The sequence below is a fragment of the Bordetella genomosp. 9 genome, assembly GCF_002261425.1.
Classification (GTDB): domain Bacteria; phylum Pseudomonadota; class Gammaproteobacteria; order Burkholderiales; family Burkholderiaceae_B; genus Bordetella_C.
The window spans coordinates 1-57671 of sequence record NZ_NEVJ01000003.1; the positions used below are offsets into that span (position 1 = coordinate 1).

Consider the following 57671-nt stretch of genomic DNA (forward strand, 5'->3'; position numbering starts at 1 on the left):
TGGACAACGCTGCGACTCAGTCGCTGACGGCGAAGGACCACATCCAGGAAACCTACACGGTCAAGGTCGACGACGGTCACGGCGGAACGGCGACCAAGTCTGTCACGCTGACGATCAATGGTACCGACGACGCTGCGATCATTACGCCGCACGCGACGGGCAGCGACGCGGGAACGGTCAAGGAAGACACGACGCTGACGACGAGCGGCAAGCTGGATGTCGTGGATCCGGACGCCGGTCAGGCGGTGTTTCTTGCCCAAAACGTCAATGGCCAGTATGGCTCGTTCACGATGGGTACGGACGGCACGTGGACCTATACGCTGAACAACGCGTCGATAGCGGTCCAGCAGCTGGCTGCCGGTCAGACTGCGGCCGAGAAGTTCACGGTGGCCTCTGCTGATGGCACCACGAGTACGGTCACGGTGACCGTGCAGGGCACCAACGACGCACCCGCCATCAACGCTCCCACTGGCACGGACGCCGGTTCCGTCACGGAAGACGGCACCAAGAGCGCGACGGGTCAATTCAGCAAGACCGATATCGACGCGACCGATACGCACACTTGGACGGTGGACGGCAGCGCGAAGGGCGCCTACGGCACCTTCGCTGTGGATCAGACCGGCAAGTGGACCTACACGCTGGACAACGCCGCGGCCCAGTCGCTGACTGCTAAGGACCACATTCAGGAAACCTACACGGTCAAGGTCGATGATGGCCATGGCGGAACGGCGATCAAGTCGGTCACGTTGACGATCAATGGTACCGATGACGCTGCCATCATCACGCCGCATGCGACGGGCAGCGACGCGGGAACGGTCAAGGAGGACACGACCCTGACCACCAGCGGCAAGCTCGACGTCGTCGATCCGGATGCTGGCCAAGCGGTGTTTGTACCGCAGACGAACACCGCAGGTACTTATGGCACCTTTGCCCTGACGACGGATGGCACATGGACGTATACGCTGAACAACTCCGCAACGGCGGTCCAGCAACTCGCCGCGGGCCAGACGGCGACTGAGAAGTTCACGGTGGCGTCGGCAGATGGCACCACGAGCACGGTCACGGTGACGGTGCAGGGTACCAACGATGCGCCCACCATCAACGTTCCGACGGGAGCTGATGCCGGTTCGGTTACAGAAGACGGCACCAAGACCGCGACGGGCCAGTTCAGCAAGACGGACATCGACGCGACGGACACGCACAGCTGGACTGTCGACGGCAACTCGAAGGGCGCCTACGGTACCTTCGCCGTCGACCAGACCGGCAAGTGGACGTACACCCTGGACAACGCTGCGACTCAGTCGCTGACGGCGAAGGACCACATCCAGGAAACCTACACGGTCAAGGTCGACGACGGTCACGGCGGAACGGCGACCAAGTCTGTCACGCTGACGATCAATGGTACCGATGACGCCGCCATCATTACGCCGCACGCGACGGGTAGCGACGGTGGCACGGTCAAGGAAGACACGACCCTGACCACCAGCGGCAAGCTCGACGTCGTCGATCCGGATGCTGGTCAAGCGGTGTTTGTACCGCAGACGAACACCGCAGGTACTTATGGCACCTTTGCCCTGACGACGGATGGCACATGGACGTATACGCTGAACAACTCCGCAACGGCGGTCCAGCAACTCGCCGCGGGCCAGACGGCGACTGAGAAGTTCACGGTGGCGTCGGCAGATGGCACCACGAGCACGGTCACGGTGACGGTGCAGGGTACCAACGATGCGCCCACCATCAACGTTCCGACGGGAGCTGATGCCGGTTCGGTTACAGAAGACGGCACCAAGACCGCGACGGGTCAGTTCAGCAAGACCGATATCGACGCCACCGATACCCACGCCTGGACGGTGGACGGCAACGCGAAAGGCGCTTACGGCACCTTCGCCGTCGACCAGGCCGGCAAGTGGACCTACACGCTGGACAATGCTGCAGCGCAGTCGCTGACCGCGAAAGACCACATTCAGGAAACCTACACGGTCAAGGTCGACGACGGTCATGGTGGCACGGCCACGAAGTCGGTCACTCTGACCATAAACGGTACGGACGATGCGGCCATCATCACGCCGCATGCAACGGGCAGCGATGCCGGCACGGTGAAGGAAGACACCACGCTGACGACCAGCGGCAAGCTGGATGTTGTCGATCCGGACGCCGGTCAAGCGGTGTTCGTGCCGCAGACGGGCGTAGTGGGTACCTATGGCACCTTTGCCCTGACCGCGGACGGCACCTGGACCTACACGCTGAACAATGCCTCGACCGCCGTCCAGCAGCTGGCCGCCGGTCAGACGGCGACCGAAAACTTCACGGTCGCCTCGGCTGATGGTACGACCAGTACGGTCACGGTGGCTGTTCAGGGCTCCAACGATGCGCCTATCATCAATGCGCCGGCTGGAACAACTGTCGGCGATGTCACTGAAGATGGCACCAAGACGGCGAACGGTCAATTTAGCAAGACCGATATCGACGCGACTGATACCCATACGTGGACGGTAGACGGCAACGCCAAGGGCGCCTACGGCACCTTCGCCGTGGACCAAACCGGCAAGTGGACGTACACGTTGGATAACGCCGCGGCCCAGTCGCTGACGGCCAAGGACCACGTCCAGGAAACGTACACGGTCAAGGTGGATGACGGCCATGGCGGCACGGCGACCAAGTCGGTCACCCTGACGATAAACGGCACGGACGATGCGGCGATCATCACGCCGCATGCGACCGGCAGCGATGCCGGTACGGTCAAGGAAGATACGACGCTGACGACCAGCGGCAAGCTCGACGTCGTCGATCCGGACGCCGGCCAGGCGGTTTTCGTTGCGCAAAATGTGAATGGCCAATACGGCTCGTTCACGATGAGCGCGGATGGCACGTGGACGTACACGTTGAACAACGCGTCGACGGCGGTTCAGCAACTGGCCGTTGGTCAAACGGCGACGGAGAGGTTCACGGTTGCCTCCGCCGATGGCACCACAAGTACGGTCACGGTGACGGTCCAGGGGACGAATGACGCCCCGACGATCAATGCCCCGTCTGGCGCCGACACTGGTTCCGTCACGGAAGACGGCACCAAGACCGCGACAGGTCAGTTCAGCAAGACTGATATCGACGCCACCGATACGCATACCTGGACGGTTGATGGAAACTCGAAGGGCGCCTTCGGCACCTTCAGCGTCGACCAGACGGGTAAGTGGACATACACGCTGGACAACACCGCAGCCCAGTCGCTGACCGCGAAGGATCACATCCAGGAAACCTACACCGTCAAGGTCGACGACGGCCACGGCGGCACGGCCACGAAGTCCGTGACGCTGACCGTCAATGGCACCGACGATGCTGCGATCATTACCCCGCACGCGACAGGCAGCGATGCCGGTACGGTTAAGGAAGACACTACGCTGACTACCAGCGGCAAACTGGACGTCGTCGATCCGGATGCTGGTCAAGCGGTCTTCGTACCGCAGGCGAGCACCGCCGGCACCTATGGCACTTTTGCCCTGACGACAGATGGCACATGGACCTACAACCTGAACAACGCCTCCACGGCAGTTCAGCAACTGGCTGCCGGCCAGACGGCGACTGAAAGCTTCACGGTAACGTCCGCCGACGGGACGACGAGCACGGTAACCGTGACCGTCCAAGGCACTAACGACGCGCCGATCATCAACGCGCCGGCTGGAGCAACCGCCGGCTCCGTGACGGAGGACGGTACCAAAACCGCGACCGGTCAGTTCAGCAAGACGGACGTCGACGCGACCGACACGCACACCTGGACGGTGGATGGCAACGCGAAGGGCACCTACGGCACCTTTGCTGTCGATCAGGCAGGCAAGTGGACGTACACGCTGGACAACGCAGCTGCACAGTCCCTGACCGCGAAGGACCACATCCAGGAAACCTACACCGTCAAGGTCGACGACGGCCATGGCGGCACGGCCACGAAGTCGGTGACCCTGACCATTAACGGCACCGACGACGCCGCGATCATCACGCCGCACGCGACAGGCAGCGACGCTGGAACGGTCAAGGAAGATACGACGCTGACTACCAGCGGCAAGCTGGACGTCGCTGATCCGGATGCCGGCCAGGCCGTGTTCGTGGCACAGAACGTGAATGGCCAATACGGCGCGTTCACGATGGGCACGGATGGCACGTGGACCTATACGCTGAATAATTCCGCGACAGCAGTTCAGCAACTGGCCGCTGGTCAGACGGCAGCCGAGAAATTCACGGTGGCGTCCGCTGATGGCACCACGAGCACGGTGACGGTGACCGTCCAAGGCACCAACGATGCCCCGACCATTAATGCCCCGTCCGGCACAGATGCAGGGTCCGTCACCGAAGATGGTGCCAAGACCGCGACGGGCCAGTTCAGCAAGACCGATATTGATGCTTCCGACACGCACACCTGGACGGTGGACGGCAATGCGAAGGGCGCTTACGGCACCTTCGCCGTCGACCAGACCGGCAAGTGGACCTACACGCTGGACAACGCCACCGCCCAGTCGCTGACGGCGAACGATCACATCCAGGAAACCTACACCGTCAAGGTCGACGACGGCCACGGGGGCACGGCCACGAAGTCGGTCACCCTGACCATCAACGGGACGGACGACGCCGCGATCATCACGCCGCACGCGACCGGCAGCGACGCTGGCACTGTCAAGGAAGACACGACCCTGACGACCAGCGGCAAGCTGGATATCGTCGACCCCGACGCCGGTCAGGCTGTCTTCGTGCCGCAGGCAAGCACTGCTGGCACATACGGCACATTCGCCCTGACGGCGGATGGAACGTGGACCTATAGCCTGAACAACGCATCGACGGCAGTTCAGCAACTGGCCGCCGGCCAGGTGGCGACCGAGAGGTTCACGGTCACGTCCGCCGATGGCACGACGAGTACGGTGACGGTGACTGTTCAGGGCACCAACGACGCGCCCGTAATCAACGCGCCAGCGGGAACAACCGCCGGTTCCGTGACGGAGGACGGCACCAAGACGGCGACTGGGCAGTTCAGCAAGACAGATATCGATGCGACCGATACGCACAGCTGGACTGTCGACGGCAACTCGAAGGGCGCCTACGGCACCTTCGCTGTCGATCAAACCGGCAGGTGGACCTATACGCTGGACAACGCCGCAGCGCAGTCGCTGACCGCGAAGGACCATATTCAGGAAACCTACACGGTCAAGGTCGACGACGGTCATGGTGGCACGGCCACGAAGTCGGTCACCCTGACCATCAACGGCACGGACGATGCGGCCATCATCACGCCGCATGCAACGGGCAGCGACGCGGGAACGGTCAAGGAAGATACGACCCTGACCACCAGCGGCAAGCTGGACATCGTCGACCCCGACGCCGGTCAGGCTGTCTTCGTACCCCAGGCGGGCACCGCGGGCACCTACGGTACCTTCACCCTGGCAACGGACGGCACGTGGACGTACACGCTCAACAACGCCAATCCGGCGGTGCAGTCGCTGGGCGTCAATGAGAGCCGAGTCGAACAATTTACCGTTACGTCAGCCGACGGCACGACGAGCACCGTGACAGTGACGGTGCAGGGCACCAACGATGCCCCGACGATCAATGTCCCCCCTGGAGCCGACACCGGCTCTGTCACGGAAGACGGTACCAAGACCGCGACGGGTCAGTTCAGCAAGACCGATATCGACGCGACCGATACGCACACCTGGACGGTGGAGGGCAATGCGAAGGGGGCCTACGGCACCTTCGCCGTCGACCAAACCGGCAAGTGGACCTACACGCTGGACAACGCCGCAGCGCAGTCCTTGACAGCCAAGGACCACATCCAGGAAACCTACACCGTCAAGGTCGACGACGGCCACGGGGGCACGGCCACGAAGTCGGTCACCCTGACCATCAACGGGACGGACGACGCCGCGATCATCACGCCGCACGCGACCGGCAGCGACGCTGGCACTGTCAAGGAAGACACGACCCTGACGACCAGCGGCAAGCTGGATATCGTCGACCCCGACGCCGGTCAGGCTGTCTTCGTGCCGCAGGCAAGCACTGCTGGCACATACGGCACATTCGCCCTGACGGCGGATGGAACGTGGACCTATAGCCTGAACAACGCATCGACGGCAATTCAGCAACTGGCCGCCGGCCAGGTGGCGACCGAGCAGTTCACGGTCACGTCCGCCGATGGCACGACGAGCACGGTGACGGTGACTGTTCAGGGCACCAACGACGCGCCCGTCATCAACGCGCCAGCGGGAACAACCGCCGGCTCCGTGACGGAGGACGGCACCAAGACGGCGGCCGGGCAGTTCAGCAAGACCGATACCGACGCGACTGATACGCACACGTGGACGGTGGACGGCAGCTCGAAGGGCGCCTACGGCACCTTCGCTGTCGATCAGACCGGCAAGTGGACGTACACGTTGGACAACGCCGCCGCCCAGTCGTTGACCGCGAAGGACCATATTCAGGAAACCTACACGGTCAAGGTCGACGACGGCCATGGCGGAACGGCCACGAAGTCAGTCACGCTGACGATCAACGGCACCGATGATGCTGCCATCATCACGCCGCACGCGACGGGCAGCGACGCGGGAACGGTCAAGGAAGACACGACCCTGACCACCAGCGGCAAGCTGGATGTCGTCGATCCGGACGCCGGTCAGGCGGTGTTCCTTGCCCAAAACGTCAACGGCCAGTATGGCTCGTTCACGATGGGAACAGACGGAACGTGGACGTACACGTTGAACAACGCCTCGACGGCAGTCCAGCAGCTGGCTGCTGGCCAAACAGCGACTGAGAAGTTCACGGTTGCCTCGGCTGACGGCACGACCAGCACGGTGACGGTGACCGTCCAGGGCACCAACGATGCCCCGACCATCAATGCACCGACGGGCTCGGATGCAGGCTCGGTGACTGAGGACGGTACCAAGACGGCGATCGGGCAGTTCAGCAAGACCGATATCGATGCGACTGACACGCACACCTGGACGGTGGACGGCAACGCGAAGGGCGCCTACGGTACCTTCGCTGTCGATCAGACTGGCAAGTGGACGTACACGCTCGACAATGCCGCGGCCCAGTCGCTGACGGCGAAGGACCATATTCAGGAAACCTACACGGTCAAGGTCGACGACGGTCATGGCGGAACGGCGACCAAGTCGGTCACGTTGACGATCAATGGTACCGATGACTCGGCGACCATCACGCCGCACGCGACGGGTAGCGACGGTGGCACGGTCAAGGAAGACACGACACTGACCACCAGCGGCAAGCTCGACGTCGTCGATCCGGATGCTGGCCAAGCGGTGTTTGTACCGCAGACGAGCACCGCCGGCACCTATGGCACATTTGCCCTGACGACGGATGGCACATGGACGTACACGCTGAACAACTCCGCAACGGCGGTCCAGCAACTCGCCGCGGGACAGACGGCGACTGAGAAGTTCACGGTGGCTTCGGCGGATGGCACCACGAGTACGGTCACGGTGACGGTGCAAGGTACCAACGATGCGCCCACCATCAACGTTCCGACGGGAGCTGACGCCGGTTCCGTCACGGAAGACGGCACCAAGACCGCGACGGGTCAGTTCAGCAAGACCGATATCGATGCGACCGACACGCACACCTGGACGGTCGATGGAAACGCGAAGGGCGCGTACGGCACGTTCAGCGTAGGCCAGACCGGCAAGTGGACCTACACGCTGGACAACGCCGCAGCCCAGTCGCTGACGGCCAAGGACCACATCCAGGAAACCTACACCGTCAAGGTCGACGATGGCCACGGCGGCACGGCGACAAAGTCGGTCACCCTGACGATCAACGGTACCGATGACGCCGCGATCATCACGCCGCATGCGACGGGCAGCGACGCCGGCACGGTCAAGGAAGACACGACCCTGACCACCAGCGGCAAGCTCGACGTCGTCGATCCCGACGCCGGCCAGGCGGTGTTCATCACGCAGAACGTCACCGCGCAGTACGGTACCTTCACCCTGGGCAGCGACGGCACCTGGACGTACACGTTGAACAACAACGCGCCGGCGGTGCAGGCCCTGGGGGTTAACCAGACGATGACGGAAACCTTCACGGTTTCCTCCGCGGATGGTACGACCGCCAAGGTCAACGTGACCATTCAGGGCACGAACGACGCCCCGGTCATTACGTTCCCCGCCGGCGGCGCCGACGCGGGCGCGGTCACGGAAGATGGCACCAAGGTCGTCTCCGGCCAACTGACGCGCACGGACGTCGACAGCGGCGACACGGCCACCTGGACGATCCAGGGCGCCGCGAAAGGCACGTATGGCGCGATCGCGGTGGACAACACCGGAAAGTGGACCTATACGCTCGACAACACCGCCGCGCAATCGTTGAAGGCGGGCGACAAGGTCACCGAAACCTATACCGTCAAGGTCGACGACGGCCACGGCGGGACCGACGTCCATGCCGTGACGATCACGATCAACGGCACCAATGACGTACCCGTCATCGTGGGCCGCGGCGGCGACGGGGTAGGCGACCGGGGCACCGTCATCGAAGACGCGTCGCTGACGGCCACCGGCAAGCTCGACGTCACCGATGCCGATTCCGGGGAAAGCTACGTGCGGCCGCAAACTGTCCAGGATACCTATGGCACCTTCAACATCGATGCCAACGGCAACTGGACCTACACGCTGGACAACAACAGCGCCGCGGTCCAGGCGCTGTCGGGCGGCCAGTCGCTGGGCACGCGTACCTTTACGGTCACTTCCCTGGACGGGACGGCGACCCATACCGTCAGTGTCAACATCACCGGCACCAACGACGCACCGACTTCGGCCGCGAACTCCACTCACGTCGAAGTCGGCACCACGCACGTCTTCACGACCAGCGAATTCGCGTTCTCCGACAGCAATGGAGAGAGCAACAGTCTGCAGAGCGTCATCGTTTCCAGGCTGCCCGACAACGGCACCCTGACGCTGAACGGCTCGGTCGTTACCGCCGGGCAGGCCATATCGGCGGGCGACATCGCCGCCGGCAAGCTCGTCTATACGCCCGGCGCCACCGGCGCGGATGCTTCGTTCGGCTTTCAGGTGCGCGACACGGGAGGGACGGCCAACGGCGGCAAAGACACCTCGGGCGAGTACAACTTCTCCGTCGTCACCGACAACCTGATTCGCGGCACCAACGACGGCGCCGGCTCCGGGGTCATTTCCGGCGGCTCGGGCGACGATATCGTCCTCGGCGACGCGGGCGGCTCCAAGACCACGGTGATCGCCGGCAAGAGCTACAACATCGCCCTGATCGTCGACCATTCCGGCAGCATGGCGTGGGGCCTGGATGGCGGCAGCAATCCGGGCTACGGACAGGACCGCATGTCGCTGGTGAAGGCGGCGCTGTTGAACCTGCTCGATACGCTGGACAACCACTCGGGCGGCGTGGTCAACGTGGCGCTGATCGGGTTCGGGACGTCCGCCGACAGCACGATCCAGATCCAGAACCTGACGACCAGCAACGTCCAGACTCTGATCAATGCCATCAACAATATGTCGGCCACGGGTGGTACCAACTACGAAGCCGCGTTCAACTCCACCGTAAGCTGGTTCAATGCCCAGACTGCGGCGGGAAAGTCGGGCGGCAGCTACGAAAACATGACGTACTTCCTGACCGACGGGGACCCGACCTATTACCTGAACAACAACGGCTCGCGCGGCGGCGACGGATCGACCACCGACGCGACGACCCTGCAGGAATCCATCAACGCCTTCCAGGCCTTGAGCAAGGTCACCAGTGTCAATGCGATCGGCGTGGGCGATGGCGTCAGCGCCCAGTACCTGCAGTTCTTCGACAACACCGCCAGTGGCAACGTGAGTACCGTGACGGTTGGCGTGGGATCTCACTCCGATACCACGCTGGCCAGCTTCGGAAGCCTCTTCGGCAGCGGCATCAACAATCCGTCGAACTGGACGACGACGTCAGGCGGCCTCGGTAGCGGCGCCATCCGCAACCTCGGTGGTTATATGCAGATCACCGATGTCACGGGCAGCGGCGATACCAAGGTGGTGAGCCCCAACATCACGCTCAGTTCATCCAAGATGGCATTGGCCTTCGATGTTTCGACCAGCAACTTCAACACCGGCGACAGCTTCAAATGGGCCATCGAGAAGCTCAATACCAGCACGGGCCAGTGGGAGACCGTGCAGTCGGGCTCTTCGACCTCGCCGATCTCGAGCGCGGTCGAAATCGAGTCCAACATTCTCGCGGCCGGCACCTATCATCTGGTTTATTCCGTCGGCGACAACACCAGCGGGCTAGGTTCGGCGACCGTCAATATCGACAACATCGAGACGCATTCCTACGGATCGACGATCACCGGCGCGGCCGGGACGGTGGATATCGCACACCAGGCGTCCGATCTGGATACCGTGCTGCAAGGCGGTAGCGTGTCGACCACGCCGGCGACGGTGGGCAGCGACACCATCGACGGCGGTGCCGGCAACGATGTGATCTTCGCGGATACCATCAACACTGACGGCCTGTCATGGGCCGGCCATCCGGCCGGATCGCACGATGGCCAGGGCATGCAGGGCCTGGTGGACTTCCTGACGTCGACCAACGGCCACGCCGCGACCACGACCGAGCTGTACGGCTACATCAAATCCCATAGCGATGATTTCAACGTCGCGGGCGATACCCGCGGCGGCGATGACACCGTGCGCGGCGGGGCGGGGGACGACCTGATCTACGGACAGGGCGGCAACGACACCCTGATCGGTGGCCAGGGCAACGACACCCTGTACGGTGGGACGGGTAGCGATACTTTCAAGTGGGAGTTGAACGACCAGGGCACGACGTCCAGGCCCGCGGTGGACACGATCAAGGATTTCTCCAACGATGCGCCAGCCAGCGGCGGCGACGTGCTGAATCTGAAAGATATGCTGCACAACCCGGCCGACGCGGATCTGTCGAAGTTCCTGAACTTCAGCAAGGACGGCAACAACACCGTGGTGAAGGTCAGCACCGCGGGCGATGTGGCGCATGGTTTCGACCAGAAGATCATCCTGGAAAACGTCGACCTGACGGGCGGCAAGACGGACCAGACCGCGATCATCAACGATTTGCTGCAGAAGGGGAAACTCCAGGGCCACGAATGACGCCGCTCACGGCAGGGCCCACGGCGTCAGCCGCGTGCCCAGTCGGCGATGAACTCCAGGAATGCCCGCGTTTTTGCCGGGACATGATGTCGGGAGGGATGGAACACATAGAGCGGGAAACGTTCGTCCGTCCAATCGGGAAACAGGTTGACCAGATGGCCGTCGGCGATCAGTTCCGCGGCCCCGAGCTGTAGCATCTGTGCGATGCCGGAACCGGCCAGGCAGGCCTGCAGCAAGGCGCCCGGATCGTTGACGGTCAGGCGTCCATGGGTGGGCACGATCAGCCGCTTGCGGCCGCGATGAAACTCCCACGGAAACGGCCTGCCGGTCTGCGGATCGCGGAACTCCAGGCACCGACGCGCGTGATCGTGCAGATCCTGGGGGCGGGCAGGGCGGCCCCAGCGCTCGATGTAGGCCGGCGCGGCCACCGTCACGACGGCGGTGTCCAGGACCTTGCGGGCGACCAGGGTGGAGTCGCGCGGCTTGCCGAAGCGCACCGCCAGGTCGAAGCCTTCCGTGACCAGGTCACCCAGGCTGTCCCTGGCGATGAGCTCGATTTCCAGTTCGGGATAGGCATCCATGAAGCGATCCAGTGCCGGACCCAGGATCGCCCGGTAGCACACCGCGTCCACATTGACCCTGAGCCGGCCTCGCACCGCCGAGGCGCTGCCCGACGCCGTGATCGCCGCTTCTTCCAGTCCCGCCAGATGCGGGATCACCTGTTCATGAAACCGGCGACCTTCCTCCGTCAGCGACACCGAACGTGTGGTGCGGTTGAACAGCCGGATGCCCAGCCGTTTTTCCAGGCGGGCGATCGCGCGGCTGACGCCCGGCGGCGACATGCCTATCATGTCGGCCGCCGCGGCGAACGAGCCGCCGTCGACGATGGCGGCGAAGACGCCGATGCCGCTGGCGACGTTCTCCAGTTTCGTTTTCATGGTGCTCGCGTGGATGGAGATTGAGCTGGCGGCGCGGTATCTGCGTGCAGTCACACGCTCCCGGGGCCGCAGGTCCGATGATGCCCGATTGGTGCTTGAATGTCACTTATCAAGTTCCATTAGGATCATTTCGATATGGATGCCGGTCGTCCAGAATTCTCTCCGCAGGCATTCAAGCCCAACTTCCAAGGAGAAATTCATGTATGCGATCACGGGTATCACGGGGCAGGTGGGCGGCGCGCTGGCGCGCGAGCTGCTGGCCTCGGGCCAGCCGGTAAGAGCCGTCGTGCGCGATGCCGGGCGCGCCGCATCCTGGGCAGCGCGGGGATGCGAAATCGCCGTGGCCCAAATGGACGACGCCCAGGCGCTGGCGCAGGCATTCCGCGGCGCCAAGGGCGTCTTCATCCTGCTGCCGCCGGCGTTCGATCCCCAACCGGGATTTCCGGCGGCCAAGCGCATCATCGACGCCGTATCGACGGCGCTGCGCGACGCCCGGCCCCCCAAAGTCGTTTGCCTGTCCACGATCGGCGCGCAGGCCAGCGAGACCAACCTGCTGTCGCAGCTCACGCTGATGGAACAGACGCTGCGCGGCCTGCCCATGCCAGTGACGTTCCTGCGGGCCGGCTGGTTCATGGAGAACGCCGCATGGGACGTCGCATCGGCGCGCGGCCAGGGCGTGATCGGCAGCTATCTGCAGCCGCTGGACCGGCCGGTGCCCATGGTCGCGACCGAGGACGTGGGGCGTACGGCCGCCGTGCTGCTGCAGGAAACCTGGACCGGTGCGCGCGTGGTGGAACTCGAAGGGCCGCGCCGCGTCAGCCCCAACGACATCGCCGCCGCGTTCGCCAGGGTATTGGGCCACCCCGTGCGCGCCGCGGTTGTCGAGCGTGAGGACTGGGAATCCCTGTTTCAAGCCCAGGGCATGAAGAACCCGATGCCGCGCATACGCATGCTCGACGGGTTCAACGAAGGCTGGATCTGCTTCGAAGGTCCGGACGACAGCGTCCTTCGCGGCCGGGTCGATCTGGACTCGGTCCTCGGCGGCCTGGTGGCGAAGGCCGGGTAGCGTGGGTCGGCCTGGCCGACGGGCAAGATTGCCGGGCAAGATTGCCGGGCAAAGCGGCCAGGCAAAACCACCGGCCAGGCAAAACCACCCGTGCAAAGCAAAACAGCGCCGTCAGGCGCTGTTTTGTTTGGAGGCATCCAGGGATGCCGCTGGGAATCTGGTGGTGGAGCGGAGGAGGATCGAACTCCCGACCTTCGCATTGCGAACGCGACGCTCTCCCAGCTGAGCTACCGCCCCACATCAAGCAAGTCCGCAACTATACCAGAAAAGTTTTGGATTGGGCCGCGCGTCGGCGGGCGCTGGAACGGCAGGGATGCTGCCAGCTCGTTTTGAAAATTCTCGGCAACGCCGAAAGTTTTGTATGTATCAACAGATGTTGTTACATTGCCACGATGTGGTGCACGGCCAACAGCGTTACATATTACTTTTGCTGCGGCGTCGGAGGTTACACACATAATGGAGTCATTGCGGACCAAAGATCGACGGTTTTAGGAGAAATTGTCGACAAAAAGCAGAAGTTGATACGGTTGAGCATGATATCAGCCAAAAGCCATTACAAATGCGTCCCCCGCCTCAACCCTTTCCCAACCATAATATTTACATTCGGTTGATAGGCAATGAAATAAAACGCGTTTTTTCGGAGTTGATCGGGCGTTGAACGCCACTGACAATGCCGGCCGCAGTTTCTTCATAGCTGTTTCGTCGACCGTTCCTCTTATAAAAATACCTGTATGCGGAGCGGACACGTGCTGAGCGCGAAGTATTACAGCCGGGAAATCAGCTGTTACTCAACCACGAATACGCATTACGGGAATGCCATGCAATCGTTTCGTTTGAAGCATTTAGTTGCCGTCCTGGCAACTTTTGCCACCGCCGCCGCAGTCGCCCAACCGACGCCGCCCGCTCAGCCCAATAGCCAGCTCGCGAAGCCGCCGGTCGCGCCGGCCGCCGGCGCGCCTGTGTCGCAGGCGACGAACGTCAAGGGTTCCGCCTCGCTGAATCAGGTCGTCGAGCAGACGCTGCTGACCAACCCGGAAATCCAGGCCCGCTACAACGACTTCCGTTCCTCGCTGGAAGGCCAGAATGTCGCCAAGGGCGGCTGGCTGCCGCAGGTCAACGCGCAGGGCTGGGTCGGCCACGAGTGGCAGAGCAACCTGCCGGGCGAAGGGTCCGCCAGCTGGAACCGTCCGGGTTATACCCTGGAACTGCGCCAGCTGCTGTTCGATGGCTTCAAGACGAACAACGACGTAAAGCAGGCCGGCTTCGAAAAGCTGTCGCGCTATTACGATCTGCTGGCCACCAGCGATGAAATGGCGTTCAACGCGACCCAGGCTTACCTGGACGTCGAGCGTTACCGGGATCTGGAGCTCCTGGCTCGCCAGAACTACAGCCTGCACGATGAGACGATGAAGCAGATCCGCGAACGCGCCGATTCCGGCGTGGGTCGTCGCGTCGATCTGGAGCAGGCGGGTGGCCGCCTGGCGCTGGCGCAGACCAACCTGATGACGGAAAGCGCGAACCTGAACGACGTGACGCAGCGCTTCCGCCGCGTGACGGGCCTGGACGTGCCGGCCACGCTGGCGCCGCCCCCGCGCCTGGACGACAAGCTGCCCAAGGATCCGAAGAACTTCAACGATTCGCTGCGCGGCAACCCGTCCTTCCTGTCCAAGCAGGCGCTGCTGCAGGCCGCCGATGCCGGCGTGCAGTCGTCCAAGGGCGCGTTCTCGCCCAAGTTCGAATTCGTGGCGTCGACCGGCACCGATACGTCGCAGCCCGGCCCCGACTACAAGAACACCCGCAGCACCAACGTGCAGCTGGTCATGTCGTACAACCTGTACCGCGGCGGCGCGGATTCGGCGCGGTTCCGCCAGACCTCGGCGCAAAGCTACGCCGCGCGCGACGTCCGCAACTACACCTGCCGCAATATCCAGCAGGATCTGGCGATCGCGTGGAACAACGTCGTTCACCTGCGCCAGGCGCTGCCTTTCCTGCGCGACCACGAAGTGGCGACGACCAAGGTGCGCGATGCCTACCGCCAACAGTTCCAGATCGGCCAGCGCACGCTGCTGGACTTGCTGGACACCGAAAACGAACTGTTCGAATCGCGCCGCGCGCTGACCAACGCCCTGTACGACCTGCAGGTCGCCCAGTACCGCTGGCTGACGCTGTCGCACAAGCTGCTGCCCACGCTGGGCCTGCGTCCCGCGAACGACGAGACGCCGGAAGAGAAGGCCAAGCTGGAAGTCAGCGACGACGTCATCAAGCTGTGCAATTCGACGGTGCCGGACGCGACGCGCCTGGAACCGGTCAAGGTGATCTACAACAACGGCACCACGCCGCCGGACTTTGTGCCCTCGGGCAGGTCCCCTCAACCCAGCCCGGCCCAGCCGGGTTCCACCCCGAAGTGGTGATCTGCCATGGCGAATCAAGGCGACAATCATCGAGAAGACGGCTTTTCCAGGCTTGATCTGGATTTCGTACGGGTACTCGAGGATCTTATCGACGCCTTGATCGCCAATGGCACGCTGCGGCTGACCGATCTGCCGCCGCACGCGCAGCGCAAGCTCAACGAGCGCAAACAGCACCGGGCCAGGTTATCCGAACATCTGGATTTGTTGGACGATGAAGACGGACAAGTTATTTGACCGCTCGGTGGACTCGTGGCGCGTTGACCCGCGCTCGACCCATGACGATCCCCTGCTGGAATGCCTGGTCGAGCTGACCCGGGTGCATGGTGTGCCGGCGACGGCGCAGGCGCTGTCGGCGGGCTTGCCGCTGGTCGACCAACGCCTGACGCCGGCCCTGCTGCCGCGTGCCGCGGCGCGGGCCCGCCTGTCGGCGCGCCTGGTCAAGCGCGATGTGGCCGAGATCCCCACCGACATCCTGCCGGCCATCCTGCTGCTGCATGGCGAACGCGCCTGTCTGCTGCTGGAAGCGCGTCAAGGCAAATACCTGATCAGCCATCCCGAACTGGGAGCGGGCGCGGTGGAAATCAGCGCGGAAGAGCTCGCGCAGGATTACACCGGCATGGCCTGTTTCGTGCGGCCGCAGTTCCGTTTCGATGCGCGCTCGCCCGAAGTCAACAAGGTGCGCGGACGCCACTGGTTCTGGTCGGCGATATTCGAGAACCGCCGCCTGTACCGCGACGCCATCGTGGCGGCGGTGCTGATCAACATATTCGCCATGGCGATGCCGTTGTTCACGATGAACGTGTACGACCGCGTGGTACCCAACAATGCGCTGGAAACGCTGTGGGTGCTGGTGGTCGGCATCGCCGTCGTGGTCATTTTCAATACCATCCTGACCACGGCGCGGGCCCACGTCATCGATAGCGCCAGCAAGCGTGTCGATATCAGGCTGTCCGCGCTGATCATGGAGCGCGTGCTGGACCTGCGCATGGAAGGCCGGCCGGTTTCGGTGGGCTCCTTCGCCGCCAACCTGCGGTCCTTCGAATCCATCCGCGATTTCATTGCCTCGGCCAGTATCACGACGCTGGTGGACCTGCCTTTCGTCATCATGTTCCTGCTGGTGCTGGCCTGGATTTCGCCCTGGATGGTGATTCCGCCGGTCGTCGCCATCGTATTGATCGTGCTGGTGTCGCTGGCGGCGCAGTTCCGCATGGAAACGATGACCATGGCCTCCTACCAGGCTTCGTCGCAGCGCAATGCGACCCTGGTGGAAGCGCTGACCGGTTTCGAGACCGTGAAGACGCTGAACGCCCAGGGCGCCATGCAGCGCAACTGGGAACGTTCGACCGAATACATCGCCAACATCAGCAGCAAGCTCAAGCTGATGTCCAGCACGACCGTCGGCTTCGTCGGCGCCATGTCGCAACTGGTGTCGGTCGCGGTGGTGGCGATCGGTGTCTATCTGGCGCACGATTCGGCGGTGTCCATGGGCGGCATCATCGCCGCGTCGATGATCGCCGGCCGTTGCCTGATGCCGCTGGGCCAGATCGCCGGGCTGCTGATGCAGTACCAGAATGCCCGCACGTCGCTGGGCTCCATCGACAACTACATGCAGCTGCCCGTCGAACGGCCCGAGACCGCCGAGTTCCTGCATCGCCCGGTGTTCCATGGGTCGGTGGAATTCCGCGACGTCACCTTCTCCTATCCCGGCTCGGCGCAGCCCGTGCTGCAGAACGTGTCGTTCAAGCTGAACCCCGGGGAAAAAATCGGCATCATCGGCCGCATTGGCTCGGGCAAGACGACGCTGGAAAAGCTGATCCTGGGCCTGTACCAGCCCACCGAAGGCACGGTGCTGCTGGACGGCGTCGACGTCCGGCAGATCGATCCGGCCGACCTGCGCCGCGCCATCGGCTACGTGCCGCAGGATCCGGTGCTGTTCTACGGCAGCCTGAAGCACAACATCGCCATGGGCGCGCCCTACGCGGACGACGCCAGCATCCTGGCGGCGGCGGAAGTCGCCGGCGTCAGCGATTTCGCCAACGTCCATCCGGATGGCTTCGACATGCTGATCGGCGAGCGGGGCGAGTCGCTGTCCGGCGGCCAGCGCCAATCGGTGGCGATTTCGCGCGCGCTGATCAACGATCCCCCGGTGCTGCTGCTGGATGAACCCAGCAGCAATATGGACCACCAGAGCGAGACGCGCCTGCGCAAGCAGCTGGCGGCGGCCAGCGCCAACAAGACGATGTTCCTGATCACCCACCGCACCGCGCTGCTGGAACTGGTCACCCGCCTGATCGTCATCGACGGCGGCCGGGTGGTGGCCGACGGTCCGAAAGAGCAGGTCGTGGAAGCGCTGCGCACTGGCCGGGTGGGACGGGGAGCCTGAGCATGAATACGCATGTTGCAAACTCGAACGGCTCGTTCCTGGGCGCGATCGTGCGCCTGCCGCGCACCATCTTCGTGAAGCTGTTCGACGTCCTGCTGGACGGCGAAGAGCGCGGCAAGCCCAAGCTCAGCACCGACTACACCGGCAATGCCGAATGGGCGATCTACCATTCCGACGCGCGCGGCGCCCGGGTACTGCTATGGACCTCGCTGCTGGTCGTCGGCATCCTGCTGGTCTGGGCCGGTTTCAGCCCCATCGATGAAGTCGTGCGCGGCGAAGGCAAGGTCGTGCCGTCGCGCCAGGTGCAGGTGGTGCAGAGCCTGGACGGCGGTGTCGTCAAGGAAATCCTGGTCAGGCCTGGGCAGACGGTCGAGCCCGGCCAGATCCTGCTGAAGATAGACCCGACGCGCTTCAACTCGTCGCTGGGCGAAAACCAGGCGGAGTACCTGTCGTTGGAGGCCAAGGCGGCGCGCCTGCGCGCCCTGGCGACGGGCGAACCCTTCCAGGTGCCGGACGAGGTGCAGCAAAAGCTGCCGGTGGCGGCCGAAGCCGAGCGCAATGCCTGGATCCAGCGTACCAACGAATTGAACGCGACGGTCAGCGTGGCCAAGGAACAGGTCAAGCAGCGCCAGGAAGAACTGCGCGAAACGCAGGCCAAGCGCGATCAGGCCTCGACCACGTGCGCCTTGACCTCCAGGGAACTGTCCGTGACCCGGCCGTTGCTGGCCAGCGGGGCGGTGTCCGAAGTCGACCTGCTGCGGCTGCAGCGCGACGTGGCCAGGAGCTGCGGCGACCAGAAGGCGGCGGAAGCGCAGATCGACCGCATCCAGGCCTCCATCCAGGAAGCCCTGAGCAAGACCAAGGAAGCGGAGCTGAACATCCGCAACCAGGCGCGCAGCGACCTGTCCGACGTCACCACCAAGCTGCGCACACTGGGCGAAGGCAAGCTGGCCCTGGCCGACAAGGTCAAGCTGGCGGAGATCCGTTCGCCGGTGCGCGGCACGGTCAAGACGCTGTTGGCGAACACGGTGGGCGGCGTGGTGCAGCCTGGCAAGGACATCGTCGAGATCGTGCCGACCGATGACACGCTGCTGCTGGAAGTGCGTATCCAGCCGCGCGACATCGGTTTCCTGCATGCGGAGCAGAAGGCCGAGGTGAAGTTCACCGCCTACGACTATTCGATCTACGGTGGCCTGGAAGGTGTCGTGGAGCAGATCAATGCCGATACGACCACCGACGAGCGCGGAAACTCCTTCTATATCGTGCGGGTGCGCACGGAAAAAAGCTCGGTTGGCGACCAGCATCTGGCCATCATTCCGGGCATGGTCGCCGAAGTGCATATCCTGACCGGCAAGCGGACGGTACTGCAGTACCTGTTGAAACCGATCCTGCGCGCCAAGGAAAACGCCTTCACGGAACGGTAGGCCGCGCGGCCCGTCCCGCAAGTCCCGTCCGTTCTCCTGGATCCGCATCCGCACACCTGCCGCGACGCGTCACGTCGCGCCGCGGCAGGCCACTAGAGAGGTATCGATGCACGTGGCACCGGTTCTGTTCGTCACCCATGACGATCTGCTGTGGAAACACTGGTCGGGCCTGGATGCGCGCCGCTGGCTGCCGGCGCGAGGCCGGGCGCTGACCGACCTGCCGCGCTGGCGCGAGCAGGGGCGGTCGCTGGTCGTGGTGGATGCGGACCTGCCCAAGCTGCCGGCCTGGACGTCCGAACAGTGGATCGGCGCCATCGTTGGCTTGCGCACCGTCGTCGCCAGCGCCAAGCCGCATGACGAGCAGGGGACCAAGGTGCTGGCGTCCGGCGCCGTCGGTTACTGCCATGCCTACGCGCCGCCATCGCTCATGAACCAGGTGCTGGAAGTAGTCGACGCCGGGGAAATCTGGATGGGCCGTTCCCTGGTGACCCGGCTGCTGCGCCTGGTGGAAAACAGGGCAGGGGGCAAGGAGGAATGGCACGCCAACGCCCTGACCGAGCGCGAGGACGTGGTGGCGCGCCGGGCCGCGGTGGGCGAAGCCAACGTCGAGATCGCCGCGGCGCTGGGGATCACCGAGCGGACGGTCAAGGCGCACCTGTCTTCCGTCTTTGAAAAGCTGGGCGTCAGCGACCGCCTGCAGCTGGCGCTGAAAGTTCACGGCATCAGCCGTTGATCGTCGGGATACTCATCTAGTCCCTGAACCTGTCCTCCAGGACAATATCGGCCACTCGGCCCGGTCTATAGGATTACGCCATCCTAAACCGGAGCTAAACAAATGGCCTTCTCCACCCCCGCCGTAGTTACGCAAGTCGTCGGACGCGCCTGGATTCGCAGCAGCGATGGTTCGCTGGTCGAGCTGCACGCTGGCAGCCGGATCCCGCCCGACACTGAAATCGTGACCGCTTCGGGCGCCACCGTGGCCTTGCAGACCGAAGGCGGCATGCCGCTGACCATCGGCGAGAACCGCGACGTGGCCTTCAACGCCGACATGGCGGGGCAGCCGGTCGACCGCTCCGAAGCCGCCGTGGCCGCGCCCACCGGCACCGATTCCGACCGCCTGCTGGCCGCCCTGCAGAATGGCCAGGATCCGTTCGACAACCTGGATCCGACGGCCGCCCTGGTGGCGGGTGGCGGCGATGCCGGCGGCAGCAGCTTCGTGCGCCTGGCCCGCGTCGTCGAATCCACCACCCCCCTGGACCTTGCCTATGCTGGAGTCGGCACGCCCGCGATCAATCTGTTGACGCCGGCCGGCCTGGCGACGAACAACAACGCGCCGGCCAATGATCCCCCGAATGCCGGCAACGACACCAGCACGACGACCGAGAAGTCGTTCGTGACCGGCAACATCCTGACCAATGACACCGATCCCAATGGCGACGCGGTGTTCATCCAGACCGTGGGCGGCAGGCCCATGGCGACGGGCGGCGTGCAGGTCGCCGGTTCGACCGGCGGCACGTTCACCGTGTTTCCGGATGGCAGCTATATCTTCAATCCGGGCGATGCGTACCACAACCTGGGCGTCGGCCAGACCGCGACCAGCACGCTGACCTATACGATTTCCGATCCGTTCGGCAATACGTCCACCGCCACCGTCACCGTGACGGTGAACGGCCTGAACGACGCGCCGACCGCCACCGCGATCGACAACGTCAATGGCGTGGACGCCCAGCAGAACATCAATGTGGACGTGTCCAGCCACTTCGCCGACATCGACAACGGCGATAAGCTGACCTACACGGCCAATGGTCTGCCTCCCGGCCTGACGATCAACCCGGAAACGGGCGTGATCACGGGCACGATCGACCATTCCGCTTCGCAAGGCGGCAACAACGGCGTGTACCAGGTCACGATCACGGCCACTGACACCAGCGGCGCCACGGTCACCGAGACCTTCAACTGGAACGTCGCCAATCCGGCGCCGACCGCCGTCAACGACAACGGCGCGACCGACCAGGACCACGCCGTCACCGGCAACGTGCTGACGGGCGACGCCCAGGGCGTGGGCCGTGACAGCGATCCCGACGGCGACGCGCTGACCGTCGTGCACGCCGGCGACAAGGATATGACCGCCGCCGGCATCGCCGTGGCCGGTTCGGGCGGCGGTGTCTTCACCATCCGCGCCGACGGTTCGTATTCCTTCGAGCCGGGCAAGGACTTCCAGAGCCTGGCGGCGGGCGAAACCAAGACCACCACGGTTTCCTACACGATTTCCGACGGCGAAGGCGGCACGTCCACCGCGACCCTGACCCTGACCGTCACCGGCACCAACGACCTGCCCGTCATCACCCCGGTCGAAGGCGGCCCGGACGCCAACCACGTCAAGGAAGACGAAGTCCTGACGACGGAAGGCAAGCTGAACATTGTCGACGCCGACCACGACCAGTCCTTCTTCCAGGCCCAGACCAATACGGCCGGACAGCACGGCACGTTCTCCATCGACGCCGATGGCCGCTGGACCTACCACCTGACGAACGACGATCCGCAGGTGCAGCAGCTGGCGGTGGGCGAGAAGCTGACCGAGACCTTCACGGTCAAGGCCGCCGACGGTACCGAAACCACCGTGACCGTCACGATCGACGGCACCAACGACATCCCGGCGATCAGCGGCACCAGCGCCGGCGCGGCGACCGAGGACGTCGAACAGACGGTCTCCGGCCAACTGGCGGTGTCCGACACGGACAAGAGCGATACCCACAGCTGGTCCGTCTCGGGCGAGCCCAAGGGCCAGTACGGCACCATCAGCGTCGACCAGGCCGGCAAGTGGACCTACACCGTCGACCAGCAGGCGACGCAGGCGCTGGCCAAGGACCAGCAGGTCCAGGAAACCTTCCACATCCTGGTCGACGACGGCCATGGCGGCACGGCCGTCCAGGACGTCACCATCACCATCACAGGCACCAACGACGTGCCGGTGCTGACCAGCGGCACGGGCGAAGTCACGGAAGACCAGAACGTCGGCAACGACGGCAACCTGGTGACGGGCGGCCAGCTGACGATCACCGACGTGGACACCGGCGAAAGCAGCTTCAAGCCGGGCGCGCACTTTGATGGCAGCACGGGCAACGGCAACGCGCCGCTGGGCACGCTGGCGTTCAACGCGGACGGTTCGTACACCTACACGGTGGCCAACGGCAACCCGACGGTGCAAGGCCTGCGCAGCGGCGAGAGCATCGTCGAGACGTACACGGTCACCAGCGCCGACGGTTCGGCCACGAGCACGATCACCATCACCATCAACGGCACCGACGACAAGCCGGTGATCACCCCGCATTCGCCGGACAGCGACAAGGGTACGGTGAAGGAAGACACGACGCTGTCGACCAGCGGCAAGCTGGACGTCGTCGACGCCGACCACGACCAGTCGTTCTTCCAGGCGCAGGACAATGTCGAGCAGCAGCACGGCACGTTCAGCATCGACGCGAACGGCAACTGGACGTACAACCTGAACAACGCCGATCCGGCGGTGCAGGCACTGGGCGTGGGCCAAAGCCTGACCGAGACGATCACGGTGCTGACTGCCGATGGCACGACGACCGAAGTGGTCGTGACGATCAACGGCACCAATGACATTCCGGTGATCAGCGGCGAAGCAACGGGCGCGATCAAGGAAGACGCGGCGCCGTCGGTGTCGGGCCAGCTGGCGGTGGCGGACGTGGACGTCAACGACGGCCACACCTGGTCGGTGCAGGGCAACCCGAAGGGCGCCTACGGCACGCTGTCGGTGGACCAGACAGGCAAGTGGACCTACACGGTCGACAGCAAGGCGATCCAGGCGCTGGCCGAAGGCCAGGTCAAGACCGAAACCTTCAGCGTCCTGGTCGATGACGGCCATGGCGGCACGGACGTGCAGCAGGTCACGGTCACCCTGACCGGCACCAACGACGTCCCGGTCGTGACCGGCTCGGCCCACGGCACGGTCTACGAGGATGTCCTGCCGATCACTGGCGGCGATCTGGATATCAAGGATGCGGACGCGGGTCAGGCGCACTTCCAGGCCGAGAAGGTCACCGGCGATCACGGTACGTTCGCCATCGGCTCGAACGGCAACTGGGGCTATCTGCTCAACAATAGCGACCCCGCGGTGCAGGCGCTGGCCGTGGGCGAGAAGCTGACCGAGACCTTCACGGTCAAGACCGCCGACGGCACGCCGACCACGGTCACGGTCACCATCGTCGGTACCAACGACCTGCCGCACATCAGCGGCGTCAGCACCGGCGCGCTGAAGGAAGACGCGGCGACGACCGTCAATGGCCAACTGAAGGTCAGCGACGTCGACGCGACCGACTCGCACAGCTGGTCCGTCGTCGGCGGCAGCCACGGCCAGTACGGCTCCATCGTGGTCGACCAGACCGGCAAGTGGACCTTCACGGCGAACCAGAACGTGCAGGCGCTGGGCGAAGGCGATACGGCGCAGCAGAAGTTCGTCGTCCAGGTCAGCGACGGCCATGGCGGCTTCGACTGGCAGACGATCACGATCACGCTGACGGGCACCAACGACGTGCCGGTCATCACCCCGCACGATCCGGGCACCCCGGGCCAACCCGGCACGGCCAGCGACCACGGCACGGTGGTGGAAGACGCCACGCCCGACACCACCGGCGGCAAGCTGGATATCAAGGACGCGGACGCGGGCGAAAGCAAGTTCACCCCGCAGAACAACCAGGCCGGCGACCATGGATCGTTCTCCATCGACCAGAACGGCAACTGGACCTATCACCTGAACAATGCCGATCCCGCCGTGCAGGCCCTGGCGGCCGGCGCGACGCTGACCGAGCAGTTCACGGTGACGTCGGCCGACGGCAGCGCCACGCACCAGGTCACGGTGACCATCATCGGCACCAACGACGTGCCGGTGCTGAGCAGCGGCGCGTCCGCCGTGACGGAAGACTTGAACGTCGGCAACGACGGCAACCTGGTGACGGGCGGCCAGCTGACGATCACCGACGTGGACACCGGCGAAAGCAGCTTCAAGCCGGGCGCGCACTTCGACGGCAGCACGGGCAACGGCAACGCGCCGCTGGGCGCGCTGGCGTTCAACGCCGATGGTTCGTACACCTACACGGTGGCCAACAACAATCCGGCGGTGCAAAGCCTGCGCAGCGGCGAGAGCATCGTCGAGACGTACACGGTGACCAGCGCCGACGGTACGGCCACGAGCACGATCACCATCACCATCAACGGCACCGATGACAAGCCGGTGATCACCCCGCATTCGCCGGACAGCGACAAGGGCACGGTAAAGGAAGACACGACGCTGTCGACCAGCGGCAAGCTGGACATCGTCGACGCCGACCATGACCAGTCGTTCTTCCAGGCGCAGGACAATGTGGCCCAGGCGCACGGCACGTTCAGCATCGATGCCGACGGCAACTGGACGTACAACCTGAACAACGCCGATCCGAAGGTGCAGGCGCTGGGCGTGGGCGAGAGCCTGACCGAAACGGTCACGGTACTGACGGCCGACGGCACCACGACCGAAGTGGTCGTGACGATCAACGGCACCAACGACATTCCGGTGATCAGCGGCGAAGCAACGGGCGCGATCAAGGAAGACGCGGCGCCGTCGGTATCGGGCCAGCTGGCCGTGGCGGACGTGGACGTCAACGACGGCCACACCTGGTCGGTGCAGGGCAACCCGAAGGGTGCCTACGGCACGCTGTCGGTGGACCAGACCGGCAAGTGGACCTACACGGTCGACAGCAAGGCGATCCAGGCGCTGGCCGAAGGCCAGGTCAAGACCGAGACCTTCAATGTCCTGGTCGATGACGGCCACGGCGGCAAGGACGCCCAGCAGGTCACGGTCACCCTGACCGGCACCAACGACGTGCCGGTCGTGACCGGCGACGATTCCGGCACGGTGAAGGAAGACTCGCCCTTCCAGCAGTGGACTGGCGGCGATCTGAACATCAGCGACGCCGATACGAACCAGTCGTACTTCCAGCCGAATGTCATCAATACGCCCCACGGGACCTTCCTGGTGGGCAGCAATGGCAACTGGATCTTCACGCTGAACAACAGCAACCCGGACGTGCAGGCGCTGGGCGCCGGCGAAAAGCTGGTCGAGACCTTCACGGTCAAGACCGCCGACGGTACGCCGGAAACCGTGACCGTCACCATCCTGGGCACCAACGACGCGCCGCACATCAGCGGCGTGGCCAGCGGCGCCATCAAGGAAGACGCCGCGCCGTCGGTCAGCGGCCAACTGCAGGTCAGCGACGTCGACGTTCACGACAGCCACAGCTGGTCCATCGTGGGCAGCAACAAGGGCGACTACGGTACGCTCACGATCGACCAGACCGGCAAGTGGACCTTCACGCCCAACCAGAACGTGCAGACGCTGGGTGAAGGCGCGAAGGCGCAGGACCAGTTCGTCGTCCAGGTCAGCGACGGCCATGGCGGCTTCGATTGGCAGACCGTCACGGTGAACATCACCGGTACCAACGACGCGGCGGTGATCACGCCGCATCATCCTGGCGATGACCGCGGCACGGTGCAGGAAGACCGCGTGCAGACGGTGTCGGGCAATCTCGACGTCAAGGACATCGACAGGAACGAAGCGTCCTTCCAGACCCAGAGCAAGACGCCGGGCGACTACGGCCAGTTCTCGGTCAACTCGCAGGGCACCTGGACGTACCAGCTGAACAACAGCGATCCGCGCGTGCAGGCGCTGGGCGCGGGCGAGCACCTGACCGAGACGTTCACGGTCAAGAGCGCCGACGGTACCCCGGCGACGGTGACCATCACCATCAACGGCACCAACGACATCCCGGTGATCAGCGGCGTTCACACGGGTGCTGTGACCGAGGACGGCGCGCCTTCGGTGCAAGGCCAGTTGACGGTTGCCGACGTGGACACCAACGACAGCCACTCCTGGTCCGTGATCAACGGTTCCAAGGGCGACTACGGCTCGATCAGCGTGGATGCCACCGGCAAGTGGACCTATACGGTCGACCAGCAGGCCGCGCAGGCCCTGAAGGAAGGCGAGAAGCAGACCGACACCTTCACCATCAAGGTGGATGACGGCCATGGCGGCACCGACACGCAGACCGTGACCGTGACGATCACGGGCACGAACGATGTGCCGGTCATCACGCCGCACGACCCGGGTACGCCGGGCCAACCGGGCACGGCCAGCGACCACGGCACCGTGGTCGAGGACGCCACGCCCGACACCACCGGCGGCAAGCTGGACATCGTCGATGCCGACGCGGGCCAGAGCAAGTTCGCGCCGCAGGCCAACCAGCCTGGCGACCATGGCACGTTCTCGGTGGACCAGGACGGCAACTGGACCTACAAGCTGAACAACGGCGATCCCGCTGTGCAGGCGCTGGGCGCCGGCCAGACGCTGACCGAGACCTTCACGGTGAGCTCGGCGGACGGCAGCGGCACGCACGACGTGACGGTGACCATCGTCGGTACCAACGACGTGCCGGTGCTGAGTTCGGGCACGGGCGCCGTGACGGAAGATTCGAACGTCGGCAACGACGGCAACCTGGTGACCGGCGGGCAGTTGACGATCACCGATGTGGATGCCGGCGAAAGCAGCTTCAAGCCGGGCGCGCACTTCGACGGCAGCACCGGCAACGGCGGCGCCGCGCTGGGCACGCTGACCTTCAATGCCGATGGCTCGTACAGCTACTCGGTGGCCAACGACAACGCGGTGGTGCAGGGCCTGAAGACCGGCCAGAGCATCGTCGAAACCTACACGGTGACCAGCGCCGACGGCTCGGCCACCAGCACCATCACCATCACCATCAACGGTACCGACGACGGCGCGACGATCACCCCGCACGATCCGGGCACCCCGGGCCAACCGGGCACGGCCAGCGACCACGGCACGGTGGTGGAAGACGCCACCCCCGACACGACCGGCGGCAAGCTGGACGTGCAGGACGCGGATGCCGGCGACGCGAAGTTCTCGACCACGCCGGATCACGCCGGCGAGCATGGCGCCTTCACGATCGACGAGAACGGCAACTGGTCGTACAAGCTGAACAACGGCGACCCCGCCGTCCAGGCCCTGGGCGCCGGCAAGACGCTGACCGAGACCTTCACGGTGAGCTCGGCCGACGGCAGCGCCACGCACCAGGTCGTGGTGACCATCGTCGGCACCAACGACGTGCCGGTGGTGAGCGCCGGCACGGGGGCCGTGACGGAAGACCAGAATGTCGTCAACGGCGGCAATCTGGTCACCAGCGGCCAACTGACCATCACCGACGTTGACACGGGCGAAAGCAGCTTCAAGCCGGGCGCGCAATTCTCCGGCAGCACGGGCAACGGCAACGCGCCGCTGGGCACGCTGACCTTCGGCCCCGACGGCTCGTACATCTACGTGGTGGCCAACGACAACGCCGTGGTGCAGGGCCTGAAGACCGGCCAGAGCATCGTCGAAACGTACACGGTCACCAGCCTGGACGGCACGAAGACCAGCACCATCACGATCACCATCAACGGCACGGATGACGCGCCCAAGGTGGTCGGCCACATCGATACCCAGGTCGGCAAGGACGCCGACACGGGCATCAATGTGGACACGGCCAGCCACTTCAAGGATGTGGACGTCGGCGACACGCTGACGTACTCGGCCAACGGCCTGCCGCCCGGACTGTCGATCGACAAGGACACCGGCAAGATCACCGGCACCATCGACCATTCCGCCTCGCAGGGTGGCGACAACCACGACGGCAAGTACACGGTCAGCGTCACGGCGACCGATCCCGACGGCAAGACCGCCACGCAGACCTTCGAGTGGGATGTCACCAACCCCGCGCCGACGGCGGTTAACGATGCGGCCACGGCGAACGGCAGCGGCCAGGCCAGCGGCAACGTGATCCTGGGCAATGCGGGCGCCGGCAAGGATACCGATCCCGACGGCGACACGCTGAAGGTGGTCAGCGTCAAGGGCAACGGCAACGCGCAATCCGTGGTCGACGGCCACGGCACGCAGGTGACCGGCGACCACGGCGGCACGTTCACCCTGAACGCCGACGGTACCTACAGCTTCAACGCGGGCCACGACTTCGACGGCCTGGGCGCCGGGCAGAGCAAGACGACGTCCGTCACTTACACCATCTCCGATGGCGAAGGCGGCACCAGCACGGCGACGCTGACGGTGACCGTTGTGGGCAGCAACGTGCCCCCCGTGGCGCTCGACGACAGCGCCACCACCCAGCAGGGTGTCGCGCTGACCGCCGATGCCTCGCACAATGTGCTGACCAACGATTCGGATGCCAACGTTTCGGACAAGCTGGTGGTCAGCGCGGTCAACGGCCAGGCCGGCAATGTCGGTCAGTCCATCCAGGGCGACCATGGCGGCAGCTTCGTCCTGAACGCGGACGGCACGTACACGTTCAACCCGGGCAGCACGTTCGACTACCTGCCGCAGGGCCAGACGGCGACCAGCTCCATCACCTACACGGTGTCGGACGGCCATGGCGGCACGGATACGGCGACGCTGACGGTCACCATCAAGGGCACCAACGACGTGCCGGTGATCTCGGTGGGCCAGAGCGGCTCGGACAAGGGTACGGTGTACGAAGACGGCGCCCCGCTGAACGGTACACTGACCATCTCGGACAAGGACACCGGCGAAAGCAGCTTCCAGCCGAAGACCGTGGTCGACCAGTACGGCACCTTCACCATCGACGCCACGGGCAAGTGGACCTATACCCTGGATAACACCAATCCGGCGGTGCAGGCCCTGTCCGGCAACGACAGCCTGGGCACCCGTACGTTCACCGTGGTCTCGGCCGACGGCACGGCCACGCACGACGTCAAGGTGACCATCAACGGCACCAACGACGCGCCGGTGGCGGCGGACAATTCGGCCAACGTCGAGCTGGGCGGCAAGCACACCTTCACGACCAGCGAATTCAACTTCGCCGACAGCAAGGGTGAGCATGACAGCCTGCAGAACGTCATCATCACCCGCGTGCCGGACAGCGGCACGCTGACCTACAACGGCAGTCCCGTGACGGCCGGCCAGGTCATCTCCGCGGCCGACATCGCGGCGGGCAAGCTGGTCTACACCCCGGGCGCCGACGGCAAGGACACGTCCTTCGGCTTCAAGGTGCAGGACAACGGCGGTACGGCGCACGGCGGCCAGGATACGTCGACGGAGCACAACTTCGGCCTGTCGACCAACAACCTGATCCAGGGGGACAACACCGGCACGGGCGACAACAACGGCCACGGCGGCACGACCCCGCCGCTGAACGGCGGCTCGGGCAACGACATCATCATGGGCGATACCGGCGGCACGGTCACCACGACCACGCCTGGCCAGAACTACAACATCGCCCTGATCGTCGACCACTCGGGCAGCATGGACGACAAGATCGGCGGCCAGACCCGCATGGACCTGGTCAAGAGCGCGTTGACGCAGTTCGTCAAGCAGCTGGCCGGCCACGATGGCATCGTCAACATCACGCTGATCGGCTTCGGCAGCAGCGCGGACCAGGCGATCACCATCCAGAACCTGAACCCGAACGATGTGGATCAGACGACGGATACGCTGATCAAGGCGATCAACGCCTTGAAGGCCAGTGGCACGACCAACTACGAGGATGCGTTCGATTCCGCGGTGGATTGGTTCAACGCCCAGGCGGCCTCCGGCAAGGGCCAGGCGAACGGTTACGACAACCTGAGCTTCTTCCTGACCGACGGTGATCCCACGGTCTATAACGGCGGCGGTAACGGCTCGTCCACCACGACGCCGGTCCTGCAGCATTCGGTCGACGCGTTCGCGGCACTGAGCGCCATGAGCACGGTGCACGGCATCGGTATCGGGTCGGGCGTCAATGCCGACATCCTGAAGTTCTTCGACAACACGGACACGACGGGTACCGGCGTCGTCAGCGACACCACCAACACGACCAATCTGTCGACGTCCGGCACCTACAACCTGGATGCCAGCAGCTCGTGGACGACGGGCCAGAACGGCGGTGGCAGCGTAAGCGGCAACTACAGCTACATCAACATCACCGATAAGTTCGGCACCAATGGCACCAACGCCAAGTCGATGATCGTCGATACCAAGAACCCGATCACGATCGCCGCTGGCCATACCGGCCACTTCGAGTTCGACCTGAGCACGTCGAGCTGGAAGAACGGTTCGGATACGTTCACCTGGAAGCTGCAGATGCTGGTGGCCGACACCCAGCATCCCGGCCAGTACATCTGGTCGGATGTGCAGACGGGCAACAGCACCGGCCACATCGTGACGAACGATGTCGCGGCGGGCCAGTACCGGTTCGAGTTCGAGGTCAAGGACAACAGCGACAACGGCACGTGGCTGAGCGACAACAACGCGACGCTGACGGTCGAGGACGTCACGCTGTACGACCACGTCGTCACCACCGCCCCGACGGGCGAGGTCGACATCGTTCTGCAGCCGGGCGACCTGAGCACGGCGCTGAACGGCGGCGGATCGCACTCCGATCCCAACCCGGTGGGTGGCGACACGATCAACGGCGGTGATGGCAACGACATCATCTTCGGCGATACGATCAACACCGACGCGTTGAACTCCACGCAGCATCCGGCCGGCACGCACAACGGCCAGGGCCTGCAGGGCCTGCTGGACTACCTGACCGATACGCTGGGCCATGCGCCCACGTCCAGCGATGTCTACAACTACGTCAGCCAGCATAGCGACGCGCTGAACGTGGGTGGCGACACGCGCGGCGGCAACGACACGATCCACGGTGGCAACGGCAACGACATCATCTACGGCCAGGGCGGCAACGACACCCTGTACGGCGATGCCGGCAACGACATCCTGGTGGGTGGCGCGGGCAACGACACCTTGTACGGCGGCGACGGCAGCGACACCTTCAAGTGGTCGCTGCACGACGGCGGTACGACGGCCAGCCCCGCGATCGATACCATCATGGACTTCGATACCCGGGCGGCTTCGGCCGGCGGTGACGTCCTGGACCTGCACGAGCTGCTGAACAACCCGGCCGACGCCGACCTGACCAAGTATCTGCACTTCTCCAAGAGCGGCACGGATACGGTCATCAACGTCAGCACCACGGGTGGCGCCGCGCAACAGGCCTTCGACCAGAAGATCGTGCTGCACGGTGTGGATCTGAGCAATAACGGAGCGTTGCAGAACGATCAGGCGATCATCAATGACCTGATCCAGAAGGGCAAACTGCATGGCCACAGCTAAGCCCTAGTCGGGTCGTCCCGGCGCGCCACCCCATGGGCGGGGCGCCGGGCTGGCCTTACAATATGTTTCATGGCTAATTTCCACCCTTCGCGCGCCGTCCTGGCCCTGGCCAGGGCGGCTTTCTTCTGCCTGCTGTTCGGGTGGGGAATCAGCGGCGCGCTGGAGCTGGATACGGCCAGGCTGGAGCAGGTGGCGGCCAGCCGCTACGGCAGCAAGGGCGCCCATGCGGTCGCGGCCTGGCTGCAGCTGCTGCAGGCCGATACGGCGCTGTCGGAAGCCGACCAGCTCACCAGCATCAACAATTTCTGGAATCGCAGCCTGCTGCAGGCGGAGGACCAGACGATCTGGGGCCAGGCCGACTACTGGGCCACGCCGCTGGAAGCCCTGGGCAAGGGCGCCGGCGACTGCGAGGATTTCGTCATCGGCAAGTATTTTTCCCTGATCAAGCTGGGCGTGCCCACCAGCAAGCTGCGCTTCGTTTACGTGCGGGCGCGCATCGGCGGTCCCGAAAGCAGCGAACAGATTGCCCACATGGTGCTGGCCTACTATCCGACGGCCAACTCCGTGCCCCTGGTACTCGACAGCCTGATATCCGATATCCTGCCAGCCAGCCAGCGGCGCGATCTGACACCTGTGTTCAGTTTCAATGCCGATGGCGTGTACGTCGACGGCAAACATGCCGCCCCGGTCGACCGCATCGGCCGCTGGCGGGATCTGCTGCAGCGCATGGCGCGTGAAGGCATCCGGCAATAGGCGTTGAAGGAATCCCATCCATGTCCATACTCCGACAACTACTGCTCAGTATCACCCTGGCCATCGCGATCATCCTGCTCGGGACGTTGGCGTTGAGCGTGAGCGCGGCGCGCGACTACCTGGCGGGCCAGCTGCAGGTGCAGAGCAGCGATGCCGCCGTTTCGCTTGCGCTGTCCCTGTCCCAGCCGGCCAACAGTTCGCGCGTCACCCAGGAGCTGCTGGTGTCGGCCCTGTACGACGGCGGGCATTTTTCGCTGGTGCGCCTGACCGATCCGCAAGGGAAGGTGATCATCGAACGCAGCGGCCAGACGCAGAGCAGCGTGCCCGGCTGGTTCCAGCGCCTGGTGCCGTTGTCGGCCAAATCGGCCAGCCACGTCGTCACAGACGGCTGGCGCCAGATCGGCGAGGTCACGCTGACGTCCAATGACGTCTATGCCTGGGAAACGCTGTGGGAAAGCAGCGTGCAGATGATCCTGGTGATCATCGCGGCGGGGCTGGTGTGGGCCGCGTTCGCCTTCGCGCTGGTGCGCTGGATCGAAAAACGCCTGCTGGCCGAGGTGGGCGAGCACATGCTGGCCATCGGGCGCGGCCAGTTCGGCGGGCCCCTGACGGCGCGCGTGCCGGAATTGTCGGGGATCACGGAGGCCTTGAACCAGACGCGCGAACAACTGCGCGTGACGGCCGAGGAACAGACCGCCCGTATCGAGTCCCTGGAGATCGAGGTCAACCAGGATCCGGTCACGGGACTCGCCAATCGCAAGTACTTCATCAACGAGTTCCTGCGGGCGCTCGACGTGGAGGCCGGCAAGCCCGTGGACGGCCAGGCGCCGCCCGAGAGCGGCCACGTCATGGTCTTTCGCCAGCGCGACCTGGCCGCCATCAACCGCCACATGCCGCGCGAGTTCGTGGACCAGTGGCTGGCCGGACTGGGCAGCCGGGTGACCGCCTTGCTGGAGCAATTCCAACTGAACGGGACCCTGGTGGCCCGGCTGAACGGTTCGGATTTCGCCGTGCTGATGCCCGGCTGCCCCGCGCCGACCGCGATGCTGGTCGCCGAGCGCCTGCGCACGGAATTGCGCGAGGCGCGCATTCCCGTTGGCGAAGGCGGCCTGTGCCGCTGGGCGCTGGGCATGACGGACTACCAGCGCGGCGCGATGGTGGGCGATCTGTTGGGACGCCTGGATTTCGCCCTGATGCGCGGCGAAAGCGCGGGCGACGACCACGTGCAGTTGGCCACCGACGACGCCCAGGCCTTGTCCGCCCATGGCGAGTCGGCCTGGCGCCAGGCCATCACGGACGGCATCGAGCGGCAGCGTTTCACACTGGCGCTGGAGCCGCTGCGCGGCCTGGACGGGGCGGTCATCCGCCAGGAAGCCACCCTGATGCTGCATAGCCAGGATGCGCCCGAGCCCATACCCGCCAAGCTGTTCATTCCCGCGGCGACGCGCCTGGACCTGACGGCGGAATGCGATATCCAGGCGGTGCGCCTGGCCGTCAGCTGGCTGATGATGAACGAGGGCGACCTGACGGTGCGCATCGCGATGCCGTCCCTGTCGCACCCGAATTTCCTGTTGCAGGTGGAGCGCATGCTGACGGAGCGCAAGGCGCTGGCGACGCGGCTCTATCTGGAAGTGGATGCGCATGCGGTGGCGGAGCGGCGCGATGCCGTCGCCGAGTTGTGCCGCATCGCGCGCGACTGCGGCGCCCACGTGGGCGTACGGCGGCTGGCGCAGCAGCTCAGCGCGGTCAGCCAGCTGCACAGCCTGTCGCTGGCTTATGTGAAGCTGGGCGGCGGCTTCGTGACCGGCATGGCGCGCAGCCTGGGCAGCCAGCAACTGGCGGTGTCCGTGCTGGAGACGGCCCGTTCGCTGGGTATCCAGGTGTATGCCGAAGATGTTCCGGACGAAACGACGCGCGGCATACTCGGGAAGCTGGGTGTGTCCGTGATGCGGGGGCCGGGGATCGTCCTGGCGAACCCGGGTACCTGAACTGTGCCGACGAGTCCCCCGGTCGGGGCGGCCTGGGCCTATGCAGGGATCGCTACGCCCGGGATCGCTACGCCGGGGACCGTTACGCCAGGGACCGTTACGCCAGCCGCTGCAGCGCGACGCGCGCCGCCGCGGCGATCAGGTTCTCATCCGCCTTCGCCTTGCTGTCGCGGGCGGTCGTATAGATCGCCAGCACGATAGGTTGCCGGCCCGGCGGCCAGATGACGCCGATATCGCTGGCGCTGGCGTAGTCGCCGGTGCCTGTCTTGTCGGCCACCTTCCAACCTGTCGGCGTGGCGGCCCGTATGCGGCGGTCGCCAGTCTTGTTGCCCAGCATCCAGTCGGCGAGCATGGTCCGCGCCGGCGCGGGCAGGGCGTCGCCCAGCACCAGCCTGCCCAGCAGCACAGCCATGTCGCGCGGCGTGGACGTGTCGCGCGGGTCGCCGGGGATGGCGGTGTTCAACGCCGTCTCATAACGGTCCAGCCGGAAGCTGGCGTTGCCGGCCGCGCGCGCGAACGCGGTCAGCGCGGGCGGCCCGCCGATCAGATGCAGCAGGAGGTTCGCGGCGGTGTTGTCGCTGTATTGCAGCGTGGCGGCGCACAGGTCGGCCACGCGCATGTCGCCGCCGGCATGCTTCTGCGTGACGGGCGAATAGGACGCCAGGTCGTGCGTCGTATAACTGATGCGACGGTCCAGCACACCGGGCTGCCGCGCATCCAATGCCAATACCGCCGCCGCCAGCACGGCCTTGAAACTGCTGCAGAAGGGGAAGCGCTCGTCCGCCCTGTACGCGATTTCATTGCCGCTGCCGGTGTCGATCGCATGGAGTCCCAGCCGCCGGCCATGCGCCTTTTCCAGGCCGGCGAACAGGGCTGCCGCGGCGTCGCCCGTCTGCACGTCGGCCGCGGCCGGCGCGGGCCGGGTCATCAGGAAAGGGGCGGCGGCCGCCCACAGCAGCGCCTGACGGCGTGTGATCGGGAAAGGGTGGTGCTGCGGCGTGCGCGGCATGTGGCGTCTCCTGTCTGACGAAAAGAATGCATGGGATGGCGGCGGCAGGTGCGATTGTCGCCGCTTAGGTGGAAACCCGCAGGCAAGGGGTTTTCCGTTGACGTCCCGGCGGGGCGGCCTCTACCATGTTGTGAATACGTAGTCACATTCCGGGACCGATCGTTCCACCGGCAGGGGTAAGTGAGCAAATGAGCGTAGTCACGCAACCGGCGCCGCCGCGGCTGGCCGGCATGATCGACGGCGAGTGGGAAATCCGCTGTGATATGGCGGCCATTTTCCGGGCCATGAACCGCCTGGGCATGAACGAACAGATCGCCAACCACTGCAGCATGATGCTGCCGGGCAGCGACAACCTGTTCCTGATCAACGCCCGTGGCTACCACTACAGTGAAATCACCGCCAGCAGCCTGATCGTCTGCGACCTGGACGGCAAGGTCCTGCGCGGCGACGGCGAGTTGCGCAAGGTGGCCTTTCACATCCACGCCCGCCTGCACCTGAAGCATCCGCAGGCGCGCTGCATCCTGCACGTCCATCCGCAGTACCTGACCGCGCTGTCGCTGCTGGAAGAGGGCAGGCTGGAACTGGTCCACCAGAACAGCGCCATGCTGTACGACCGCGTTGCCTATGACGAAGTCCACAACGGCGTGGTGCTGTGGGACGAGGAAGGCGACCGCATCGCCGACGTGCTGGGCGACCGCACCATCCTGATCATGAAGAACCATGGCGTGACGGTGGTCGGCCCCAGCGTGGCCGAGGCTTTCGACGAGCTGTATATCGCCGAGCGCACCTGCATGTACCAGATGACCGCCATGAACACCGGCATGAAGCTCAAGAGCATCGGCGATCAGCTGCGCGACCGTTACAACGGTCCCTGGGGCGAGCGCTTCGACGCGCGGCTGCACCTGGACGCCTGGCGCCGCATGCTGGACAAGCAGGAACCGGACTACGCGACCTGAGCCGGTCCGGGCCGCGTCCGGCCCGGCGAGCAGGACCAAAGATCAAGATCAGTCTAAGGGGAAGTGAACATGAAGCGATTCTTTCCGTCCGCGGGCTTGCTCGCCGCGGCATGCATGGCGGCCTTCACGCTCGCGGCCACGCCCGCGCAGGCGCAGAAACGCGGCGGCGACGTGGTGGTGGCGCAGCAGGCGCAGCCGCCCAGCCTGGACGCGCAGATCACCTTCGCGCAGGCCGCCCGCAACATCAACCTGCATATCTACGAAGGCCTGTTCGCCCGCAATGACAAGGGCGAAACCATACCCGAGCTGGCGGAAAGCTACACCACCGCGCCGGACAGCCTGTCGTACGAGATCAAGCTGCGCAAGGGCGTCCTGTTCCAGAACATGAAGGAAATGAAGGCGGCCGATGTCAAGGCATCGCTGGAGCGCTATGCCCGCTACGGCGGCAGCGCGCAGAACATGACGCTGGTCGATCACATCGACGTCGTCGACGACTACACCATCAAGATATCGATGAAGAAGCCGTTCCAGGGCTTCATCGAGTTCCTGGGTTCGCCGCGCGCGCCCGTGGCCATCTATCCCGCCGAGGAAGCCGCCAAGGGGCCGAACCAGATCAACGTCATCGGCACGGGGCCGTTCCAGCTGGTCGAGTACAAGCCGGACAGCTACGTGAAGCTCAAGCGCTTCGACGCGTATTCCGCCAATCCGAACTACAAGGCCCGCGACGGGCTGGGTGGGCACAAGACCGCGTATTTCGACACGGTGACCTTCCGCTTCATGCCCGAGGCGGGTGCCCGCGAGTCGGCCCTGCAGACCAATGAAGTGCAGGTGCTGGAAGCGATCTCGCCCACCGCCGCCAAGCGCCTGAAAAACGACAGCAGCATCAAGATCTACGAGATGATGCCGTGGGCCTTCCAGACCATCATCCTGAATGCCGGCGCGCCGCCCACCGACAACCTGAAGGTGCGGCAGGCCATCCAGGCGGCCCTGGACGACGAGGAAATCATGGCGATTTCCACCGACGGCCTGTATCGCATGACGCACGGCTGGCAGCATCCCGGGACGCCTTACTATGCCGGCGACGTCGGCAAGAGCCTGTACAACCAGCACAATGTGGAGCTGGCCAAGAAGCTGCTCAAGGAATCCGGCTACAAGGGCGAGGAAATCACCTTCATCGCCGACAACGGCTTCAAGAACCACAACGACACCGCGGTCATCGCCACGCAGCAACTGCAGGCGATAGGCATGAACGTCAAGCTGCGGATCGCCGACTGGCCCACCACGCTGGCGGCCCGCGACAAGCCCACGGGCTGGAACCTGTTCCCCATCATGGTCGGTATCGAGCCGTACGAAGGGCCGAACGGGGTGGCGGTGCTGTTCACGGGCGACCAGAACTGGCAGCACCACAAGGACGCCGGCCTGGAAGCCGCCGTGGCCAAGCTCAACAGCGCGCCGGACTTCAACGATCGCAAGGCCGCCTTCGCCACGATCCAGCAGATCGTGTACGAACAGGTCTACGCCATCAAGGTGGGCGACATCGGCGTGCTTGAAGCTGCGCGGTCGAACCTGAAGAACTTCGTGCCGCATCGCGTTCCGCGCATGTGGGATGTCTGGTACGAATAAGCGCGCAAGGCGAGCGGACGCGGCGGCTGGCATGCCGCGACGCCGCCTGAGGAGTTCGCATGTTGATGTATCTGCTGCGCCGGTTGTTGAGCGCCGTTCCGGTATTGCTGCTGGTGTCGCTGCTGACGCTCAGCCTGATCTGGCTGGTGCCCGGGGACGCGGCGGCCGAGCTGGCGGGGCCGGGCGCGAGCGCCCAGGAACTGGCGCGCCTGCGCGGTGAGCTGGGCCTGGACCAGCCGGCCTATGTGCAGGCCTGGCGCTGGTACGTCAATGTCCTGCACGGCGACCTGGGGCGTTCCTTGCTGCTGAATCGCGGCGTGACCGAGGCCATTCTCGAACGCCTGCCGGTCACGGCGTCGCTGACCTTCCTGGCGCTGGTGATGACGATCGCGGTGGGCATGAGCGCCGGCGTGCTGGCCGCCGTGCGCCGCAACACCTGGGTGGACCAGCTGGCCATGACCCTGTCGATGCTGGGCCTGTCGCTGCCGGACTTCTGGCTCGGACTGGTCGGCATCTATCTGTTTTCCGTGCAGCTGGGCTGGTTCCCGACCGGCGGCTACGTGCCCTTCATGCAAAGCCCGCTGGGCTGGCTGCACAGCCTGTTCCTGCCCGCCGCGGCGTTGGCGGCCACGCAGCTGGGCCTGCTGGCGCGCATGACGCGATCGAGCATGCTGGAAGTATTGAGCCAGGACTATATCCGCACCGCCCGCGCCAAGGGCGTGCCGCCGCGCACCGTGGTGGGCCGGCACGCGCTGGTGAACATCGCGGTGCCGACCCTGACGGTGATCGGGGTCAACGTGGGCATCCTGATCGGCGGCGCGGTGATCGTCGAATCGGTTTTCTCCATTCCGGGCGTCGGTCGCCTGGTGATAGGCGCCATCCAGCGGCGCGACCTGCCGGTGATCCAGGGCGGCCTGTTGATGATCGCCTGCGCGATGGTGATCGTGAACCTGGTGGTCGATCTGCTGTACGCCGTTTTCGATCCTCGGGTGCGATATGGACGTTGATCTCGCGGCCGGCGGGACGGCCGGTACGGCGCCGGGCTGGCGCCAGCGCATCGCGCGGTCGCGCATGCTGGCGCGCCTGCGCGGGCACCGCCTGTTCATGACGGGCCTGGTCCTGTTGACGGTGATCGTGCTGATGTCGCTGCTGGCCGGCTGGCTGGCGCCGTATTCGCCGGTGGCCAACGATTACCGCTACCGGCTGGGCGCACCCAACGCCGTCCACTGGATGGGCACGGACAGCTTCGGCCGCGACGTCTTCAGCCGGATGCTGTACGGCAGCCGGGTGTCGCTGCGCATCGGCTTCCTGGTGACGCTGTTCACAGGCCTGCTCGGCACGGTCATCGGCTTGTGCGCGGGCTATTTCCGGCGCCTGGAAAATCCCATCATGCGCGTGATGGATGCGCTCATGGCCTTCCCGGGAATACTGCTGGCCATCGCGCTGTCGTCGGTGCTGGGGCCGTCCGAGATGAACGTGGTGATAGCCCTGGTGATCACCTACACGCCGCGCACGGCCCGCATCATGCGCGCGGCGGCGCTGGTCCTGTCGCAGATGGAGTTCGTGCAGGCCGCCAAGGTGGCGGGAGCGGGGCACTTGCGCATCCTGGTCCGCCATATCGCGGCGAACAGCCTGGCGCCCCTGATCGTGCAGATGACGTTCATCTTCGCGATCTCGATACTCGCGGAAGCGGTGCTCAGCTTCATCGGCGTGGGGCCTCCGCCGCCGACGCCGACCTGGGGCAACATCATTGCCGACGGGCGCGATTTCATTCCCGACGCGCCGTGGATCTGCCTGTTTCCGGGTTTCGTCCTGGCCATGACCGTGCTGGGACTGAATCTTATCGGCGACGGCTTGCGGGATGTACTCGACCCGCGCATCCGGGTCGACGGCCGCTAGGTTCGGTTGAAGGCCGCGGAACGATAGCCGCGGGACAACAGCAGCGGACCAGGAGCTGTCAGAACGACGCCCGCCGCACGAGCTCGCCCTGCAGCACCTCGCGCACGGGCGGCTGGTCCGTCGGACCGTCCAGCAGATCCAGGGCCGTTTCTATCATGCGATCCAGCGGATTGCTGTACGTCGTGAGCATATAGGGCGGCCAGCTGGCATTGGGAATGTCGTCGAATCCCACGATGGACGGCGCCGCGGCCAGGCCGCCCGGCAAGCCCCGGTAGCCGTCGAGCATGCCGATGGCCACCATGTCGTCGCCGCAGAACACCGCGTCCACCGGAGGACGCCGCCGGTTCAGCAGGCCGGCCGCTTCGTAGCCCCAGGCGTGGGTAAACGCGCCTTCCAGCACGACATCCGGGGTGACCCCTTGCTCGCGCAGCGCCTGCAGGAAAGCGTCCCGGCGGACCACGTTGGTCGGCGATCCGGGCAGCCCGCCGATATAGGCGATGCGCTGCTTGCCGGCCGCGATGAAATCCCGCGCGACCAGGCGGCTGCCGTGCACGTTGTCGCAGGACACGCCATGCACGGCTTTCTCTTCGACGTAGCGGTTCACCATCACGATGGGCGTGCCGCTCTGCCTGACCTGGCGCGCGGCGCGGCCGCCGATGCTGACGTTGGCGATCAGGATGCCCTTGACGCGGTAGCGCAGCGCCAGCGGCAACTGCCGATCGATATCCTGCCCGGGCGGAGAGTTGAGCAACAGCACTTCCTGCCCCCGCCGCTGGATGGCCAGCGTCATCTTTTCCAGCATCTGCGGCACGAAGGGGTGGGTGATGTTGCTGGTGACCACCGCCACGATGTTCGAGCGGCCCTTGACCAGCGAGCGCGCCGCCATGTCCGGCAGGTAGCCCAGCTTGCGCGCGGCCTTTTCGATCTGTTGGCGCACGTCGGCGGCGACGTAGCCGCGGCCGGCGAATACGCGGGATACCGCGCTTTGCGATACGCCGGCTTCGCGAGCGACGTCCTTCTGCGTGTAGCCGTTCTTCTGGGCGCGTGGGCGGCGCGGCTTCGGCAGGGCGGGGATGGGTCGCTGCGTGGACAAGTGGGGCATTCCGGGGATGGCGGGCCGTCGGGCAGTATAGCGAGCTATGTGGCCTGCCGGTAGGGCAGGTCGCCGCCGGCTTCGTCCCAGTGGGGATTGCTTTCGATCAGGTCCGTGAGGAAGTCGACAAAGGCGCGCACCTTGGGAGACAGGTTCTTGCTGGGCAGATACACCGCCGACACCTGCGGGCCCAGGGCGACGTAGTCGGTCAGGATGGTCCGCAGGCGGCCTTCGCGCAAGGCATCGGCCGCGATGAAGTTGCTGATCATCGCCACGCCCAGGCCGGCGGTGGCAGCCTCCAGCAGCGATTCGGCATTGTTGATGTTCAGGCGGCCGGACACCGTCTTGCCGAAGGTGCGGCCGTCCTTGACGAACTGCCACTCGCGGTAGCGTCCGGTGTGCATCAGGACGTAGGCCAGGCAATGATGGCGGTCCAGCTCTTCGATCGTCGCGGGCTCGCCGTGGCGCGCCAGGTATTCGGGCGCCGCGCAGGCGACGAAGCGCAGGTTGCACAGGCGACGCGCGATGAGCCGAGCGTCGGCCAGCTCACCGATGTGCACGGCCACGTCGATGCCCTCGTAGGCCAGGTCCACCATGCGGTCGCTGAGTTCCGCATCCACCACCAGGTCGGGAAAGCGTTCGATGAAGCCGCTCAGGTGCGGCACGATCACGCGGCGTCCGAAGCCCACGGGCATGTGCACGCGCAGGCGGCCGTGGGGCGCCGCGCGGGAGCGATTCAGCGCGTTCTCGGCGTCCTGCACGTCCGCCAGGATCTGCTGGCAGCGCTCGAAAAAGCTCGCGCCGTCATTGGTCAGTCCCACCGACCGCGTGGTCCGATGCAGCAGCCGCAAGCCCAGCTCCTGTTCCAGGCGCGTGATGGCCTTGCTGACCGCCGAGGAAGTCAGGCCCAGGTGTTTGGCGGCGTCGGTGAAGCTGCGCGTTTCGGCAACCTTGGCGAAGACACGCAGAGCGTTGAGGTTTTCCATGGTGTCTCGCGGTCAGCGCTGATTGTTGAATGCAGTTCATGAGTGTTTGTAATTCTACCTAATTGATCGATCTGAGAGCGGAAATTAGACTGCTCGACATCACAAGAGCGCATCCATCGACGCCGCGGCCGCCACGGGCCGACGGCGGCCGCGATGCGCCGCCAAGGAGACAAGCTTCAGATGCCGCAGCCCCACACCGCCAGCCACGTTGCCGCGTCCGGGCAGGCGCTTTCCGCGCCCTCGGACGAGCTGCCTCGCTACCAGGTATACGCCGTCAGATACGCGACGCGCCCGGCGCACCGGGCCGCGAATTTCCTGGGCGGCGATCCGCACGACGCGCCGATGCCCATGGACTACTACGTGTGGGTCATACGCGATGCGAGCCGCGTGGTGCTGGTGGATACCGGCTTTGCCCAGGACATGGCGGACAAGCGGCATCGCACCTTGTTGCGCCATCCCGCCGCGGCGCTGGAGCTGCTGGGCATACAGGCGGCGGACGTTGGCGACATCGTCATCACCCACCTGCACAACGACCATGCCGGCACGCTGGGCGACTATCCCAATGCCCGATTCCATCTCCAGGATGGCGAGATGGCGTTCGCCACGGGCAGGCATATGTGCTGCGGCATGTCGAACCGCGCCTACGAACCCGATCACGTCTGCGCGATGGTGCGCCTGGTCTACGGCGATCGCGTGGTCTTTCACGACGGCGACGACGCCATCGCGCCGGGCGTCAGCGTGCACCGGATCGGCGGGCACACCGACGGCCTGCAGGCGGTGCGCGTGCACACGTCGCGCGGCTGGGTGGTGCTGGCGTCGGATGCCAGCCATTACTACGAGCACTTCGAACAGGATCGCGTGTTTCCGCTGGTGTTCAACGTCGGCGACGTGCTGCAGGGGTATCGCCGCCTGAAGACGCTGGCGGCCTCGCCCGAACACGTGGTGCCGGGCCATGACCCGCTGGTCATGCGGCGCTATCCCGGCGCCGGACCCGGACTGGAGGGCATCGCCGTCAGGCTGGACGCGAACCCGACCGCCGAATAGTCGAAGAAGAAAAGGAGACTCGCCGATGCTGCTGCAACAGCCTGGGCTGATAGGGGGCCTGCGCCTGAAGAATCGCGTGGTGATGGCGCCCATGGGCACCAATTACAGCACCACCGACGGCCTGTCGACGGAGCGCGACAAGCAGTACTACGAAGAGCGTGCGCGCGGCGGCGTGGGCATGATCATGACCGAGGCCATGGTCGTGACCGAGCAGGCGCGTCCGCACAACAATTCCCTGTGCTGTTATCACGACCGGTTCATTCCCGGCCTGGCCAGCATCGTCGAGGCGATCAAGCGCCATGACTGCGCGGTGTTCGGCCAACTGAACCATCGCGGCGCGCTGCTGCGGCGTTCCGTGCTGAACATGGAGCCCGTCGGGCCGTCGCCGTGGGCCAATCCCAACACGGGCGACACCGTGCGCCCGCTGGCCGTGGCCGAGATCGCGGAGATCCAGAACTTGTTCGTGGCCGCCGCGCGGCGGCTGTGGCTGGCCGGCTATGACGGCGTGGAAATCCATGCCGCGAACGGCTATCTGTTCCAGCAGTTCTTCAGCCCGCGCATCAACCATCGCGACGACGCCTACGGCGGATCCATCGAGAACCGCATGCGCTTCCTGCTGGAAACGATGGGCCGCGTGCGCGACGCGCTGCCCGAGCTGCGGCTGGTCATCCGCCTGAGCGCCAGCGAATTCGCCGAAGGCGGCTACGGACAGGACGAGATCATCGCGCTGGCGCGGGCCGTGCAGGGCGCCGGCGCGGACGCCATCGACCTGTCCGGCGGCAGCAACGAAAGCCCCCAGCTGTCCAAGTTCTGTATCCAGCCGCCGTCGTTTCCGCGCGGCTGCCTGGCCGATACGGCGCGGCCCATCAAGCAGGCCGTGGGGATACCGGTATTCGTGGCGGGCCGCATGGTGCAGCCGGAGGACGCGGAACAGGTCCTGGCCAGCGGCGCGGCGGACTTCGTTTCCATCGGCCGCGCGCTGTATGCGGACCCGCACTGGGCCGCCAAGGCCTTCGGCCAGGTCGATGCGCCCATCCGTGCCTGTATCGCCTGCAACGTCTGCTTCGAAAGGCTGACGCTGGAGAAAGACGTCGCCTGTGTGCAGAACCCCATGATGGGAACGGAGTTCGAGCGCCTGGAATACGCTGAGCCGCAACTGTTCGCGCCGCCGGCGGGGCCGCGTGCGCGCGTGCTGGTGCTGGGCGCGGGCGTGGCGGGCATCGAGGCGGCGCGGGTGTTGAAGGGCCGCGGCCACGAAGTGGAAATCTGGGAAAGCCGCGAGTATCCCGGCGGCCAGATGCCGCTGGCCACCGCGTCGCCGGACAAGCACGAGGTCGAACCGGTCTGGAGCTATCGGTGGCGGACGGTGCAGCGCATGGGGATCGCGGTAAGGCTGGGTGTCTCCGCCGACGAACAGGCCATCCGCGACCATGCGCCCGATTACATCGTCGTCGCCACGGGGTCGCGTCCGGCGCCGCCGCCCATGGACGTCGGCGGGCTGGCGCCCTCCGTGCAGGTCAGGCACGCCTGGGACGTGCTGGCGGACCTGGACGCCTTGCCCGCCGGCGCGCGCATCACGATCGTGGGAGGCGGCATGGTGGGCGCGGAAACCGCGGACGCGCTGCGGGTGCGGGGCGCGCGGGTCACCGTGCTGGAGATCCAGCCGGCCATCGCCAATGGAATGGCGCGCAACAACAAGTTCGAACTGGTGGAGCGGCTGGCCGCCGACGGCGTGGCGCTGTTGACGCGTTGCCGCGTCCTCAAGGCGCACGGCGTTTCCCTGGATATCCAGGTGGCGGACGAAGCGCCGCGCACCATACCCGCGGGCGACATGCTGGTGTTCGCCACTGGCCCGCGCCCGAATCTGGACGTGCTGCCGGCGGTTGAAGCCAGCGGCATTCCCTACGCGCGTATCGGCGATTGCAATGCGCCGGGCGATTTCCTGGCGGCGCTGCGCGATGCCTGGATGGTCGCCTTGAGCGTGGACGAGCGGAAAACACGAACCACAACCACAAGGGGGAGACAACGATGAAGAAGCTGATGAATATCGCGACGGCGCTGCCCGCCGCGCGGGCGGTAGTGGCGGCTGCCGTGCTGGCGATGTCGGCCGGCGCCTTGGGGGCATCGCCCGATGGCGCGCCTGGGAGCCCGGCGGGCAAGGCGGACGGCGCGGCGAATTTCCCCGATCGGCCCGTCAAGCTGATCGTGCCCTTTCCCCCGGGGGGCGGCACCGACATCCTGGCGCGGCCGCTGGCGCAGAAGCTGGGCGAGAAGTGGAAGCAGCCGGTGATCATCGAAAACCGCGCCGGCGCGGGTGGCAATATCGGCACCGATGCCGCCGCGCGCGCGCCGGCCGATGGCTACACCATCGTGCTGGGCACGGTCGGCACGCACGCGATCAACCAGAGCCTGTATCGCAACCTGTCCTATGACGCCACGCGCGATTTCACCGCCATCACGATGGTGGCGAACACGCCGAATGTGCTGGTGCTGAATCCCGGCGTGCCCGCGCGCTCCGTGCAGGAGTTGATCGCCATGGCCAAGGCCAGGCCGGGCACGCTGAACTACGCGTCGCCGGGCAATGGCACGCCCCCGCATCTTGCGGCGGAGATCTTCAAGAACATGGCGGGGGTGTCCATCACCCACGTCCCATACAAGGGCAGCGGGCCGGCGATGACCGACCTGCTGGGCGGCCAGGTGCAGATGATGATCGCCAACGCGCCCGTGGTGCTGCCTTACATCAAGTCCGGCAAGCTGGTCGGCCTGGCCTCGACCAGCGCGACGCGCCCGGCCATGCTGCGCGACATTCCGACGCTGTCGGAAAGCGGGCTGAAGGGCTATGAGGCCGACACCTGGTATGGCCTGTTCGCGCCGGCGGGAACGCCGCCCGCGGTCGTCGCCAAGCTCAATGCCGACGTCGTGGCGGCGCTGAAATCGCCCGAGATCCAGGCGTTCTTTGCCGAGCAGGGCGCAGAGGTCATCGGCGACAGCTCCGCCGACGCCAACGCCAAGGTCCGCGCGGAGGTGGAAAAATGGCGCGGCGTCATCCAGTCCATCGGCCTGAAGATGGACTGAGGAAAGCGTCATGGGCCTGGAGACTACCGAAACCTTGGCGAGCCGGCTCGGCGGCTTCGTCGCGCGTACGCGCTACGACGAGCTGCCCACGCACGTGGCGGACGCGGTCAAGCTGCGCATGCTGGACCTGTTGGCCGCGTCCTGCGCGGGTGTGCTGGCCGGCAACCATGATGGACCGATGCGCCTGCTGGCGGACCCCGGCGTGTGCGCGATCTGGGGTACGCCCCAGCGGCGTTCGCTGCGCGACGCGGTGATCGTCAACAGCGCGGTGTCGCATTCGACATATTTCGAAGACGGCTCGCGCTATACCGGCGGGCACCCGTCGTCCGCCGTGATTCCCGCGGCGCTGACCCTGGCCGCCGCGCGCGGCGCCAGCGGCCGCGTGCTGGTGGCCGCCATCGCCAATGGCTACGAGGTATTCCTGCGGCTGGGGCGCGCGATCTATCCGGCCACGGTCCGGCGGGGCTTCCAGAGCACAGCGATCCTGGCCGCGCCCGCCACCGCCGCTGCGGTGGCGACCTTGCTGGCGCTGTCCGCGGAACAGGCGACGCACGCCGTCGCCATCGCCTGCAGCCATGGGGCGGGGCTGAAGGCGGCGCTCAAAAGCGCCGACAGCCAGCCGCTGCAGGTCGGCCGCAGCAGCGAAGGCGGCCTGCTGGCGGCGCTGTATGCCGCGCAGGGCGCGACCGGCGCTGCGGATATTTTCGAGACCGGCTTCCTGCCGGCCTTCGGCGCCGATATGGCAGCGGCCGCCGGGGCAGGCGGTCCAAGCGCCGCCGGCGCGGCTTCCGGTACGGCCGCGGCGACGGCGGCAGCGCAGTCCGCCGCGATGGCCGCGCGCGGATTGGGTGAGCGCTGGAGCATCGACGAAACCTACCTGAAGGCCCACGGCGGCTGCCGTGGCAATCACGCACCTGTCGACGCGGCCGCCGCCGCCATGCACGGCGTCGATCCGTCGCGGGTCGCGCGCATCGACGTCAGGGTCGATACCGTCACGCGGGCGGCCGCGATCGAGCCCCCGAAGGACGCCGACCAGGCGCAGTTCTCCATCGCGTTCTCCATCGCCGTCATGCTGGTGACAGGCGACGCGACGCCTGTCCGCTACACCGGCGCGATGCTCGCCGATGAACGGGTGCGGCGCTTGATGGCCCGGACGACGGTCACCGCCGACCCGGCGCTGGACGCCGGCTATCCGGAGCGCCGTCCGGCGCTGGTCACCATTACCCTGGCGGACGGCCGCGAACTGCGCCATGCGCTGGATCAGGCCAGGGGCGAACCCGAAAACCCGATGTCCCGCGACGACATCGCGCGCAAATTCGAGACGATGGCCGCGCCCATCTTCGGTTCCGGCAGTGCTCGCATCCGCGACGCCGTGCTGTCCATCGACGCCGGTACGGCCCCCGTGACGCTGGCTGCCTTGCTGGCCGCCCCGCTGGCTGCTCCGCTCGGGTCGGATGCCGATCACTCCGTTTCTTCCACATGAACGCCGCACAGCCATGACCACCACGCGATCCGAAAGCCCCGCGAGCCTGCCCGACTACGAGGTCTACGCCATCCGCTACGCCACCCGCGATGGCCGGCGGCAGAACAACTTCGTCGGCGGCGATCCGCACGACGCGCCCATGCCCATGGACTATTACGTGTGGCTGGTGCGCGGCGACGGCCGCGAGTTCGTCGTCGACACCGGTTTCGGCGCCGAAGTCGCGGCCAAACGCGGGCGCCAGCTGCTGCGTACGCCGGCCGAAGGCCTGGCGATGCTGGGCGTGGATGCGACTCAGGTGCGCGACGTCGTCATCACGCACCTGCATTACGACCACGTCGGCACCTTCGATACGTTCGCGTCGGCGCGCTTCCATCTGCAGGATGCGGAGATGGCCTACGCCACCGGCCGCCACATGCGCCACCGCCAGTTCAATCACGGCTATGAAGTCGACGAGGTCACCGGCATGGTGCGCATGGTCTACAAGGACCGCGTGGTCTTCCACGCCGGCGATGCGGAACTGGCGCCCGGACTGAGCGTGCATCACATCGGCGGCCATACCCACGGACTGCAATGCGTGCGCGTGCACACGCGGCGCGGCTGGGTAGTGCTGGCTTCCGACACCAGCCACTACTACGAGCATTTCGAAAAGCGCCGGGTATTCACGACGGTCTTCCACGTCGGCCAGGCCGTCGAAGGCTACGACACGCTGGAGCGCCTGGCCGACTCGCGGGCGCACATCGTACCCGGCCACGATCCGCTGGTGATGCGGCGCTATCCCGCGGTATCGCCCGAGCTGGACGGCATCGCCGTGCGGCTGGACGCGGCGCCATCCGAATAGTCGCGTACGCACGGCGCCCGCTGCGCGCGAAACAACAAAGAACCATCGAGGAGACAACAATGACACCGATAAAGACACTGGCGGCCCTTGCCGTGCTGGCCGGCGCCATGGCGCCCGGCGCCCATGCCGATACCTATCCGTCGCGGCCGATACGCACGCTGGTGGCCTTTCCCGCCGGCGGCAGCGCCGATATCGTCGCTCGCCTGGTCACGCAGAAGGTCGGCGAGATGTCGGGCTTCAGTTTCGTCGTCGAGAACCGTCCCGGCGCGGGCGGCAACCTGGCCTTCGATGCGACCGCGTCCGCCGCGCCGGACGGTTATACGCTGCTGTTCAGCACGCCCGGCATCGCCATCAACCCCAGCCTGTACCGCAAGGTGGAATACAAGCTGAGCGATTTCAAGCCGATCATGCTGGTAGGCGAAGCGCCGCTGGTCCTGATGACGCGGCCCGACCTGCCCATCCACGACATCAACGACCTGGCCGCGGCGGGCAAGGGGAAGCCCGACGCCGTGCGCTTCGCCAGTTCCGGCAACGGCAGTTCGTCGCACCTGGCGATGGAAGTACTGAAATCCATGGCCGGCCTGCAATACCTGCACGTGCCCTACAAGGGCGGCGGCGCCGCCATGGCCGATATGCTGGGCAAGCGCGTCGACGTGACCATGCTGCCGATATCGGAAAGCATGCCGTACATCCGCGACAACCGCCTGCGCGCGCTGGGGCAGACCGGCGCCAAACGGTCGCCCATCGCGCCCGACATCCCGACGTTCGCGGAAGAGGGCGTCAAGGGTTATTCCGTGACGACCTGGTACATGCTGCTGGGTCCGGCCAAGCTGCCGGACGCCGTCGTCGACACGCTGGCGCGGAAATTCGACGAGGCCCTTAAGTCTCCGGACCTGCAGCAGAAGCTGCGCAATGCCGGCGTCAGCATCATCAACGAAGGCCCCGCGCAGACCAAGGTCTTCCTGGACCAGCAGGCAGCCAGCTGGTCCAAGGCCATCGCGGCGTCGGGCACACGCATCGATTAACAAGCAGGAGTACGCATCCATGAGCAGTTCGAAACCGCCCTTGCTGGCGAACGCGACACGGGACCTGGCGGCATTTGCCGCTTCTGTCCGCTACGAGGACCTGCCGGACGACGTGATCCAGCGCATCAAGACCAGCGCCTTGGACAGCATCGCCTGCTGCCTGTATGGCGCCACCTTGCCGTGGACGCGTAAAGTCGCCGACATGGTTCGGGAAGAGGGCGCCGCGCCGGCGGCGTCGGTGATGGGCACGGGACAGCGCAGTTCGGTGGCCAATGCCGTGCTGGTCAACGCCACCGCCGGGCATGCTTTCGAGCTGGACGATATCCACAAGGAATCGATTCTGCATCCCGGCTCCATCGCGCTGCCGATCGCCATCGCCTACGCGGAACGCGACGGCGGCTGGACGGGCCGCGACCTGATCACCGCCATGGCCACCGGCTATGAGATCGGCATCCGCGTCGGCAATGCGGCGACCATGGGCCTGTTCTTCCGCGGCTTCCATCCCCAGGGATCGTCCGGCGTCTTCGTCGGCGCCGCCTGCGCGGGCAAGAGCCTGGGGCTGGACGCCACGCGCATGCAGCATGCCCTGGGCATCGTCGGCTCGCAGGCCGGCGGCCTGATGGCGGCGCAGGAAGGCGCGATGGTCAAGCGCTTCCATGCCGGCCGGGCGGCGCAGAGCGGCGTGTACTCGGCGCAACTCGCGGCGCGCGACTTCACCGGGATTACCGACGCGCTGGAAGCCAGCTATGGCGGCTACCTGGTGGCCTATTCGGATTCGCCCAATGCCGCGCGCCTGACGGACGGCCTGGGCAGCGTATGGGAGACCGCCAAGGTGGGCTACAAGCCGCACGCCAGCGTCACCAGCATCCATTCCGCCCTGGATGGCCTGGCGCGGATCATGCAGGAACATCGTCTGTCTCCCGACGACATCGAGGCGCTGGACGTGGGCGTCAGCGAAATGACTTTCGTGCACTGCGCCTGGGACTACAAGGCGCAGGGCGTGACGGCGGCGCAGATGAACCTGTACTACGGCCTGGCGGCCATCGCCCATGACGGCATGGCTTTCGTCAACCAGTATCGCCAGGACAGGCTAGCGGATCCGCGGCTGCTGGACTTCATCAAGCGCATTCATGCGCGATCGGATGAAGCGATCAACGCCATGGGGCCGGCATTCCGCCACGCCGCCAATGTCAGCGTGCGCACCCGGGACGGCCGCACGCTGACCCAGCAGGTGCTCAATCGCCGCGGCAGCCCGGAAAACCCGCTGCAGCCGCAGGACGTGGAATTCAAATTCCGCAACGTGGTCGAGTCCTGCCTTGCCCCCGCGGACGTCGACGCGGTCGTGCGCATGTGCGACACGCTGGACACCATGGAAGACCTGAGCCCATTGATCGCCATGCTGGCCAAGCCCGGCACGTCGGCCGCGTGACGCCAGGACGCATGCATTCCTTCCCATACCCATCGTTCAACAACAGAGATCCAGGACCATCATGCCCCAGACGCTTTCCGAACAACTCGCCGACCACTTCACCGCCTTGGCCGGGAAAGAGCTCCCCGACGCCAAGCGCAAGGCCGTCAAGCGGCTGCTGCTGGACTACCTGGGCGTGGCGGTGGCGGGCAGCCAGACCGGCAGCGGGGAAGTCGCCCGCCGTTTCGCGCAGTCCAGCGGCGGCCACGAAGAAGCCACGCTGATCGGCGAAGGCACGCGCGTGCCGGCCATGCAGGCGGCGCTTGCCAATGCCATTTCATCGCACAGCGTGGAGCTCGACGATATCGACGTGCTCGCGCTCTTTCACTTCAGCCCGCCGGTGTATTCCGCCGCGCTGGCCACGGCCGAGCGGCAGAAGGCCGATGGGAAATCGCTGCTGGCGGCCCTGGCCGCCGGCTGCGAAATGATGGAACGGGTCAGCAAGGCGGCCAACAACTCGCTGCGCAACCGCGGTTATCACACCACGCCCACCTGCGGCATTTTCGGCGCCACGGTGGCGTCGGCCTGCCTGCTGGGATTGTCGGCCGAGCAGATGGTATCGGCCCTGGGCCTGGCCGGCGCGCAGTCCGGCGGCCTGATGGAAATGTACGGCCCGTCCATGCAGAAGCGCTTCAATCCCGGCCCCGCGTCGCGCAGCGGCGTGACGTCGTCGTTGATGGCGCAGCTGGGCTTCACCGGGGCGGCCACGATCTTCGAAGGCGAGCGCGGCTTCCTGAAGGCCTTCACGGACAGCAACGATCCCGCGCAGCTGGTCCAGGATCTGGACCAACCCTATCAGCTCGACATCGAATTCAAGCCGTATTCCTGCGCGCGGCCCATCCACAACGCCATCGATTGCGCGCTGGAGATCCGACGCAAGCACCAGCCCGATCTGCAGCGCATCAAGCGCATCCGCATGGCCCGCCATCCGGACTGGGCGCTGTACCACCAGAACGCCCATCCCACGACTTATCACGAAGCCCAGGTCAGCCTGCCTTACTCGGTGGCCGTGGCCCTGACCGACGGCCAGGCCCTGTTTCCGCAGTACAACAACGCGCGCCTGAAGGAACCCATGCTGAAGAAGCTGTCGGAGATGGTGGAGATCACGGTGGACGAGAGCCTGCCGCGCGGCGTGTCATGCCTGATGACGATGGAAATGGATGACGGCGCGAGCTACCGTTCGCAAGTGGATTATCCCAAGGGATCGATCCAGAACCCGATGTCCGACGACGAACTGCGCGCCAAGTTCGACAGCCTGGCCTCGCCCGTGCTGGGCGCCGAACGCGCGGCGCGGGTGGCCGAGCAGGTGGCCAACATCGAGGCCTGCGCCGACGTGGGCGCCTTGATGCGCCTGCTGGCGCCGGCGCGCTGACGCGCGGGTGCGGGAATACAAAAACAAGCCGCGCGGCGCGGCGCCGGCCCGCGGCACGCGATCCGGCCCGCCCGCGCAGCCAACCAAAGGAGACCGATATGCCGCAATCCCTGAAGCCCCTGGCCGGCCTGTTCGCCACGGCAGCCCTGGCGCTGGCCGCCGTGCCCGCGCTCGCGCAGGATAAGTACCCGTCGCGGCCCATCCACCTGGTCGTCGGCTTTCCGCCCGGCGGCTCCAACGATATCGTGGCCCGCATCCTGGCGCCCAAGCTCAGCGAGTTCATCGGCGCCAGCGTGGTGGTCGAAAACCGCCCCGGCGCCAACGCCATCATCGGCACCGATTACGTCGCGCGCGCGGCGCCGGACGGCTACACCATCACCCTGGGCAGCGCCAGCCCGCTGGCCATCAGCCCGCATACCTACAGCAATATGCCCTTCGATCCGCTGAAGGATCTGGTGGGCATCACCACGGTCGCGCAGACGCCCGAGCTGATCGCCGTCAATCCCAAGGTGCCCGCGAAGACCCTGCAGGAGCTGGTGGCCTTGTCCAAGACGCGCGACGTGACGTTCTCGTCCTCGGGCAATGGCGGACTGCCGCACCTGGCGATCGAACTGCTGAAGATCGCATCCAAGGGCCGTATCGTGCACGTACCGTACAAGGGCGCCGGCCCGGCCATCACCGATGCCGTGGGCGGCCATGTCGACGGCATCATCGTCGATCTGCCGGCCCTGTACACCATGGTGAACGAAGGCAAGCTGCGCGCCATCGCCGTCACCAACACCCATCGCGCCGACGTCATGAAAGACGTTCCCACGTCGGCGGAAGGGGGACTGCCCAGCGTGCTGGCCTTCAACTGGTTCGCCGTCATGGCGCCGGCCAAGACCCCCAAGCCCATCGTCGACAAGCTGTACCACGCGCTCGTGCAGACGGTGCAGTCGCCCGACGTCAAGGCCAGCCTGGAAAAGCTGGGTATCGAGCCCTACACGCAATCGTCGCCCGAGGCATTCGCCAAGTTCATGCAGACGGAACTGGTGCGGTGGGGTGACGTGGCGCGGGCATCCGGCGCCAGGGCCGACTGACGGCATCCAGGGAGGCAACCGTGAACGATCTCAAATCTTGGAAAGCACTGGCGGGCGAACACCGTGGCATCACGATGGCGCTGGCGGAATTCATCGCCGGACTGACGCCTGCCGCGGTGCCGGCGGCGACACGCGAGGTCCTGGAAAAGGCGCTGGTCGACGGCCTGGGCTGCGCCCTGTATGGCCTTGCCACACCCTGGGGCCGCATCATGCGGGAATACGCGCTCGATCGCCAGGGGCCGGCGGAAGCGGCGTTGTGGGGCGGCCAGGCGCGCGTGAGCGTGGGCAACAGTGCGCTGGCGGCGGGCACCGCCATACACAGCTTCGACTTCGATGACCATAGCCGCGCCAAGATCCATCCCGGCGCCGTCGTACTGCCCGTGGTGCTGGCGCTGGGCGAGCGCGAAGGCGTGGACGGCGCCACGCTGATGACCGCCATGGCAGCCGGCTACGAAACCATGAACCGCGTCAGCCAGGCCGCCAATCCCGGGCGCACCCGCATGCGCGGCTGGCACCTGACCGGCACCACGGGCACCTTCGCCGCCGCCGCGGCGGCCAGCGTCATCCTGGGCCTGGACGCCTCCACCACGGCCAGCGCGCTGGGCCTGGCGGGCACGCAATCGGCCGGCCTGTGGGCCTTCACCGCCGATGGGGGCATGAGCAAGCGCATGCATCCCGGACGGTCGGCGGAAGCCGGCGTCACCGCCGCGCTCCTGGCCGCGCGTGGTTTTGCCGGGCCGCGCTACATCCTGGAGGCCGAGGACGGCAGTTTCCTGTTCGTAATGTCCGACAGCCCGCGGCCCGGCATGATCACGCAGGGCCTGGGCACGACCTGGCATACGGACGTCACCTGCTTCAAGCCGCATTCCTGCTGCGGCAGCAACCACGCCTGCGTGGACGCGGCCCTGGCACTGATGCGCGAACATCGCATCGACCTGGAGGATATCGAGCGTATCGTGGCCGGTATCCCGTCGGTGGTGAACACGCAGACCGGTTTCGAGTATCGCGCAGATTCGGTGCTCAATGCGCAGATGAGCCTGCGCTACAACATCGCCGTCGCGCTGATGGACGGACAGGCCTATCTGGAGCAGTTCACGCCCGCGCGCATCGTCGAGCCGCGCGTCGTCGCCCTGTCCCAACGCGTCGACATCGAGATCGACCCGGAGATCGATCGCGCCTATCCCGAGATCTACGGCGGCCGCGTCACCCTGCATCTGCGCGATGGGCGCGCCCTGACGCAGCGCGTGGATTATTCGCTCGGCATGCCCGAGAACCCCATGCCGCGCGCGGAGATCGAACGCAAGTACATGTCGTTGGGCACGGCGTCGGTAGGGGAAGAGACTGCGGGGCGGATACTGCGCCTGGCGAACGGCCTGTTCGACGGCCCGGGCGCCGCCGCGCTGGGCCGGGCGTTGGAGCAGGCCGTGCCGATGACGCAGGATACCCCGGCTGGCTAGCGGCCGCGGGTGGCCATGGCCGCGGGCGGCATGCCGCCCGCGTGCCCACGGCGCGTCGCGCCCTGTCCGTCGATCCGCGGTTTCAGCAGCCGCAGGCCATTGGCCACCACCAGCAGGCTGGTGCCGACGTCGGCGAACACCGCCATCCACAGCGTGGCCAGGCCCGACAGCGCCAGGACCAGGAACACCGCCTTGATGCCCAGGGCCAGCACGATGTTCTGCACCAGCACGCGATGCGTGGCGCGCGACAAGGCGACGAACTCGGCGATCTTGCGCGGATCGTCATCCATCAAGGCCACGTCCGCGGTTTCGATGGCCGTGCCGGTGCCCGCCGCGCCCATGGCGAAGCCGATATCCGCCCGCGCCAGGGCAGGCGCGTCGTTGATGCCGTCGCCCACCATGCCGACCAGGCCATCGCGCATATGGCTTTCCAGCGCGGCCAGCTTGTCCTCGGGCAACTGATCGCCGCGGGCGTCGCTGATGCCCAGCTCGCCGGCGATGGCGCGCACGGCCGCCGCGTTGTCGCCGCTCAACATCAAGGTACGCACGCCCTGCGCATGCAGCTGGTCGATGGCCGCGCGGCTTTCGCCACGGACCGTATCGGCAACGGCCGCCACCGCGATGGCGCCGCCGGCGTCGCACAGCACGACGGCGGTCTTGCCCTGGGCTTCCAGGGCATCCAGCGCCGCCGTCACCGCCGGCGTGTCCCATCCCTGTTCCCGCATCAAGCGGCGATTGCCCAGGTGATACAGCGTGCCGTCGATGCTGCCGCGCACGCCACGGCCGGGCAGGGCGGTGAAGTCTTCCACCTGCCGCAGCGCGCCGCCGCCATGACCCGCCGCGATGGCCCGCGAAACGGGATGGTCCGAGCGCGCGGCCAGGCTGGCGGCCAGGCCCGCGTCCACGTCCTTGCCATCGATGCCGCGCAGCTCGGTCAGCACGGGCTTGCCATGCGTCAGCGTGCCCGTCTTGTCGAAGGCCACCCAGCGCAGCTTGCGGCCGTTTTCCAGATAGACGCCGCCCTTGACCAGGATGCCGCGCCGCGACGCCGCGGTCAGCCCGCTGACGATGCTGACCGGCGTGGAGATGACCAGGGCGCAGGGGCAGGCGATGATCAGCAGGGCCAGGGCGCGATACACGGCTTCGGCCCAGGGCTGTGCCCACAACAGCGGCGGCACGCAGGCCGCGAGGATGGCGATGATGACGACGGTGGGGGTATAGATGCGGGAGAACCGGTCGATGAACCGCTGCATCGGCGCGCGCGACGCCGCGGCCTGTTCCACCGCGTGGATGATGCGCGCCAGGGTGGTGTCCTGGGCCGCCGCGGTCACGCGGTATTCGAAAGAGCCTTCGGCATTGACGGTGGCGGCGTAGACCTGGTCGCCCGCCGTCTTGTCGGCCGGCATGCTTTCGCCCGTGATGGCCGATTGGTCGACTGAGGACCGTCCGTTCACGACCACACCATCCGCGGCGATGCGTTCGCCGGGACGCACGCGCACGACGTCGCCCGCGATGAGTTCGGCGGCGGGGACTTCGCTCCATGTGCCATCGGCCTGCCGCCGCGTGGCGTTGGGCGGCGTCAGGTCGAGCAGGCCGCGCACCGCGTTGCGCGCGCGGTCCAGCGAACGCGCTTCGATCTGTTCCGCGACGTTGAACAGGAACATCACCATGGCGGCTTCGGGCCATTGGCCGATCACCGCAGCGCCGGTGACGGCGATGCTCATCAGCGCATTGATGTTCAGGTTGCCGTTGCGCACCGCGATCCAGCCCTTGCGGTAGGTGTTCAGGCCGCAGGCCAGGACGGAGGCGATCGCCAGCGCCGCCGAGGCCATCGCCGGCAAGCCGGCGAAGTGCGCGATCTCGGCCAGCGCGGCCAGGACGCCAGCCAGCGCCAGCAGCTTCCAGCGCGGCTTTTCGGCGGGAGGCGCCGACACGGGCGCCTGGCCGGCCAGGACTTCCGGCGTCATGCCGACGGCGCGCACGCCGGCCAATACCTGTTCCTGGCCGCCTTCGTCGTGGACCACGGACAGTACGCGGCGCATCAGGTCGAAGTGCAGGTCGCCCACGCCGGGCAGGGTGCCGAGCTTCTTGCGCAACAGCGCTTCTTCGGTCGGGCAATCCATCTGGCCGATGCGCATGCGGGTGAGCGTCATGCCGGCGGGAACGTCCAGGGCCGACGCGGCCCCAGCCGCCTGCGCCGGGGCGCCCTGGCAGCAGTCCGCACCGTGCGCATGCGCGTGTTCGTGATCATGGCCGTGGTCGTGGTCATGCCCGTTCCCATGGCCATGACCGTGCCCGTGGCTATGATCGTGCCCGTGAGCGTGGCCATGCGCATGCCCTTCCGAATGCTCGTGTGCATGATCGTGGCAGCAGCCGTCCCCGTGCCGATGCGCCGACGGCTGAATCGCGATGATTTTCTTGTCCATGGGGCGTATTGCACACCCTGGGGTTACTATAGGGTCAAGCCCACCCCAGGAGCATCTCCATGAAAATCGGAGAATTGGCCAAAGCCGCCGGTACGACGGTGGAAACCGTCCGCTACTACGAAAAGGAAGGCCTGCTGCCCGCCCCGGACCGCGGCGCCAACAACTACCGCAGCTACGGGCCCGTGCACGCCGAACGCCTGCGGCTCATCCGCAACTGCCGGGCACTGGACATGACGCAGGACGAGATCCGCGCCATCCTGACGCTCGCGGACAGCCAGGCGGCCGATTGCGGCCCCATCAATGAGATCTTCCAGGACCACATCCGCCACGTCGACGAACGCATCGCCGAACTTACGCACCTGAAAGCGCAACTGTCCGCGCTCGGCCAGCGCTGCATGTCGGCGCAGCCCCACGCCGAGGACTGTGGGATCCTCCACGGCCTGGCGGAAATGCAGGTCGAGGAGCGCCCCGAACGCCATACCCACCTAGGCTGACCTCTTACCGACACCATGACTTCGAC

31 protein-coding genes and 1 tRNA gene (1 of these 32 running past the window's edge) are annotated in these 57671 nt (G+C 66.0%); 26 read left to right on the plus strand and 6 right to left on the minus strand.

All coding sequences use genetic code 11. From position 1 onward, the window contains the following. Positions 1 to 41: 41 nt before the first annotated feature. Positions 42 to 11120 carry a VCBS domain-containing protein gene (locus CAL26_RS11340; RefSeq protein WP_373454511.1) on the plus strand — a complete coding sequence of 3693 codons (11079 nt, stop codon included), beginning with the start codon at positions 42 to 44 and terminating at the stop codon, positions 11118 to 11120. A 26-nt stretch (positions 11121 to 11146) separates the two neighbouring features. On the opposite strand, the gene CAL26_RS11345 is transcribed toward CAL26_RS11340, so the two are convergent. Then, positions 11147 to 12058 (minus strand): LysR family transcriptional regulator, encoded by a 912-nt coding sequence (locus CAL26_RS11345; protein WP_094847048.1) that lies wholly within the window; start codon positions 12056 to 12058, stop codon positions 11147 to 11149. Between the two features lie 199 nt (positions 12059 to 12257). Between CAL26_RS11345 and CAL26_RS11350 the strand changes: the two genes are divergently transcribed. Then, positions 12258 to 13124, plus strand: coding sequence for an NmrA family NAD(P)-binding protein (locus CAL26_RS11350; RefSeq protein ID WP_094847049.1), 867 nt, complete (start codon positions 12258 to 12260; stop codon positions 13122 to 13124). Between the two features lie 161 nt (positions 13125 to 13285). Here CAL26_RS11350 and CAL26_RS11355 read toward each other — a convergent pair. Beyond that, positions 13286 to 13361: transfer RNA gene (locus tag CAL26_RS11355), tRNA-Ala, on the minus strand. Positions 13362 to 13942: 581 nt separating this feature from the next. Here CAL26_RS11355 and CAL26_RS11360 point away from each other — a divergent pair. From CAL26_RS11360 to CAL26_RS11395, 8 genes are all read left to right on the plus strand, one after another. After that, positions 13943 to 15535, plus strand: a complete 1593-nt coding sequence (locus tag CAL26_RS11360) for a TolC family outer membrane protein (protein ID WP_094847050.1) — start codon at positions 13943 to 13945, stop codon at positions 15533 to 15535. Positions 15536 to 15541: 6 nt separating this feature from the next. Then, positions 15542 to 15769 (plus strand): hypothetical protein, encoded by a 228-nt coding sequence (locus CAL26_RS11365; RefSeq protein WP_094847051.1) that lies wholly within the window; start codon positions 15542 to 15544, stop codon positions 15767 to 15769. Beyond that, positions 15747 to 17918 (plus strand): type I secretion system permease/ATPase, encoded by a 2172-nt coding sequence (locus CAL26_RS11370; RefSeq protein WP_094847052.1) that lies wholly within the window; start codon positions 15747 to 15749, stop codon positions 17916 to 17918. Before CAL26_RS11365 ends, CAL26_RS11370 begins: the two co-directional genes overlap by 23 nt. A 2-nt stretch (positions 17919 to 17920) precedes the next feature. Then, positions 17921 to 19342, plus strand: a complete 1422-nt coding sequence (locus tag CAL26_RS11375) for an HlyD family type I secretion periplasmic adaptor subunit (RefSeq protein WP_094847053.1) — start codon at positions 17921 to 17923, stop codon at positions 19340 to 19342. Between the two features lie 106 nt (positions 19343 to 19448). Further along, entirely contained in the window at positions 19449 to 20075 is a 627-nt protein-coding gene (locus tag CAL26_RS11380) for a response regulator transcription factor (RefSeq protein ID WP_094847054.1), read from the plus strand. A gap of 102 nt (positions 20076 to 20177) precedes the next feature. Beyond that, positions 20178 to 31577 carry a retention module-containing protein gene (locus CAL26_RS11385; RefSeq protein ID WP_094847055.1) on the plus strand — a complete coding sequence of 3800 codons (11400 nt, stop codon included), beginning with the start codon at positions 20178 to 20180 and terminating at the stop codon, positions 31575 to 31577. Positions 31578 to 31646: 69 nt separating this feature from the next. Next, a complete protein-coding gene (locus tag CAL26_RS11390; RefSeq protein ID WP_094847056.1) occupies positions 31647 to 32330 on the plus strand; it encodes a transglutaminase-like cysteine peptidase in 684 nt (227 codons plus the stop codon). A gap of 20 nt (positions 32331 to 32350) precedes the next feature. Further along, positions 32351 to 34318 carry a bifunctional diguanylate cyclase/phosphodiesterase gene (locus tag CAL26_RS11395; RefSeq protein ID WP_094847057.1) on the plus strand — a complete coding sequence of 656 codons (1968 nt, stop codon included), beginning with the start codon at positions 32351 to 32353 and terminating at the stop codon, positions 34316 to 34318. A gap of 97 nt (positions 34319 to 34415) precedes the next feature. Here the strand turns inward: CAL26_RS11395 and bla are convergent, their stop codons facing one another. Next, positions 34416 to 35327 carry a class A beta-lactamase gene (gene bla, locus CAL26_RS11400; RefSeq protein ID WP_094847058.1) on the minus strand — a complete coding sequence of 304 codons (912 nt, stop codon included), beginning with the start codon at positions 35325 to 35327 and terminating at the stop codon, positions 34416 to 34418. Positions 35328 to 35515: 188 nt separating this feature from the next. Here bla and CAL26_RS11405 point away from each other — a divergent pair, with 188 nt between their 5' ends. From CAL26_RS11405 to CAL26_RS11420, 4 genes are all read left to right on the plus strand, one after another. After that, a complete protein-coding gene (locus CAL26_RS11405) occupies positions 35516 to 36283 on the plus strand; it encodes a class II aldolase/adducin family protein (RefSeq protein WP_218831540.1) in 768 nt (255 codons plus the stop codon). 69 nt (positions 36284 to 36352) lie between these two features. Continuing rightward, positions 36353 to 37906, plus strand: a complete 1554-nt coding sequence (locus CAL26_RS11410) for an ABC transporter substrate-binding protein (protein WP_094847059.1) — start codon at positions 36353 to 36355, stop codon at positions 37904 to 37906. Positions 37907 to 37965: 59 nt separating this feature from the next. Continuing rightward, positions 37966 to 38913 carry an ABC transporter permease gene (locus CAL26_RS11415; RefSeq protein WP_086064570.1) on the plus strand — a complete coding sequence of 316 codons (948 nt, stop codon included), beginning with the start codon at positions 37966 to 37968 and terminating at the stop codon, positions 38911 to 38913. Then, positions 38903 to 39805 carry an ABC transporter permease gene (locus CAL26_RS11420; protein ID WP_094847060.1) on the plus strand — a complete coding sequence of 301 codons (903 nt, stop codon included), beginning with the start codon at positions 38903 to 38905 and terminating at the stop codon, positions 39803 to 39805. The genes CAL26_RS11415 and CAL26_RS11420 overlap by 11 nt, the downstream gene beginning before the upstream one ends. Positions 39806 to 39863: 58 nt before the next feature. Here CAL26_RS11420 and CAL26_RS11425 read toward each other — a convergent pair whose 3' ends face one another. Next, the gene (locus CAL26_RS11425) at positions 39864 to 40898 is read right to left on the minus strand and encodes a LacI family DNA-binding transcriptional regulator (protein ID WP_179283340.1); all 1035 of its coding nucleotides are present in this window, start codon (positions 40896 to 40898) and stop codon (positions 39864 to 39866) included. Positions 40899 to 40942: 44 nt separating this feature from the next. Beyond that, a complete protein-coding gene (locus CAL26_RS11430; protein WP_094847062.1) occupies positions 40943 to 41884 on the minus strand; it encodes a LysR family transcriptional regulator in 942 nt (313 codons plus the stop codon). 180 nt (positions 41885 to 42064) lie between these two features. Between CAL26_RS11430 and CAL26_RS11435 the strand changes: the two genes are divergently transcribed. From CAL26_RS11435 to CAL26_RS11480, 10 genes are all read left to right on the plus strand, one after another. Beyond that, positions 42065 to 42928, plus strand: a complete 864-nt coding sequence (locus tag CAL26_RS11435; protein WP_094847063.1) for an N-acyl homoserine lactonase family protein — start codon at positions 42065 to 42067, stop codon at positions 42926 to 42928. A gap of 25 nt (positions 42929 to 42953) precedes the next feature. Further along, entirely contained in the window at positions 42954 to 44960 is a 2007-nt protein-coding gene (locus CAL26_RS11440) for an NAD(P)/FAD-dependent oxidoreductase (RefSeq protein ID WP_179283341.1), read from the plus strand. Continuing rightward, the gene (locus tag CAL26_RS11445) at positions 44957 to 46003 is read left to right on the plus strand and encodes a tripartite tricarboxylate transporter substrate binding protein (RefSeq protein WP_256988347.1); all 1047 of its coding nucleotides are present in this window, start codon (positions 44957 to 44959) and stop codon (positions 46001 to 46003) included. Before CAL26_RS11440 ends, CAL26_RS11445 begins: the two co-directional genes overlap by 4 nt. 10 nt (positions 46004 to 46013) lie before the next feature. Beyond that, positions 46014 to 47486 carry an MmgE/PrpD family protein gene (locus CAL26_RS11450; RefSeq protein WP_094847065.1) on the plus strand — a complete coding sequence of 491 codons (1473 nt, stop codon included), beginning with the start codon at positions 46014 to 46016 and terminating at the stop codon, positions 47484 to 47486. 13 nt (positions 47487 to 47499) lie between these two features. Next, on the plus strand, positions 47500 to 48324 hold the full coding sequence (locus CAL26_RS11455) for an N-acyl homoserine lactonase family protein (protein WP_094847066.1): 825 nt from the start codon (positions 47500 to 47502) through the stop codon (positions 48322 to 48324). Positions 48325 to 48383: 59 nt separating this feature from the next. Further along, positions 48384 to 49349 (plus strand): Bug family tripartite tricarboxylate transporter substrate binding protein, encoded by a 966-nt coding sequence (locus tag CAL26_RS11460; RefSeq protein ID WP_094847067.1) that lies wholly within the window; start codon positions 48384 to 48386, stop codon positions 49347 to 49349. 19 nt (positions 49350 to 49368) lie between these two features. Further along, entirely contained in the window at positions 49369 to 50778 is a 1410-nt protein-coding gene (locus tag CAL26_RS11465; RefSeq protein ID WP_179283342.1) for an MmgE/PrpD family protein, read from the plus strand. A gap of 61 nt (positions 50779 to 50839) precedes the next feature. After that, positions 50840 to 52189, plus strand: coding sequence for an MmgE/PrpD family protein (locus tag CAL26_RS11470; protein ID WP_094847069.1), 1350 nt, complete (start codon positions 50840 to 50842; stop codon positions 52187 to 52189). Between the two features lie 98 nt (positions 52190 to 52287). Beyond that, positions 52288 to 53268: a Bug family tripartite tricarboxylate transporter substrate binding protein gene (locus CAL26_RS11475; protein WP_094847070.1), complete on the plus strand. Its 981-nt coding sequence runs from the start codon at positions 52288 to 52290 to the stop codon at positions 53266 to 53268. 20 nt (positions 53269 to 53288) lie between these two features. Then, on the plus strand, positions 53289 to 54725 hold the full coding sequence (locus CAL26_RS11480; protein WP_143277415.1) for an MmgE/PrpD family protein: 1437 nt from the start codon (positions 53289 to 53291) through the stop codon (positions 54723 to 54725). Here CAL26_RS11480 and CAL26_RS11485 read toward each other — a convergent pair. Next, positions 54722 to 57151, minus strand: coding sequence for a heavy metal translocating P-type ATPase (locus CAL26_RS11485; protein ID WP_094847072.1), 2430 nt, complete (start codon positions 57149 to 57151; stop codon positions 54722 to 54724). The two genes, CAL26_RS11480 and CAL26_RS11485, sit on opposite strands and share 4 nt — an antisense overlap. Positions 57152 to 57210: 59 nt before the next feature. Here CAL26_RS11485 and cadR point away from each other — a divergent pair, with 59 nt between their 5' ends. Further along, the gene (gene cadR / locus CAL26_RS11490; protein WP_094847073.1) at positions 57211 to 57645 is read left to right on the plus strand and encodes a Cd(II)/Pb(II)-responsive transcriptional regulator; all 435 of its coding nucleotides are present in this window, start codon (positions 57211 to 57213) and stop codon (positions 57643 to 57645) included. Positions 57646 to 57660: 15 nt separating this feature from the next. Beyond that, positions 57661 to 57671, plus strand: partial view of a nitroreductase family protein gene (locus tag CAL26_RS11495; RefSeq protein WP_373454471.1) — the beginning only. Its footprint extends 586 nt past the window's final position; only the first 11 of its 597 coding nucleotides appear in the window; it begins with the start codon at positions 57661 to 57663; the stop codon falls past the right edge of the window.

Excerpts from the sequence above, each read along its gene's own strand:
- CAL26_RS11465 (WP_179283342.1), top strand. The coding sequence starts at position 49,369 with ATGAGCAGTTCGAAACCGCCCTTGCTGGCGAACGCGACACGGGACCTG.
- CAL26_RS11470 (WP_094847069.1), top strand. The coding sequence starts at position 50,840 with ATGCCCCAGACGCTTTCCGAACAACTCGCCGACCACTTCACCGCCTTG.
- CAL26_RS11405 (WP_218831540.1), top strand. The coding sequence starts at position 35,516 with ATGAGCGTAGTCACGCAACCGGCGCCGCCGCGGCTGGCCGGCATGATC.
- CAL26_RS11360 (WP_094847050.1), top strand. The coding sequence starts at position 13,943 with ATGCAATCGTTTCGTTTGAAGCATTTAGTTGCCGTCCTGGCAACTTTT.
- CAL26_RS11375 (WP_094847053.1), top strand. The coding sequence starts at position 17,921 with ATGAATACGCATGTTGCAAACTCGAACGGCTCGTTCCTGGGCGCGATC.
- CAL26_RS11450 (WP_094847065.1), top strand. The coding sequence starts at position 46,014 with ATGGGCCTGGAGACTACCGAAACCTTGGCGAGCCGGCTCGGCGGCTTC.
- CAL26_RS11380 (WP_094847054.1), top strand. The coding sequence starts at position 19,449 with ATGCACGTGGCACCGGTTCTGTTCGTCACCCATGACGATCTGCTGTGG.
- bla (WP_094847058.1), bottom strand. The coding sequence starts at position 35,327 with ATGCCGCGCACGCCGCAGCACCACCCTTTCCCGATCACACGCCGTCAG.
- CAL26_RS11460 (WP_094847067.1), top strand. The coding sequence starts at position 48,384 with ATGACACCGATAAAGACACTGGCGGCCCTTGCCGTGCTGGCCGGCGCC.
- CAL26_RS11435 (WP_094847063.1), top strand. The coding sequence starts at position 42,065 with ATGCCGCAGCCCCACACCGCCAGCCACGTTGCCGCGTCCGGGCAGGCG.
- CAL26_RS11390 (WP_094847056.1), top strand. The coding sequence starts at position 31,647 with ATGGCTAATTTCCACCCTTCGCGCGCCGTCCTGGCCCTGGCCAGGGCG.
- CAL26_RS11410 (WP_094847059.1), top strand. The coding sequence starts at position 36,353 with ATGAAGCGATTCTTTCCGTCCGCGGGCTTGCTCGCCGCGGCATGCATG.
- CAL26_RS11445 (WP_256988347.1), top strand. The coding sequence starts at position 44,957 with ATGAAGAAGCTGATGAATATCGCGACGGCGCTGCCCGCCGCGCGGGCG.
- cadR (WP_094847073.1), top strand. The coding sequence starts at position 57,211 with ATGAAAATCGGAGAATTGGCCAAAGCCGCCGGTACGACGGTGGAAACC.
- CAL26_RS11395 (WP_094847057.1), top strand. The coding sequence starts at position 32,351 with ATGTCCATACTCCGACAACTACTGCTCAGTATCACCCTGGCCATCGCG.
- CAL26_RS11350 (WP_094847049.1), top strand. The coding sequence starts at position 12,258 with ATGTATGCGATCACGGGTATCACGGGGCAGGTGGGCGGCGCGCTGGCG.
- CAL26_RS11430 (WP_094847062.1), bottom strand. The coding sequence starts at position 41,884 with ATGGAAAACCTCAACGCTCTGCGTGTCTTCGCCAAGGTTGCCGAAACG.
- CAL26_RS11455 (WP_094847066.1), top strand. The coding sequence starts at position 47,500 with ATGACCACCACGCGATCCGAAAGCCCCGCGAGCCTGCCCGACTACGAG.
- CAL26_RS11345 (WP_094847048.1), bottom strand. The coding sequence starts at position 12,058 with ATGAAAACGAAACTGGAGAACGTCGCCAGCGGCATCGGCGTCTTCGCC.
- CAL26_RS11365 (WP_094847051.1), top strand. The coding sequence starts at position 15,542 with ATGGCGAATCAAGGCGACAATCATCGAGAAGACGGCTTTTCCAGGCTT.
- CAL26_RS11385 (WP_094847055.1), top strand. The coding sequence starts at position 20,178 with ATGGCCTTCTCCACCCCCGCCGTAGTTACGCAAGTCGTCGGACGCGCC.
- CAL26_RS11440 (WP_179283341.1), top strand. The coding sequence starts at position 42,954 with ATGCTGCTGCAACAGCCTGGGCTGATAGGGGGCCTGCGCCTGAAGAAT.
- CAL26_RS11415 (WP_086064570.1), top strand. The coding sequence starts at position 37,966 with ATGTTGATGTATCTGCTGCGCCGGTTGTTGAGCGCCGTTCCGGTATTG.
- CAL26_RS11475 (WP_094847070.1), top strand. The coding sequence starts at position 52,288 with ATGCCGCAATCCCTGAAGCCCCTGGCCGGCCTGTTCGCCACGGCAGCC.
- CAL26_RS11370 (WP_094847052.1), top strand. The coding sequence starts at position 15,747 with ATGAAGACGGACAAGTTATTTGACCGCTCGGTGGACTCGTGGCGCGTT.
- CAL26_RS11420 (WP_094847060.1), top strand. The coding sequence starts at position 38,903 with ATGGACGTTGATCTCGCGGCCGGCGGGACGGCCGGTACGGCGCCGGGC.
- CAL26_RS11485 (WP_094847072.1), bottom strand. The coding sequence starts at position 57,151 with ATGGACAAGAAAATCATCGCGATTCAGCCGTCGGCGCATCGGCACGGG.